Raw genomic sequence first — 57,671 nt, forward strand, 5'->3', positions numbered from 1 at the left:
AGTGTCGATTTTTTAAGACACTGCCCAGTTACATGCAAATTAAAATTTTCATGATTTTTTATAGTTCCTAACAGGGTTAAAATTTGTATAACGAAAGTATAATGTTTATATAACGTTAGTATAATAAAGCATTTTAACATTATACTTTTGATAATCGTTTATCGTCGTCATCACAATAACTTTTAAAATACTCGTGCATAATTCAACAGCTGACCTCCCAATAACTACATGGTGTTATCGGGAGGTCAGCTGTTAGCACTTATATTTTGTTATTGTTCTTCCTCGATTTCGTCTATCATTTTGTGATTAATTTCTCTTTTTTCTTGTTCTGTTAAGTCATAAAGTTCACTAGCTAAATACTCTTTTTGTTTCCAAATATAAAAAATTTGATAGATATATTCGGTTGGATCAATTTCTTTTAAGTAATCTAAATCCCCATTTTTTAATTTCTTTTTAGCCTCTTTAAATAATCCTGAATAAACTAATACCTGTTTACCTTTAAGTGATTTATAAAATGCATCAAAGACTTTTTGATTTATTAAATAATCACTATCTTTACCAGAATACTTAGCCATTTCATATAATTCTTTATTATTATTTTGTCTTATTTTTTGAACTTGAACTTGTGTTATTTCTGAAATGCCCGTTACATCACGCCATAAATCTAACCATTCTTGTTGGCTAATATAATATCTTTTATCTGTGAAATACGATTTATTTACTGCAATTAACACATGAAAATGACGATTATAATCATCTCTTTTTTTATTATATGTAATCTCTAACTTACGAACATATCCCTTTATAACACTACCTACTTTTTTTCTCTTTATAAGTTTTCTAAAAGAATTATTATAACGTTTTATTTCATTTTCTAATTCATCACTCATTACATTAGGTGTAGTCAAAGTTAAAAAGATAAACTCCTTTTTCTCTTGCTGCTTAATATATTGCATCATCAAAGATAAACCCAATGCATCTTTTCTAGCTTTTCTCCAAGCACAGACAGGACAAAATCGATTTTTACAAGAATTAGCTTTATATAATTTCTGTTTTTCTAAAGTTTTATCAGCTACAAAAGACAGAAATGTATTGCAATCTTCAACTAAATCCATTTGATTCTCTCCAATATGACGTTTAATAAATTTCTGAAATACTTGATTTCTTTGTTTTTTCTCAGTATACTTTTCCATGTTATAACACATAAAAACAACTTAGTTTTCACAAACTATGACAATAAAAAAAGTTGCTTTTTCCCCTTTCTATGTATGTTTTTTACTAGTCATTTAAAACGATACATTAATAGGTACGAAAAAGCAACTTTTTTTGCGCTTAAAACCAGTCATACCAATAACTTAAGGGTAACTAGCCTCGCCGGCAATAGTTACCCCTATTATTAAATACAGCTAATCCAGAGGTCAAGGATTATCTTTTAAAGGTTGCGACTTATTGGATTGAAGAGTTTGATATCGATGCTTGGCGTTTGGATGTGGCTAATGAGATTGACCATCAGTTTTGGAGGGATTTTCGCAAGACAGTTCTAGCTAAAAAGCCTGATCTTTATATTTTAGGAGAAGTCTGGCATACGTCTCAGCCTTGGCTAAATGGAGATGAGTTCCACGCGGTCATGAATTATCCTTTATCTGATAGCATCAAGGACTATTTCTTACGAGGAGTTAAGAAGACAGACCAGTTCATCGATGAAATCAATGACCAATCTATGTATTACAAGCAGCAGATTTCAGAAGTTATGTTTAATCTCTTGGATTCGCATGATACAGAGCGAATCTTGTGGACGGCCAATGAGGATGTTCAACTGGTCAAATCAGCCTTAGCCTTTCTCTTTCTACAAAAAGGAACACCGTGTATCTATTACGGAACAGAGTTATCCTTAACTGGAGGTCCAGATCCAGATTGCCGTCGTTGTATGCCTTGGGAACGCGTCTCAAGTGATAATGATATGCTGAACTTTATGAAGAAGCTGATTGAGATTCGGAAACCCGCGTCAGCAATCATTCAGCATGGCAAGTATAGTCTCCAAGAAATTAAACAAGATGTAGTAGCATTGGAATGGAAATGCGATGGACAAATTCTTAAAGCTATCTTTAACCAGTCCAAAGAAGATTATCTTTTAGAGAAGGAAACAGTAGCACTAGCAAGCAATTGCCAAGAATTAGAGAATCAGCTTGTCATCTCTCCAAAAGGATTTGTGATTTTCAAAAACTAGTTGATGAAGGTTATGATTTTTTACTCAACTTGTATAGTATAATAAGGCTAGTTACTAAACTTGTAAAGGAGAACTTAAATGAATTGTAGAGGACATGAAACAAGACAAAGAATTGTTAGAGATTTTGAAGTTCAGCCTAAAGCACATATTAAGCTGTTAGCAAATCAACAAAAACATAGTGATGCAGGAGCAACTATTGAAGATGAATATTATGTATTTATCGCTGAGAGTAAAATTGATGGCAAGAAGGAAGTTATTCAGTGTGGCATGGGTGCGGCAAGGGATTTTTTAGAACTAATTAATCACAAAGGGCTACCTCTTTTTAATCCGCTTGTAGGTAATTCTCATGTAAATAATAGACAAGAACATTACAATAGAGGGAGTGGAAATTTACAACCTGAAGAGTGGAATAAAACTGCAAAACAGCTTTATAATGCGATAATGTGGTTGATTATCTTATAGGATGCTAAACCGGATACACCTTTATTTGATTTTAAAGACGAAGTAATTAAGTATAAAACATATGAGCCTTTTGATATCAAGATAAAAAGAGTGAATACCACTATAAAGAATGGTAGTCAAGGGAAAACTCTAACTGAGATGATTAATGGCTACAGAGCGGATAACGATATTAGAGATGAAATTTGTAACTTTGATCTTCTGAAAAATAAAATTCGTGATATGAAAGATCAACAAGGAAATACAATGGAATCTTACTTTTAGTTATTGTTGAATTTTGGGTATTCTATAAAATATCCCAATTGAGATTTAAATAGTAGACTATACAATATAGTTAAAATATCAGTAAAAACAACACTTTATTGAGATGTTGGATACGCTTTACTAATGGCCTAATAATACAAGTATAAATATTTATGGCTCTTTAGGTGGCTTTTTTAGAAGTAAAGTTTAGGCTAGAAAAAAAGTATAACGCACCAAAATTGGTGCGTTATACTTTTTTATGCTATAATTGAATTATAAAAATAAAGGAGTTTGCCATGATTGGAAAGAACATAAAATCCTTACGTAAAACACATGACTTAACACAACCCGAATTTGCACGAATTATAGGAATTTCTCGAAATAGCTTGAGTCGTTATGAAAATGGAACGAGTTCAGTCTCTACCGAATTAATAGACATCATTTGTCAGAAGTTTAATGTATCTTATGTCGATATTGTAGGAGAAGATAAAATGCTCAATCCTGTTGAAGACTATGAATTGACTTTAAAAATTGAAATTGTGAAAGAAAGAGGTGCTAATCTTTTATCTCGACTCTATCGTTATCAAGATAGTCAGGGAATTAGCATTGATGATGAATCTAATCCTTGGATTTTAATGAGTGATGATCTATCTGACTTGATTCATACGAATATCTATTTAGTAGAAACTTTTGATGAAATAGAGAGATATAGCGGCTATTTGGATGGAATTGAACGTATGTTAGAGATATCTGAAAAACGGATGGTAGCCTAGTGGAAATCCAAGATTATACTGACAGTGAATTCAAACATGCTCTAGCGCGGAACCTTCGCTCACTGACAAGAGGACAAAAGTCCAGTAAGCAGCCTATAGCGATTTTGCTTGGAGGGCAAAGTGGTGCCGGTAAAACTACAATTCATCGGATTAAACAGAAAGAATTTCAAGGAAATATTGTTATCATAGATGGCGATAGTTTTCGTTCTCAGCATCCACGCTATTTAGAACTGCAGCAAGAATATGGTAAAGACAGTGTAGAATACACCAAAGATTTTGCAGGAAAAATGGTAGAGTCTTTAGTAACAAAATTGAGTAGTTTGGGATACAATCTTTTGATAGAGGGAACTTTACGAACAGTTGATGTTCCAAAGAAAACAGCACAACTCTTGAAAAATCAGGGATATGAAGTACAATTAGCCTTGATTGCGACAAAGCCCGAATTGTCCTATCTGAGCACCCTTATCCGATACGAAGAACTGTACGCTATCAATCCAAATCAAGCACGCGCAACTCCAAAAGAACATCATGATTTCATTGTAAATCATCTAGTTGATAATACACGACAATTGGAAGAACTAGCTATCTTTGAAAGAATTCAAATTTACCAACGAGATAGAAGTTGTATATATGATTCAGGAGAAGATAAAACTTCAGCAGCAACCGTTCTTCATGATTTACTATTTGGAGAATGGAATCAAGTGGAGAAAGAGATGCTTAAATCTGGAGGAGAAAGATTGAAAGATTTAACTAATTGAAATGGTTGTTAGATCTTGAGTTTTAAAATATAGTCTACTTATAACTTTTGTTAGTTGTTTGAGGTGGGCGAAAATTTTTTAGAACCAAAAATGTACTGACCCAAAAAGTTAAACAAATAATTTAGACAAAGGATTTAGTTCTATCCTGCATAGGGCTAAGTTCTTTTCTACTTGCCTCCGTGAGCTGACCTGGTTTTCGCCCTTGTATCACGCTACCAGTATGATTCGGATTATATGGCGGGAGGTGATAGGTCTGTCTTTTCATCTTATCTGGTTGATAGGCTTGGCACATTTGCTGACAGTCATTCCCATGTATATGTTGAATTTTATTTATTATAGATAGCTAAACCTTTTTTGTCTTGTTTTTTAAAAAACAAGACAAAAAAGGAATTTTTTATACCATTTTTCTTTTTTTCTTTATAAAAAAGTGATATAATAATGTTGAAATATCTAGGAGTTATAGAAAATGGCAATTAAATTGAGAGAACTGACAATTGAACAAATAAAAAATGTAGATCATGGCAATATAAAGTTTTATGATAGTAATGGATACATTAATCTTTTGGGTATTTATGGCCAAAATGGATCAGGTAAAACAACAGTAGTGGACGCTATGGATATTTTAAAAACTATTATGGCAGGAAAATCTATTCCTGAAGATAGTTTTGGGATTTTCAATACGAGTGAAGAGCGTCTGCCAAAGATTTGTATAGAAATTGAGTCTGAAAATAATCTTCTACTGAGGTATGAGGCTGAGTTTATTTCAGACGAATCTACAGTGGAACAGAATGTATATCTTGCACATGAAATAATATCTTATAAAGAATTTAGACCACGGACACAGTTCAAACGTTTATTTGAGTTTACAATTTTAGAACGAGATGAATCGGGTGAACTAGAAGGAAGCTTGAAGTCACGTTCCAAGTTTATAAGTAAGGATGCTATAGAAGTTTTAGCAGAGGCTGCACTAAGAGCTAAATCTTCTGTTCTTTTTTCCCAGGAATTTAAAAACCGATTAGAAAAGCAAGAAGGTAAAGAGATAGAAAAGAAAGCCTACCAGATTCTAGAAGAATTTTGTAGTCATATTCGAATTTATACCCAGCGGTATGCGAATTTGACAGGTATGGGAGCTATGCCTATCAATATTAACTATAAAAATGAGAATCATGCTTTCCAAGGTGGACTACCTGCAATCTTAAATAAAGGAGGTACTCCTATACCGCAAGAACTTCTTACTGTGTATGAAGACACCATTCGCTACATGAATGAAATTATTCCTGTTATTATTCCTGATTTAACCTTGAAGATGACCGTGGGAGATTCGACGATTGATTCACAAGAAAATCAATACTATAATGTAAATTTCCTTGCACAACGCAACGGAAAAACTTTTTCCTTAATTCATGAATCTGAAGGAATTAGAAAAATTATCAGTATGATTGGTTTTCTTATTGAAGTCTTCAATAAACCAGGACTTATTGCCTTTATTGATGAAATCGATTCAGGGATATTTGAATATTTATTAGGTGAATTGATGGAAATCTTCTCCAATGATGCCAGTGGACAATTGGTTTTCACTTCACATAATCTTAGAATTTTAGAAATGTTACCAACCCGCAAAATTCGTTTTTCAACGACAAATAGAGAAAATCGATATATCACTCTAAAGGGAGTAAAGATGACGAACAACCTTCGAGACCTATATTTACGTTCTATTCAAATTGGAGGAGCAGATGAAGAGCTTTATAAAGGGCAGAGTCAATCTAAAATGCGACGTGCTCTTAGAAAGGCAGGTAAGTATATCGGTGAGTAAAAAAGAAGAAAAGGTTTTCTTGATTTTTGTTGAAGGAAGTACGGATGCGGACTGCCTGGATTCAATTGTAGATGAATTTAAACAGAAATTAAATTTATCTGATATTACGATAGATATCCAAAATGGAGATATTTTTACTTCGCGTGAAAATGAAAGGAAAAATGGAACTACGATTTTAAAAGATCAATTACTTAGTTATCTAAGAAAGAGCAAATTATCTGCCTCACAGATTGTTCATGTTGCTTTTGTAACAGATACTGATGGTGTATTTATAAATTCTAACGACTATAGCATTGATGCTAGTGTCAATGCTTTTAAATATGATTTGGTAAATAAAAAAATTATCTTTGAAAATGCAGCTAAAAGAGATAGCGTTCAAAGAATTCGGCAGAAGAAAGCCAGAAAATTAGTATCTGTTATTAAGGAATTGTCTGAAAGTTCATTGACAGTGAAGAAAAAGTCCATTGCATATTCCGTTCATTTTAATTCTATCAATCTTGAACATGTGTTGTTTGATAAGATTTTACCTAGCGAATCCAAAACAGTAGCAGTAGATAATTTATTGGATGATATAGATAATGATCCTTACCAGATGATTGCTATTTTTGAGAGAAAAGCTTTGGGGGAGAATTATATGGATTCTTGGCAGCAGATACGTAGATTAGAGATGAATCAGGGTTATACGAATTTGCATATTCTGTTTAAAATATTAGATAGCTTTGAAAAAAATATGGAAGTAGATTAATTTTGACTAGGAATTGTAGTAATGTAATCACTCATAAGAGGTCAAATTTCAAGTTTAAGTAAGCCAGCAACAAGTCTTCTCTAGGTGACTTCTAGTTCAAACATTTTTAGGATAGTAATTAATCAAATTTTCAATGAAGTAGATATATTCCTTAGAAAATACATTATACAAGCGGTTGAATTCGTTCCATTATCTACCGTGATGGAACGAATTTGATGTTGTTTTAAGATGAGTTTTAGAGTCTGATTGACCGCCTCAGCGCTTTTATTTCGAATCAATGGGATGATTTGATGCCTGCTCTTTCGATCCGTTAAGACAAGCAAACAGTAGTTTTTCTCTCTTGTAAGTAGAACGGTATCAATCTCATAATGTTCATTCTCCAATCGCAGATTGATAGCTTCAGGACGCTATTCGATAGATTTACCAGCGGATTTAAAGTTCTGACTAGCTTGTTTCTTGTTTGCTTTTCCTTTTATAGGATAAAGCAGATCCTGTTTCGTTAGCCCCAATTTTCCATGATGAATCCAGTAGTAGATGGTAGAAATACCCATTTAAGGTGGGCAAAATTTTTTAGAACCAAAAAACGTATAGTCTCAGGTGTTAAAAAAAACTTGAAATTATGCGTTTTCTTGTGGGAAGATTTACTCCATTTTCTTCAGGAATTGAGATTTTGCCCAGCCTCAAAAGTTCTAATCGATTTCAATAAATCAGAAAAGAAGACTGACAAAATATGACTGCTTTAAGATGACACTAAAATTTGCTATCAAACTGGAGCATGTGGAGTAAGAAATCAAAATTCTGTAATGGATAGGTGATTACGAATATAAAGTTATAAGACTTGAGATCTTATTTCAGAGACTTAATCACTTCTATCCTTCTTAAATTCATAGATCTCTTCCAAGTAAAAATGAATTTTTTCTTTAATATATTTTAATGATTTGTTATTAGTTATGTCTATAACACCAAACACACTAAAGTGGTTTCTATAAAGCTCATCATAATCAATCTGACTTCCTATGATGATAACTTCTGATTTTTTTGAACTAAATTGGATAGATTTTAAATAGAGTTTCATTTTTTTAGATGTTAGAGACCCTGATTTTATGATAAAATAAGTAGAAGATTTATATTTGTAGTTAATCTTATGTCCTTGTAAAATTTTTGTATTTTTGAATGTTTTCTTTAAGAAATAATATTTTAAATACAGAGATAAAATATAGCCAAATAAAGAGTAGTGTAAAATTTGAATTGCCTTCATAGCTTTCCTTTCATTAGAAATTAGTTTATCAAATGAAGAAAGATTAATATTATTGAGATACTAAAAAGTATCTATTTTATCATGAAATGTCTAAATTAAGAAAATTTTTACCATTTGAGACAGTATAGAAACCATTTGAGATTTTTATAATTTAATTTCCATCATTCTGATAAGATTAAACTAATAGAAGGAGGCTAAATATGAAAGACTACATTTTATATCAAGATAGAGCTATCGTAAAGGTACCACTCTCTAAAATTTATTATGTTACAACTCACCCAACAAAAGCTCATGCTGTTCTTTTTGTAACAGCCGAAGGGAATTTTGAAGCTTCAACCTCACTAGCTAAAATCGAAGAGGAAAGTACAGAAGAACTTATTAGATGCCATAGAAAGTTTCTTGTAAATAAAGATAAAATAGCAGGATTTAATCATGAGACAAGAACAATTATGTTTTTGGATGATAGAGTATCAGACATCGCTTGTTCTAGAAGACACTTTACAATATTAAAAAATCAGTGGAAAAATATATAGGAGTGAAGTAGTGAATATTTTTATACTAGAAGATAATTTTTTACAACAGACTAGAATTGAAAATATTGTCAAAAAAATTTTGGTTGATAATAAGATTGAGTATAGGCATTTTGAGGTTTATGGAAAACCTCAACAGCTTTTAGAGGACATTTCAGAGAGAGGAAATCATCAATTATTTTTACTTGATATTGAAATAAAAGATGATGACAAAAGAGGATTAGACGTTGCTAGAGAAATCAGAAAACTTGATTCTCAAGCAGTGATTGCTTTTGTAACATCACATTCTGAGTTTATGCCTGTATCTTTTGAATATTTAGTATCAGCTATTGATTTCATTGATAAAGAATTACCTGAACCATTATTTATCAAACGAATTGAAAATGTTATTTTAAGTGTTAGCGATAATCAAGGAATAACAGTATCTGAGGACTCTTTTATATTTACAGGATCCAAAGCTCAAATTCAAGTCCCTTTTAAAGATTTATTGTATATTGAAACATCAACAATTGCTCATAAGTTGACTCTCTATTCCAAACGAGACATAGTTGAATTTTATGGACAATTGTCAGATATTCTTAAACAGGAACCACGTTTATTTCAATGTCATAGATCATTTATCGTAAATCCTTATAATATATCTTTAATTGATAAAGAAAATCGATTAGTTCATTTTCAGAACGGGTCCTCTTGTATTGTCTCTAGATTAAAAATTCGTCCACTTATGAAAGCTATCGAAAGACTTCATGACTAAGGAGATTTAGATGATATTTTTTCTAAATATTATAGGTGTTTTTCTATTGTTATGTATCCATACTAAGGTTGTAGGTGAGAGATTAAATCTAAAAAAAGTAGTAATGTCCATTATTCTGTTCCATCTTTTATCATTACTACTTATTGTTTTATTTAAATCAACTGGACTTTATTTTCTTGGATCATTATTGGTTTATCCCATTTTTTTTATCCTATATACTTTGTCCATTGGTGAATTAAGAAGTAAGGTTTCTTTATTACTTTTTTACTCATTATTTCCACTTGGATTTTGGGATGTCATCAAAAATTTTTTAGGTTACTTTATAATTTCTAAGATTCCAATATTGTATAGACTATATGAAACTAATCTAGGAATAATGATTTTCTCTTTATTAGCTGAAATTATTGTGTTTTTTCTTATTAGTCTCTTTCGATATAATTTTAGTCATTTAAAAATAAAGAACTTGGATAGAAAGACAAAATTTATTTTAATTACTGCGGATATTTTAATGCTAGCCTATTTTATCTTACCATCTTATATAAACTACAGTGATAAATTAAGTTGGGATAGAATGTTGGATTATAAAGAATTATGGACAGCAGTTTACTTTTTATTGTTTATTTGTTTTGTTAATCTCTTGGATAGAAGATTACTTCAAGAACTACAGGAGAAAGTCGTTCTACAAAAAGAAATTCAATTGCAAAATCTTAGTAATTATAGTCAACAAGTTGAGGGGCTGTATCAAGAAATTAGAAGCTTTAGACATGATTATGCTAATATTTTATCGAGCTTAAAAATAGGTATAGATCAAAAAGATATTAATCTGGTTTCTCAAGTTTATGATAGTGTTTTGAAAAATTCTGGTAAAAAATTAAAAGGCAAGCGTTTTGATGTAGCATATCTAAAAAATATCAATGATTTGGCGCTAAAGAGTTTACTATTATCTAAGTTATCGGAGGCCCAAAACTTATCTGTTCCAGTTTCCCTGGAGATTGGTGAACAGTTCTCTATAAAAAATATGGAACAAATAGACTTCTTAACAATTACTTCTATCTTGTTAGATAATGCTATAGAGTCCGCAGCAGAAGGAGGAATAGCCGTCTGTTTCCTTGAAGATACAGAATGGAATAAATTAGTCATGATTGTTAAAAATTCTACTTTAGAAAGAGAGATAGAATTGAGAGATATATTCAAGCGTGACAATTCTTCAAAAGGAGAAGGTCGGGGTATAGGATTGGCCAATGTTCGGAGAATTTTAAAGTCTTATCCAAATGTATGTTTGAAAACCACAAGTAAAAATTATGTCTTTACACAAATCTTGGAAATAGAACTTTAAATGAGTGACCACTTGTTATGGCTTTCTAATTATTTTTTGTTATTTAAATGATCAAGTATGATATAAGAAAACGAGTATTTCCAACTACGGAAATGCTCGTTTTTTGATAGTTAGAAGTGGTTCTGTCCAGCTTCACTTTAGAGATTCCAACTAGTTCTCACGAGTTGAAAAATAGTCAATTGTGTATAATGTTTTTTGTCTATAATAAAAGGTTTGACTAGTTAAAAAATCGGGAGTTTCTGTTTATCCTAAGTATAAGATCATCAAAATCCTTCCAGAGGTTTCCTCCATAAATCTTTAACAGATCTTCAGAAGTTATTGTTGGAAATTTTTTTAGAGATATTTGTTTTTTGTCCATTATTTAGACCTCCTTAGTTTTATACTCTAATTATAAATAAAATATTTAAAATAATTTTTAAATATCCCCAAAGGTATCTATATAGTCATAAAGTGTTATCTATAAGTTATTGAGGATTTTATCTTTATAGTAATCGAAGTAAGTTTTTTTATCAATGATACTCGTTACTTGGCCTTGTAAACCATATTGTATGATGTTACTGTCTTTATCTGGTAGTTGGGCTAGTGCAGTCACTTTAAAAAGATTTCCTTGTTCAGTTTTTGTTGCTGTTCTATCAATAGAATGGATTTTTCCAATTATTGTGATATTTTGATTTCCGATTTTTTCTAATTTAAGACGTGCGACCTGTTCTTCTTTAAGTAAAGGGACATACTCAGAAGTGACGTAGTAAGTAATAAGTACCTCTTTAGTTTCTTGAATATTGGGATAAATTTGGGCGATTTCACTACCGTTTGGAATTAGAGTTTTTCCATCAAATTCATTATTTAAATGAATGATTCCTGTACCTGGGGCTTTAATAGTGTTGTGTTCAAAGTTAACATTTGCTTGCCCAAGTTGAGCTGTCAGCTCAGTGATTTGTGTTTCAACAGTTGTCAACTGTTGAGATGACGATTGTAGAAATTGGGTTCGTAGGACTTCTACCTTGGTTCCTAAACTACTATCGTAAGTCGCAACATTTCCTGTACCTGCTCGTTGAATATTAAGACTAGCGATAGAGGATTTTAAACTTGAGATACTCTGATTAATTTGAGAAAGATATTGATCATCTAATCCTTGCTGAGATTGTTGCTGGGATTGGACTAAGTAAGTATTTAAGGTAGCTTTGTGTGGATTGCTAGCCGACAAACTCGAACTTTTATTAGTGATAGCTTGACTAAGTTCCTCATACTCTGCTATTTGTTGGTAGATATTATTGATTTGTTTCTCTATAGCAGTGGCGGTATTTCCTGCTAAAGCTAGTTGATTATTAACCTCTGCATTGGTTTTAGAGATGCCTAACTCAATATCTTGAGATTGGCTAATAAAGTTGTTAAAGGTATTAATATAGCCGAACTCATCTTCACCTGTAAAGAGGTTAGTTCCTTGTGACAGACTTGCTTTGAGAGTCTCGATTCCAGTTTTTTGCCGATTTAGGGTAGCTAGCTGTGTTTCAAGAGCTTGTTTTTGGGATTTCTCCATTGTTTCAGCATATTTGATAACGACGTCATCTTTTTTGACCGATTGGTTATTAGACAGATTATTAGTTGTTATGGTGTTATTGCTAGTTGATTGAATTGAAGCGATGACTTGAGTTGGTGTAATCTCTCCTCTCGATGTGACGGTGACTTCTTTTTGGGCAAATAAAGAGAAGATAAGCAGGAAACTTAGTAATAGGACTAATGGGACAATTAAGAGTGTCGCAAAATTATGGTAGCGGCGCTGATAAAATTCTGCACTTTTAAATAGCTTTGGGTTCATGATAAGTCTCCTTATTTGCTAAATAGATAATGATAGAAACCTTGTTTGGTCATCAATTCTTGATGAGAACCAGTCTCTATAACTTTCCCTTGGTTAAGGACAATGACTTGATTAGTTCGTTCAGATATACTAAGACGATGGGCAACAAAGATGATGGTCTTGTCACTCATGTCCATCAAATTTTCAATAACCTTTTTTTCAGTTAAAACATCAAGTCCGCTGGTTGCTTCATCAAGAATAAGAACAGGAGCTTTTGTCAGTAATGCTCTAGCCAAAGCAATACGTTGTTTTTGTCCACCTGATAATCCAGCTCCATCTGATAGTTCTGTTTGGTATCCCATAGGCATTTGTTCGATGTCTTGGCGAATTTCTGCTATCTCACAGGCTTTGATAATATCTTCTTGACTAATCATTTGATTAGCTCCCAAGGTCAGGTTTTCTAAGATTGATCCACTAAAAATATAAGCTTGTTGAGGTAGGTAGTTGATGTGTTGTCGAAGAACCTTTTTATCAATCATTTTGAGATCATTGTTGTTAATAGTGATTCGTCCCTTGTAAGGTTCAAAGAAGTTGACAATCATTTTAGCCAAGGTCGTTTTCCCTGATCCGCTAATTCCCACTATACTGACCTTATCACCTTGTTTGATAGTTAGATTTATGTTATTTAGGGTGTCGCGTCCAAAACCATATTTATATGAAATGTCTTCAAAACAAATATCACCAGCCAGAAACTGTGAACCGGTTAAGGTCTGAGTGTTTTTGAACTCAGATTCGACTAAGTAAACTTCATTAAGACGATTGTTGGCTACCTTTGCAGACTGAAGTTTTGTTTGGAGGTTAATGATATTTTCCAAGGGATTAGTAAAGTAAGATAAGAGTGTGTTAAACGTAATCAATTGTCCAATGGAAATTTTACCTGTCATAACTACCTGAGCACCAAACCACAAAATAACAATATTCAGTATGAGTTGAGCTCCTTGTTTAAGGCTGCTCTGTAGGATAGAATATTTACTGAGTTTGAAAGATTTGTCCAAATAATCCACAAACTCGCTATCAATCTTCTGGTATCGAGTTTCTTCACTAGTTAGGGATTTGATGGTTTCTATACCATTGATATCTTCAATAATAGCAGAGCTTACCATGGAATTGCTCTGCATGACATCATTATTCATCTTTTCAAAGGGCTTCATAAAAGCAAAAATAATGATGATGTAAATAGGAACTGAAATCAGTGAGAGAAGGAAGAGGTTGGTGTTTTGTACCAAGAGTACACTACCAACAATGATCAAGATAGAGACATCAAGGAAGAGTGACAAAATCGTCGAAGCTAGAGCATCAATGATTGAATTGGCATCTGTAAAACGAGAGATGACCTCACCAGTTCGCCGTGTTGCAAAGAAAGACATGGGGAGTTCAAAAATGTGGCGAATGTAAGAAAGAATAACATCAATACTTAATCGTTGACTAAGTACGGTTAAGAGGTAATCTCGTGAGAAACTCATAATCTGTTGCAGGATATAGGTGATAATCAGGCCAATGGAGATAATACCTAGGGTTGATTTCATCTGATTAGGGATGTATTCATCTAAAATTCCTTGAAGGTAGTAAGAGCCACCGATATTGATAAAGGTCACCAAGAGACTAGCTAACACGATATAAAAAATAAGTGAGCGTTGCCTGAAAATTAAGGGGAGAAAGCTCATCAATCCATTTTTTTTATCCTTATGAGGTTTATAGCTGGGAGCTGGAGCCAGAAAGATAGCTACACCTGTCCATTCAGAAGCAAATCTATCCTTGGTCATTTTTGTTACTTTGACAGTAGGGTCAGGATCACCAATGATAAGATGGTCTTTTATATTTTTATAGACAACGTAGTAGTGTTGTAGTTTACCCTCTTTATTAACATGAACGATAAAAGGATAAGGTATGTCTTCCATTTCAAAGAGGCTCATATCCGCTTGAATGGCTCTTGTTTCAAAACTCATTTCTTTGGCTGCTTTGACGATACCAAGAGCGGTCGTTCCTTCTTTATTTGTTTTAGCTAGTTCTCGCAAATGAGCTAAGGAATAGTCAGAACCATAAAACTTGGCAATAGACGCTAAAGCGGCAACTCCACAGTCCCTAGCGTCTATTTGAGGGATAAAGGTCCGTTTGTAAGATGTCATTTGTCAAATCCTTTCTTTTTATTTACAAGACTATTATGACAAAAAATAGGTAGAAAAATTGTTCAAATCTTAAATGGCTCATATAATATCTTGAATGGTGTTTTTGGTTTTGAAAATTAGTTAACACCATTTTTTAACGGCATATTTTTAATCATGAATGGTTACAAATTATGAAAAAAATACGTTTCGTGATGAAAATCGTACATTTAAAGACTTTACGGTAAAACTCGTGTTTTCTCTGGTATACTAAACTTGTCAAGATTGCAATCCGACAAAAATAATTAATATTAATACGGAGGTATTCCTCATGGAAACAAAAACAACGACTCAATTTGATGTTTTGGATACTGAAATGCTGGCTAGCATTGAGGGAGGAACAGTTAGTGCAGGTGAAGTTGCTAGGGCGGCAGGAATTTGCACATTAGCAGGAGCAGCGATTGGTAGTTTGGTTGCACCAGGAGCTGGAACTTGGGCTGGAGGTATTTTAGGAGCACAATATTGCACAGCTATATGGGGTATCGCTAGATCTTTGTAGAAAAGAGGTTAGTTTATGGAAAGTGGGGAATTTAGACTAATTTTAGCTCTTTTTACGTCCTTTTTTATAATAGGTGCGCTTGGAATAGTTCTAAATGTTACAATAAGCGAAGTTTTAGTTTTTTCTGTAGGTAGTGTGTTTTTTGAGTTGCTGATTCACTTATTAACGCATAATAAGAAGAGAGGAAACATTAGTTCTGAACTATGCTTTAATCGATACAAGCAATTTATTAAAAAGATTTCAGTACCTACTTTTTTTCTGTTACTATTATCAATTATCTTTGTTGTTATAGATGGCTATAATTCGTCTTCTGTATTATTTTATACTCATATATTTGTAGTATTATTCACGGTAGTATACATTATTAGCTCAAATAATATCGAATTACATATTTCAAAAAAGAAATGAGGTTACGTATGAATAAATTAAATATTCACTTTATGGAGTTAAAAAATGAAGAATTGTCCTGTGTTTTAGGTGGAGGACAACGTGAGGGAGAGGCTGTTCTTGCGGGGGCGGCAGGTGCTGTAGAAGCGGCGATGTCTTGTGCTCCTGCTGGTCCGTATGTCATTGCAGCATGCGCTGTTGGTGGAGCAATCTATGGTGGATTTTGGGGTTATGTATTCGGTTCATAAATAGAATTCTTGTGCGGGAAGAATATTTGTTTTGCATTGATTAGAATTGATTGATATTTTGTCTTCAAAATAAAATGCTACCAAATTTAATATTTGAATGTGTGTACTGGCCCCCAAAAGTTAGATTTTTCTGTCTAACTTTGGGGGCCAGTACAGTGTTAGCGTTTTACTTACAGTATATAATAATAAATTATTTTGAGACGTAGATGTAAAGTGATTGAGCTATAGATATGATGAGGGTGGAAATATGGAGAATGTTATAATGAATGTAGTTAATCATCTCTTGCTAAAGATTGAATGGATAGTAAGTAATATCTTTATAAAAATGAGCATACTTTGGATGCTTATTTGGTTTCTATACTATTTAAAGAGTGATTTAGCAATGTATTTCTTATTTTTTGGAAATGGCTTTTTATTATTGCTAATAATTTTTCGATTTGCACTGTATCAAATTAAACTAGTAATGCAGAATGATATTAAGTAATTGTGTCTAGATCATATTTTGGGGAATCAGATTATAATCATTCTGGACGTTTTCAAGACTTTTTGGGATTTGTATAATAGAACTTGGTGAAGCTATCATAGCCTTTTGTGAAGGAACTGGATCTTCTTTCTACGGTATAGAAAGTTGAGGTTCAAATGAATCGTTATTTGATATGCGTAATTAGTTTTATAATGACGGTTTTAGTCCTAAAAATTTTATTCGAATCAAATACTATTATTCATAAGTTTATTGCTATATTAGGTATTACTATGTATTACAGAGGTATTTTTAGAGAGTATAAAAAATATTCAAATCATTTCAGATTTTTAAATTTTATAATATTTGTATTTTTTTGACACAATAAAATTATCAAGTACTAGGAGGTATTCCATATGGATGGTATGCACCATTTAGATATATTTCAGATAACATTATTTGTAGGGATGGTTATCGATATACGCAATCGAATTGGAACTTTGGTAATTGTTAAATTAATGTTGAATCTGTAGTAAATGGTGTTGTATCACAAATGGCTATGGCAATAGCAGGAGCAGGTGGGAACAGACCTAGATAATAATAAGAGGGTATAGATATGAATCAACAGTTTAGAAGTCAATGTTTAGATGCAATTGTAAACTTTGAAACTAGCTTTAAAGAAATGAACTTATCTCAACAACAATATTTCCAAGCTTATAGTCTAGTTAGTAAAATAGTATCTGAAAAGAAATTAGACGGTGTTGCATTTGCTCAATCTTTCAGATATTTTTATGAACTCTTTAGTTGAGAATTATTTCCAGGGGGAATTGTTTTATCTGAACAAGCTCGTAAAGATTTTAGTAGGATATCAGACCTAGCAAATTCTACTGAGTTATTAAAAACAATTCATAGCCCTATTAAAATATTTTGGTAATTACAAAATTATATTAATTTCTACAATAGTAATTATTTATTTTGCGTATCCTTAAAATTTGTGATTTACTAAACTTTATAAAATTGTACAACAATAAAAAGTACCTAATGGTTTACTGAAATGTTTTCGACTAATATTAATTGATTCAAAAAATTTTCCCAATATTATATTCAAGGGATTTAATTCTGTATATAACAGGATTAAATCCTTTTTACTATGTGACTATTAGTCCGTCTCGCTCCGTTAGAGGGGAGACAAACAAACCACCCGTTTGAAGGAGGTTCATGATTGTGGGGACCTACACTTTATTTTCTTTTGAAACTGAGTTTTTATCCAGTTTTATGACTTGAGTACGACGAACAGGTCGTGGCTCTCATTTGAGGTGTAAGTCATACGTGAGTCCCCACTACCGGTGACCCCAATAAAGATTCCCAATTCTGACTATAGCGAGGTAGCAAGGAGGAAGAAATAGTAAAATCGTGGCTTAAAGAACAGGAATGTTATAGTAAGCCATATTTAGGGAATTAAGTAAATCTTCCAACAATAAAACGAATGGCATAGATTTTTTTCAACATCTGATATTTTGAACTTTTCTCAGATTCTTATTTTTAATCTTGAATGGTTTAAAAATTATGAGAAAAAACATTTCATGATGAAAATCGCACATTTGAAGATCTTGTGGTAATAATTTTTTGTGTTATGCTATACTGAAGCTGTCAAGGTTGCAACTCGACAAAACAAAAAATATTTATCCTTGAACTAGCTTCTCAAGGGTAGACAGAAAAATCTAACTTTGAGGGTTAGTACACAAAAGGAGGTGTTTACCATGGATACAAAAGCAACAGAACATTTTAATACAATTAACTCTAATTCCCTTGCTACTATTAAAGGTGGAGGAAAAGGCATTTGTAAATTCGTTATGGAAGGAGCAAATGGTTATTCTTGCCGATATCCAGATGGAGAATGGGGATATATTGTCACTAAGAGTAATTTTGAGGCAACGAAAGATGTAATAGTTAATGGTTGGATATCATCATTAGGAGGCAGTTATTTTCTTCGAGGCTATAGAGGATGATTCATGAATAAAAAAACAGAAGAAATTCTCAACAAGGTTTATAATTTGATTTTAGATCCAGAGATTCGTCAAAACGAACGAGATATTTTATTACATTATAAAACTCGATTAGAGAATACAAAAAATGAGCAGAGAGTTGTCATGGAGTTGGCAGAAGATCTTCGCCAACAAGCTGTTAGTAGTATTCATAGTCATAAATCATTGAGTCCAAAGACTGCAACATTTTATAAAGAAATTGCAGCATATGGACAATTGAATAAAAATCTAGCTCAAGGATTAATTTCTTTGGGGATAACGATATAAGGAAAAATGAGTATAATAAACTCATCTAGCTTTTAACAAGATGAAACAATTCATATAAATGTAAGGAGGTATTCATGATGAATACAATGGTGAAACAATAGGTATTATGATGTATTACAGAGATGTTTTTAGAGAATATAAAAGATATTAAAATCATTTCAAATTAGTTAAATTTCATAATCTTAATTTAACTAATTTGTACAACATAATAATCAAAGAGGCTGGGAAAAGTCTTTAAAATCAGAAAAACGCATATTATCAGGCATTGAACAATCTTGATATTATGCGTTTTATTGTAGTGAGATTCACATTATTTTTCCTAAAAATGAGTTTTTGACTAGCCTAATTATTTGGGTACGACGAGCAGGTCAAGTATCTCATCTGAGGTATAAGCTCTCCATGAGCACCCGCTACTGGTGAGTTAAATAGTTACTCGTAAGCAGGATAATCATGAGGTAGTAGGAAGAGGGAGGGATAGTAAGTCATGTATAGTAGATGAGGGATTTCAGAACTCTAAAGTTCAAATAGGTATATGTAAATCACGAGAGTATTGAGGAAAGATGTACAACTTATATATTGAGGTGAGATTCTGATGATAGCTGAAAGCATAGTAACAACGAAACATGAGAAGTCAGTCAATCCTATAGTAGTCAGGATGATTCTATAATGGAAGTGGAGCGAAAAATACCATTTCAGTATAATATAGCTACCTTTTAGGATTTGCTTAAAAATTTAGTTTTAAAATGTGTAAAATAAAATTATCAATAAAAAAGGAGCCACATTATGAAGAAGTATTTATTACAATCTTTATTAGTTAGTACCGTAGCGTTAGTTACCATTAGTCCGAATCTTGTTTTGGCTGAGAGTACTGAAACAAAATTTTCTGATACAGTGCCATCAGCCTTAAATTTAGAACCAGCTGTTACAGAAAACACTAGAGAATCTTTAACTGAACAAAAGTCTAGCGATAGAGAAAATGAAAGTAACGTTCAGCAATCGACGAAGGAAATTACTAAGAAAGAAACTGATAACGTGAACTCAGTAACATCTGAAGAATACGCTTCAAATGTGTCTGATTTTAATAAAATTAGTATTGCTGAAGTTCGTCAGATATTCACTTCAGAAGATTCGGAACATACTTTATATTTTGGAAGAGGGACATGTTATCATTGTCGTGAATTTTCTGGAGTATTGAAAGAGTTTAATATGCTGATTGATAAAAAGTTAGAATATTACGATATAGATGGTGAGGATTTTGATGATTCTGCTAAAGAGTTCATTTTTAAAACAATCGGTATTCCTGGAACGCCAACAATTATTTATTTTAAAAATGGTAAAACTATTTCTGGTTGGGTTGGTGGAGGAATAACTGCACAACAACTTTACGATTATCTCTATTTTGGAAAAACTGATGAGAAGCCGAAAAGAGAATTTGAAAATGATAATAAAAATATTATAAATCCAGAGAATTCAATGCAAACTATGGATATTAAAGAGGATACAGTCAAGATTAAAACAATTGCAAATCAAATCCCTAAAGATATTCCACTCTCTGACGAAAATTTACAGAAAAAGATTTTAGTTAAATCACAAGATACTTTTGGAAAGACTATTGAAAATATAGAGGATAATTCTAAAGATAGTGTGGTTGGTGTTAAAAATCAGGAGAATCCTGAACTACTTTACAGTAAATTTAATGAATATAAATCAGATTTTATAGCATCAACTAATTTTAAAAAAATAGAATCGGAAGTAAAAAATTTACCCCAAACAGGAGAAGAACAATCGATTAACTTTGTTCGTTTAGGAATCGCCTTATTTATTACTGGAATTTTTATAATAAGTAGTCATTTAAATACTAAAAATGAAGTATAAGATCATAAGAGTATAGTAACCTACTGGAAATAGATTACATTAGATATTTATGAGAAACAGTGTAGATAATCTTTTTACCAAGTTTTAAAAATAAAAATAAGTAAATAAATTGAGAAATTTACCTAAGTAGGATATAGATTTCTCAATTTATTTTATTGTGGGAGGATTTGATTCGCTTCTACAGTAATTAAGTTCATTTATCAATCTCTTTTTATTATATTTAAGGATATTTGAAAGATGTATTTTAGAAAAACAATTATGGAGTTCTTAATACAGAATATAGTATAAATGCTGATTCAAAGTGAAGTTTTCTAAGTTTTTTGATTTTGCTGAGTATAAAATCTATTAACTAAGATTGAACTATAAAAATTAATTTGAGATGAAGTGAATTATAGACATTGGAGATGTCTCTTACTCGATTTCAGAATGAATCGCTGATACAGGATTAAAAGAACTAAGTATTTCTTTTTGTTTTGAATGAGATACGTGAGTATAGATTTGTGTTATTGATATAGAACTATGTCCAAGAATTTGTTGAATGTATCGAATATCTACATCATTATCTAGAAGCATTGTCGCAAAGCTATGTCTAAACATATGTGGTGTAATAGTTCTACATAAGCTGTTTTGTTCAACTATTCTCTTTAAAATTAAACGTACACTTTGCTCTGATAATGGTTTAAGTGAATGTTTACCTGGAAACAGGAAATCATTGGTTTCATTTCTTGTTTTATTTATATATGTTTCTAATAAATTGAATGTTTTTTGATCTCCTAAAAATAGGATACGTTCTTTCTTACCCTTTCCTATAATATGGAGTGTCTTATTTGAAAGATTAATATCTTTGAGATGAATGTGGCAAAGTTCAGAAATTCTGATGCCTGTTGAAAGTAAAAGTGAAATAATTAGTAGATTTCTTTCAGCGTGTTGTTTTTGATAATCAGTTTTAGATAGAACTATTCTCTGCTCTAAATATGAAAAAATACTTTTCAAAATGTCATACGGAATCGTTTTAGGCAATACTTTTTCAGTTCTAAATTGAAAGCGCAATTGATTGAAGGGATTCTCTTCAATTATGTTCTGGTATTTTAGATAGTTATAAAACACCTTCATACAAGCAATTTTTCTTCTTAATGTATTCGTTTTTAAGTTAGATTGTGTCAACTGTTCTATATAGGATTCGACATTATCATAGTCTGAGTTATAAAATTGCATAAGATCATTCTTATAAGCGCGAATCGTGTGCGAACTCAAACGCTTATGAGTTTTGCAATAATCTAAGTAAGTAGAAATAAGTTTATAATCCATAAAAATCTCCTTTATCAATAATCATGCTATTATAAACTTATTTGGGTGCTTTGTATAGTGATAATAAATTGTTATCGGTAGGAGAAATTTATGGGAAATAGTGATAAAATAAAAATTTTTTTGAGTAGACCTAATCCGTTTACTGAAAACCAAGATTTTTTTATCGATGAAATTGTATCGTTATTAAAAAGACATAATTTCGAATGTATTACATTACAAGCTGCAGAATATACTCCATATGAAGTTATGGTATCACTACGTGAGATGATACAAAGAAGCTATGGCATGGTTATTTTAGCAGTTGGTCAAACATATATATCTGAAGGAATTCGTAAAAAAGATGCTGAGGATAATCCTAGATTTTTCGAATCAAAAGAAATCCACTTAGAAAATAAGTGGATTACTAGTGTGTATTGTCAGATTGAAGGAATATTAGCATTAACTTTTGATCTGCCTATATTGACAATTCCTCAGGAAAAATTGACAAGAGAAGGTATTTTACATCAGGGTGAATACTCAATTACATCACCTGAATTTACCTTAGACTCAAAGGAAAAAATTCTTCAATTTGTAGAATCCTCTGAGTTTAGAAAAAGTTTTGATAAATGGAAACAAATGGTTATAGAAAAATATGAATTCATCAAAGGGGGAGAATTAGGTTATAAATAGTTAGTCCATAAGCTTTAACTTAATTCTTTCTAAATCTTCCCTTAAGAGCTTTCTTCCCTCATTTATAGTATTACTTTGTCTCTTGGTTTCGCCATAAACTTTGTCCGATAATGTTTCAATAATTCCGGAAATATATAGAAGCTCTTCTCGGTTAGATTGTAACCAGATATCATCATACATACTAGATTTTCTAATCAAATTTTCTAATGAACCTAATATAATTTTTGCTGTATACTTTGCAGTATAGTAGTGTTCTTTTAAAACTTCGGTATCTGTTTCAACACTTACAATTTTTAACAACGTAGCACAATAATTTCTAGCACAGTATATATTGTTATCTTCAAAATTCATACCCAATCTATAGTAATTTATAGCTGACAATAAATCTCTTTTATCATTTGTAATATAAAATATTCGTAAAAATATCGCACCATATATTCCTAAAATTTTATGGTAAGTAGTGTTGTTTATATCAAGATAAGTATTAATTTTTCTCTGTGCTTCTCTCAAATTATCTAAGGATTTTTCATCTTTTTTATATGCTGATAACAAGTAGCCCGCTAAAATTTCATCATCGACATACCCTTTTTCTAAAAGTTCTTTATATAAATTTTCTGCTGTTACATACTCTTCGGCATCTTTAAATTTTTTTGCTATTCTTGCTAGGTCCATAAAGGAATTTTGAGATGTTTCTATAGAAATATTATTACTTTCCTCCATAGAATTATTTCTTTCGACAATTGTATATAAGTTATTTTCAAATACCGGACTATCTATAAATCTTTCGTCACTATTTATTGCAGAAGTAATGTACTCTGTGAGTATATCTTTCACTCGAACAACTTCATCAAGTTCATTCACTTTGTCAGAATCATATCTAATTTGAGGTAGGTGAGAAATATCAAAAAAATTAATTTTAGCAGTATGATTATCACATAGGATAATTGTAGATTTAGGTCTCATTGCATGGCGCAGTCCTAATTCATAAATTGCATTTTGATTTAACGTAGTAATGTCAGCAATAACAATATCAGCTTTGAATATACCTTCAATAAATGTTTTTGTAATATTTTGAGTTGTATATACCTCATCAGCTCTAAATCTATTCTCTCCATGAATTGAAGTTAACTCTTTATTTAAAATAACAGGTTTAATAATATTTGAGTATACAGCATTTAAATCAACCTCAATATTTGTATTTGGAATTTTTTTTGTGTTAAATCCCATTACAACAAAACAACTAGTCATTTTTTTACCTCTCCTACCGATAACAATTTATTATCACTAGTATACCATAAATTCATCTTCAGTAGCTTGAATTGTATAATGTATTTTTACTTAACATTAAATAGCAAACTCTGATATTGGTCAACTATAGCTTAAAACACTGTTTTAAAATTATATCTAATACTTTTGAGTCAATTACAAACTTACAACAACGAGATATTTATATAGTCTGAAGAAAATAAGTACAAATTTATTAGAAAATCGAGATTTCATAGGATTAGCACGAAAAATTTCAATTTTAGAACTATATCCTCTAATGAATTTGAATCAGTCTTTTTTAAAATTCTAAATGATATGATAGTATTTTCAAGTAAAAAGAAATTGCCCTGATTGGAGACCATATCAAATCTTTACGAAAGACACATGACATGACACAACCAGAATTTGCATGAATTGGGGGTATTTCACGTAATAGCCTTAGTAGTTACTAGAACGGTACAAGTCCACTTTCAACTGAGCTGATAGATGCTATTTGCTAGAAGTTCAACGTATCCTATGTCGATATTGTGGGGAAAGAAGAAACGTTGAATCCAGTTGAAGATTATGAATTAACTTTAAATATGGAGATTGTTAAGAAATGTGGAACAAAGTCTCCTATCTTGTCTCTATCGTTATCAAGACATTCCCTTTGATGATGAGAGAAATGATGAGTTAGTGCATGAACTGACAGAGTCTGAGTTGAGAATCAATGTTTTGTGAAAAAGAATATCAATATTAAATCAAGTAGCAGAATATTTACTGATTTCAGTTGAAAACAAGCAAGAAAAGAAGTTGAAGCTTTCAAAATTGAATATAACTGATAAAATTGGCATTGATGTTGTTGAAAAGGAGTTGAATAAATTAGATATCCAGATATAATTAGAAAGCGATAGCTATGAAAAAATTGTATTTAAGATGGATAAGTTTATAAATCAATTAAATAAAGAAAAGTTTGTATATCAAAAGAGGAGAGATATTTAAAAAGTGCATATATTACTCATTTAAAATATTTTAAAATATGTTAACATCATAGAAACAAGGAGGAATTTATTATGTCTAATATATCTAAAAAATGGCTGAAATTATTTAGTGATAATATTAGTGATGAGGAACAGTTGGATCGGTTTTTGACTTCTAATACAGAAAATAATCTCCAAGAGTGGGAGAGGAAACATAAACAGTATGAACAACTAGGGAGAGAATACATTGCTCAACAACTGAGTGATAATTCTTGGAAATCATACGAAACTAGTGAAAATTTAAAAATTAGAATTCATTGGTTATCTTTATTTAAGCCACTTTGTTACAAGTATATAAATAGATTATCTATGTACTTAAATAGCATAGTTTCTGTTGAGAATAAAGAAAAGTTTTTGATTGAAATAGAGTCAATGTTTTTTGAAATGTGTATGAATATTAGTTATCGTACTGTTGTATTAGAAATTAATGATTTAAGACGTTCATCACGTTTAATAGGAGATGATTCTAAAAAACGTTACAACTTTTTTATAGACACTTTATTAAAAAGCAGAGATTATATATTGGAGTTTTATCAGAAATATCCAGTATTGTATGAATTATTAGATAGGAAACTTTTAAATATATCTGATTATGTGAAAGAAATAATTACAAATTTTGAAATGAATTTATCAGATATAGAAAAATATTTTGGATTTGAAAATTTAAAATTATCTAATATAAAATTTAATGCAGGAGACACTCATTCTAACGGTAAGAGTGTTTGTATTTTAGAACTGAATAATAAGAGGAAGATAATTTATAAACCAAGAAATATGTCTGTAGACGTCAACTTAGATTTATTTTCTAAAGAATTTTCATCACAATTCAGTCTACCAAATGTTTTATTTCTTCCTCGAACACTAAGTAAAAGTAGTTATAGTTTTGTCGAATTTGTAGAAGTAAAAGAATGTAACTCACGTCATGATGTAGAAATGTACTACGAAAACATAGGAATGCTTTTGGCTTTTTTGCATATATTTGGTGCAAAAGACTATCATGGCGAGAATATTTTATCGTGTGAATCATATCCATACTTAATTGATAATGAAACTATTTTACATTTTAGTGAGAAGGAAAGTATAGATTCCAGTATCCAGAAAATGTATGATGTAGTAGCTGACTCTGTTTATAGCGTGGGTATCTTACCTATGACTCTCTATTCTGTAAATAATGATAAAGGAATGGAAGTTGGAGCATTAAATTCAGGAGAAAAAAGGGAATCTCCTTACCAAACACATCAATTAACTAATATTGGTACAGATGAAATTAGAATTGAGAATGTATTTAAGGAGATAGAAGATTTCCCAAGTACTGTAAGATATATGGGGAAGACTGTATCGTGTAAAGAATATAGAGAAAATGTTTTGTATGGATTTGAATTAATTTACAGGATCATTCTAAAAAATAGGAACAAAGTTCAAAAAATGATTATGAAGTACTTTGAAAATTGTGAGACAAGATATATTTATAGAAATACAAATATATATGTTCAGTTTTTAGAAACAAGCCATCATCCAGATTTATTAAGAAATAAATATGATTTCGAAATGTATATGCTTAGAATGTTAGAATATGGTAATGTTGACAATGAGTTTGATAAAAGTATGATTAAAGATGAAATTAATCAACTTAGAAAAGGAGATGTACCAATTTTTTACACTAGTTCATCTAGTAATGAGATTTATAATGGACTTCATTCTCTAATATATTCTTTGGAGGGAGATAACATCATTAAAAATGTATCAAAGAGAATATGTAGTCTATCAGAAGAAAATTTGCTTCGTCAACAAAGAATTATAAATATGGCTTTTATGGGAAGCGAATTATTTATAAAAAATAAGAAACTTAAAGGAAGAAAGATATTAAAAAAATTAAGTTCAAATATTATTGAACGTATTTTATCTGCGAAACTAGAATTCAATGATGAAATTAGTTGGTTAAATATGTTGGCCATGAATAAAAATTATGAAATTTCACCAATGGATTATAATTTATATGGTGGTACATCAGGTATGATTTTAGGAATTAGTAGTATACAGGATGACAGACTAGAATCAATTTTACGAGGTGTTATAGACTATACCAATAATTACATTGAAAATTGCCAGGGGAATTTCCCTCTTTCTAAATTAGGAGCTTTTACTGGTATTTACGGCTATTTGTATGTTACATGTGTGCTAAGACAGAAAGGAATAAAGACAGTTGACAATTCAGAAGAGTTTATATATAACATCTTGCTATCCACGTATAATGATGTTAGAAAATTTGATAATCTAGATATTATAGGGGGTCTTGCAGGAATTCTGGCTGTACTTGTAAAAATCGAAGAAGTTATGGTGCATAGTTCTAAAGTTGTACAATTAGCACATGTGATGTCTGAAGAAATTGTAGAGAAATTAATTGAAGTATATAAGAAACAAGGATATTGGATGGAAAATGACCCAGGATATGCACATGGAAACTATGGAGTTATTACACAATTGTTCAAATATTCTAAATTGTGTAATGAAGAATCGATAGAGAAGAATAACATAATATTTTGCATACAAGATTATTTGAATAAAGAGCGTTTGCAGTTAAAAACGGATAAGATTGTACCTTTAAGAAAAAATGCTAAGTACTATTCTTGGTGTAATGGAATTGTAGGAATCGTACAGGCTAAACACTATCTCATGGTAAATGAATTTCCAGATCAATATTTAGAAGAAGAAGTCCGATATTATGCAACTGAAATATTGAATCAAAGATTAAATATAGAAAATTCTATCTGTCATGGAAATGTAGGCAATTTGACAATTATTTCTTCTATTATAGGAGATAATTCTGAAATAAATAAAAAAATATTGTCCGAGAGTGAATTATATCTGCTGGATAAATTAACTTATGATTGTGATGATTGGGGAATTCTTACAGGAGAACTGGGAATATTGATGGCTAATTATGAGACTGGAAGAGCAATGTTGAACAATGTACTACTTCTAAACTAAAATTGAGGTAGAGGGACGTAAAACCTCTCACGATGAGTGAGTATTTTCGAATAGGTTGATATGATCTTCTGACAGTTGTATAATTCTCCAAAAATATCTTATCGTCAATACAGAAGTTATACGACGTATGCAACTGAGTGACTAACAGTTTTATAAGTTTTAGGATTCGAAAGTCGAAGAACTAACTCATAGTTATTTCTTCGACTCTGTCATGCCAATAAAATTTTAAATAATTGAATTAAAAATTGATATTTTAGAATTCTTATTATTTTATATTAATAGGAGATAAGTATGAAAAATAAAGTTCCTTTTATTGAACAACATCAAAAAACAGAGTGTGGTTTATGTTGTGTTGCGATGGTATCAAGCTATTATAATCATGAAATCTCTGTAAAAGATTTAAGAAGTATTAAAGAAACAGGTAGAGATGGTACAAGTTTTCAGAATTTAATTGAACTTTTAGAGGGGATGGGATTTGTTATTAAATCATTTCGTTTCCCAAAAGATAGAATGGATACTTTCAAAAAGATAAAAACTCCAGCTATTGCATTATGGGAAAGTAAACATTTTATTGTAATAGAGAGAGTAACATCTAAGTTTGTATGGGTAGCTGACCCAGAACTTGGGAAATTAAAGTATAGTTTCAGTGAATTCTCAGAAGGATTCTCGGAATATCTTATTAGTGTTATGAGTAGTGATAAAGTAACAAAACAAAAATCTAGGGAGAATTATAGTATAGTTTATAGACAATTATGGCAATCTTGGAATTATTTTATACCACTATTGTTAGTGACATTAGCAAGTTATACAGTTAGTTTTGTTTTACCAATTTGGTTGCAACAAGTTTTCAACCAAGTTTCTACAGGAGTTAGTATAAACCAATCGAATATTGTCATTAATTTCGTTATATTTACATTTCTATATTTTGCAATTATGTTTGGGCAACGCTATCTTTCTATTAATTTGACAAATGATATAGATAAAAGGTTGAATATTAATGTGATTAGAAGTTTATTTGGGCTACCATATAAATTCTTTTCTACGAGAAGCAGTGGCGATTTAATTTATTCTATAAATGGTTTGACAAGAATTAGACAGTTATTCACTAATCAAGTAGTTCTAGGTGTGTTGGATGTTGGATTGGGAGTTTTTATCCTAATTTATTTCTCATACATAAATTTTTCTATTGCAGTCTTAGCATTATTACTACTGTTAATAAATTTATTATTGTTGCTAGTTACTAGACAGAACATCGAACAAAAGAATAAATCATTTGTAATTTCCCAAAACAATCTTCAGAATAAACAAATTGAGATGATTTATTCTATGATGGGAATAAAAATGGAAGGTTTTGAAGAACAAACATATAAGCAGTGGAAGGAATATTTCGATAAATGTTTACATAGGTATAAATACAGTGAGATGTTTTCAGGATTGGTAAATTCATTATTTACAATAATCACTTTTATATCACCGTTTATTTTATTAATAGTTACATTATTGCCACACCCTCAATTAGAAAATCCATTAGGGGGGATGTTTGTGATATACTCTTTATCAACTGTATTATTTAGTAAAGTGAATAGTATCTTTGATACTATTGTAGCATTTTATAATAGTAAGACGTTTTTATCTCGTATTGTAGAAATTTTAGAGGAGGAATACGAAGTAAATGGCAATATTAAACATGATTTGAATGGATCTATTTCACTAAAAAATGTATCATTTTCATATACTAAAGACAGTAAAAGAGTTTTATCGAATATTAATATTGAAATTCATAAAGGAGAAAAAATAGCAATCGTAGGTACATCAGGTTCTGGGAAAAGCACACTTTCAAAATTGTTGATAGGCTTATTTCCTGCAACTACTGGAAAAATTTTCTTTGATAACTTTGAATATTATAGTCTAGATAAACAGTATTTAAGACAACAAATTGGTATTGTTCCACAAGATATGACACTATTTAATAAGACGATATTTGAAAATATCGCTGGAAGTTCGTCTGTATCACAAGAAAAAATGGAAGAAGTGTGTAAGTTGGTGAATATTCATGATGATATTATGGAGATGCCTATGGGGTACAATACGTTAGTATCAGAGATGGGGATGAATTTATCTGGAGGTCAAAGGCAGAGAATAATCTTAGCTCGAGCACTTATAAAAAAACCTAAAATAATATTATTGGATGAGGCGACAAGTTATTTAGATAATGTTAATGAGAAAGAAATTATGCAAAAATTTAAAGAACAGAACATTACGATTGTGGTAATTGCACATCGGCTATCTACAATTATTGATTCAGATAAAATTTTTGTGATGGAAAAAGGAAAAATTATAGAGCAGGGAAACCATCAAGAATTACTGCAAGGAGAAAGAGGGCTTTATCGAAAATTATATCAATTGGATAATTCATAGCTTTTATTGATATAAAGTTATTATTGAGTAGAAAAATAGAGAAATCAGCTATAATTCATATTTAGATAACTTTAGCTTGATTTTACTATTAATTTTATAATAGTTGAATTTATGTTATTATAGTGTAATCGTCCAATAACGAAGTATATTAAAAAATCTCCAGACTAGAGAACTCACTGATAGTTCCTAATCTGGAGATTTCTTATTTGCACTTTTCTGGTACAACTTTTGTCCATGGTAAATAATCCTCTAAAAGCTCTTTGTTTACGAGATTCTACTCGTTTAGAAGACATTCTAGAAGATAGGATATATATATTTCTCACTATTTAATTGATGGCGTTTAGCTGTTTCCAACAAGCTCATAATAAAAGCTGTTGCTTTAGCTCCTTCAAAACTTTGAGAAAACAACCAATTTTTACGTACCATAACCAATGATTTAATGGTGTGTTCAGCTAGATTATTGGAAAGGACGAGATGCCTGTCTTTCCAAATTATCTTAAAGGTTTCTTCATACTTGAGACTTTATTCAATTGCCCGTCCTAGTTTTGAACCAGGTAAAATTGACTGCCGTAGGCACCAAGCAAAGAAGTATTCCATTAAGGGTTGGAGATCTTCTTGACGTTTCTGTAAGCGTTCATCAACTGACAAGTCTTCCCAGTCTCTCTAAAGAAAATAACTGAATTACAATAAGCTAAACCTTTAGCACCTAACGATGATTTATCTGCCTGCTTAGAGTTTTTAATTTTAAAAAATATAGTTAATTTGAGAAACTTACAACTTTTGCACGATTTACTCATTACGTAGTTACGATTAAGTTGTATACTAATTATTGTAAAGATGATCATCTAAAGAAAAAAAGGAGGAATAAGCCTATGGCAAAGGATGCTGAACGTCCAGTGATTGATTCTCTAGACTTTGAAGTTGCCAACCAAGAACTTGCTGGGAAATCAGGTTCTGGTTGGTTTACAGCGATTCAGTTGACATTAGCAGGAAGATGTGGTCTATGCTTCACATGTTCTTATGAGTGTACTAGTAATAATGTTCACTGTTAGAAACTAAACATAGATGTTCCTTTATTTATTATTGACAATATACAATAAAAATGATATATTAAAAGAGGTAATGTAATGAAAAAAGAAGATTACGGTATTGATACTTTGGATTACGAAATTAATCATCAAGAACTTGGTGGGAAATCTGCTGCAGGTTTGCATACTGCTTTTATTTTGACCTTTCAGGGTCATTGCGGATGGTTATTTACATATTCCTTTGAATGTAGTACACCACATGTAAGTTGTGGTTAAAAGAGGTGAATTGTACCTTAAAGGAGGATAGAATGGAAGGAATTATTGGAACGCTTGAATTTTATGCTCCTGTACTTGTATTAGGAGTATTCATCATTGGTATTGTCTACTTTATGAAAAAACGTAATGATAAACAATAGTGTATAGATTGGTTTTATCACTATTATTTCTAACCAATGCTCTTGAGGAGTATTGGTTTTTATTATGTGACTTTCAGTCCGTCTCGCTCCTCTAGGTGCGAGACAAACAAACCATCTGGTGTGCGGGTGCGCGTCGAAGGTTATACCCCAAAAACTCCAAACGCGATACAATACAGGTGTTCAAGCCAATTGTAAAGCGAAAGGAGAAAATATGGCACAAAAGGCACATAGTTTATGACATACAAAGTGGCACTGTAAGTATCACATTGTGTTCACCCCTAAGTATAGACGAAAATTGATCTATAATCAATATCGAAGCAGTTTGGGAGAAATATTCCATCGATTATGTAGTTATAAAGGTATTGAAATTATCGAGGGTTACCTAATGCTAGACTATGTACATATGTTAGTCAGTATTTCACCGAGGATAAGTGTCGCAAGTTTCGTGGAATATTTAAAAGGTAAAAACACACTCATGATGTTTGATAAATACGCTAATCTCAAGTATAAGTTTGGGAATCGGCATTTCTGGGCGGAAGGTTATTATGTGAGTACGGTTGGACTCAATGAAGCCACAATTAAGAAGTGTATTCAAGAGCAGGAAAAGCATGATATAGCACTAGATAAATTGAGTGTAAAAGAATATGAGGATCCCTTTAGGGATAGTGGTAAGTAATACCAAAGCCTCTTTAAGAGACAAGTGACGAGTCGCTTGAACAACGTGAAAGCCAGCGTCTTTAGGCGCTGGCTGGTAATTTGGGCTTATAGCCCTGGTACAAACCACCCGTTTAACGGGTGGTCATGATTGTGCCCTAGAAAAAGACAAGAAGCCTCAATTACGACTCAATTCTGCACGAAATACTCATGAAATAGATTTTTCTACAAGCTATAATAATTATATAAAAGAAATGGAGGAAACGATAATGCCACAACTAGTAGTAACAGGTTTAAATAAGACATTTGGAGAAGGCGAAAGTTTAGTCTATGCCTTATCTGATATTTACCTTTCAGTAAATAAGGGTGAATTTTTAGCCATTATGGGGGCTAGTGGTAGTGGAAAGACAACTTTATTGAATTGTATATCTACTATTGATAAACCTGATTCGGGCAGTATTGTTTTTGAAGATTTTGATATGATTCAAGCAAAAGAAAGCCAATTAGCCGATTATCGCGCTAAGAATATCTCTTATATTTTTCAATCTTATAATCTGGTAGAGACCTTAACAGTTTATGAAAACGTAATTTTACCACTTCAAATTCAAGGAAAATCCATTAGAAAATATCAAAATAAAATCAATGATGTTTTGGGTAAATTAGCTATTCAAAATTTAAAAAATAAATTTCCAAATCAATTATCAGGTGGGCAACGTCAACGTGTCGCAACAGCTAGAGCGTTAATAGATGATTCCAAACTCTTGATTGCAGATGAACCGACAGGAGCTCTTGACTCTGCTAACTCAGAAAATCTCATGTCCCTCTTACAAGAAATTAATCGAATGTTTGAAATAACTATTCTACTTGTTACTCACGATCCTGCTGCTGCTAAATATTCGTCTCGAATGGTTCTTCTCAGTGATGGACAGATTATCGATGATATTGAGCGGAATGGACTATCAAACGACTTATACCTAGAAGAAATATACAGACGAACAAGATAGGAGGGGAGCTATGTACCCAAAGTTAATTTTACGCAATGTATTTAGAAACTTACAAACCTATACGATTTATTTTTTAAGTCTTGCTTTGATTTATAGTCTTTTGTACGCCTTTAATGCTCTTCCAAGTCATCCTGTCATGCAGAGCTTATCGGGTGCAAAAGAAATGTTGACGACAATCATGAGCCAGTACATGGGACTTATTTCATATTTGATACTCGGTACTGTCGCCTTTCTTATTGTTTACTCTACAAATTTTGTTTTAAGAAGACGACAAAAAGAGCTCGGGTTATATTCAACACTTGGAATGAAAAAATATCAAATTATCGGAACGCTATTCTTTGAAACGATGTTAGTAAATATCTTTGCTTTAGTTCTAGGATTAATTTTTGGGCTAATCTTACTTATTTTACTTGCTCACATTGCTTCTGAGTTTTTTATGGCAAATTATTTTGGAAATCTATTCTTTTTAGATCCTAAGTCACTCTCTCTGTTGGGCTATTCCTATGTGGTAACTAGTTTAATAGTTGGTTTAATGGACATTTTGAAATTTAGAAAGAAAACAATCATTAGCTTAATTCAAGAAAACGGCATTGAAAAATCACGAATTATTAAAGAAAATTCTATTTTACAATTGTTAATTTTCATTATTTCAAGTATTGTTATCATCTCTGGTAGTATTTATTTTTCTGATTATCATCACTTATCCATTTTGAAAAACTGGGGAGTTTTATTAGTATCTATTTTAGTGATCTTTGTCATTTTATTTTACAACACCTTAAGTAATTTCTTACTTGGAGTTGTTAAGAAAGTATCTTCATTCTATTATAATAAATTAAACTCATTTAAAATCCGCCAATTTTCCAAACAAGCGGACAGCAATTCTGTAACGCTAGCAGTACTATCTATGACCTTGACTTTGGCTCTTAGTTTACTAGTGTTTGGTGGCAGTTCATACACAACCATGAACCATGAGTTGAATCGTTATGCCCCTTATGATTTACAAGTCAATTTATATAGAGGTAATGAGTTTCATTATGGAAACGAGAGTGTAAAAGATAGATTACAAGCAGGCGGCTTTGATTTTGATGTCATAAAAGAAGAATATGTTTATTCAACTTTTACGAGTGATTTGACTTATAAAGATATAATAGATACTAGTCAGTTATGGGAGCACGATAAAGGGTTGCCTGATTCAAAAGTCCATATTTTAGGGATTTCAGCTTATAATCATCTAAGAAAACTACAAGGCAAAAAAGATATTGACTTAGCTGATGATGGCTATCTAGTAAATGCCAATTACAAAGGAACCATTAAACAAATCCAAGAATTTTTACTACAAACGAAAGATTTATCGATTGGCGGTTATTCTTTAAAATTGGCATCGTCCCAACCATTAGATACTGTTTATTTTCTTTCTTCAGTAGGATTAAATGATTCGGGGACTCTTATTGTACCAGATAAAGTTATTAAAGAATTGAACGAAGACTTTACAACTTATGTGGTTAAATATAAAGAAAATATTGATAAAAGAAAAATTGAAACATTTTTGAAAGAGTGGGTTGATAAGCATTACTTTACGGTGGATGGTGCAGAACTAAATGACTTCACTTATCAAAGTAAGGTGAGATTATCTGAGATTTATATAGGATTTATGGGAGTCATTGTACTAGTATTGATATTTATTAGTGTTGTGTTTATTATTATTTCACTTAGCATTTTATCTCTACAAATCTCAACTAGTGCACTAGACAGCATTAATGATTATCGTATCTTATATCTATTGGGAAATAAGAAAAAACAAAATAAGAAAATACTTATTCATCAAATTATAAGTTACTTCTTTGTTCCCTTGCTACTTGCTGTTCCATTAGCGGTTTCTCTAAGCAAGTCCTTATTAGGTTACTTTGAAAACTTTGCCAATACAACTATCACAATTGATGTGACCTATCTAGGAGTGGCAGCTCTCCTCTTTCTAATTTACTTAGTTATAACTTATAAAGCAAGTTGGCATATTCTCGATAAAAATTAGCATAAAACTAGGATACTGTTAAATAGTATTCTAGTTTTATGCTATACTATACTTATAAAATAGAGGGAGATGATTATGATGAAAAAAATTGTAAAAATCATTTCTAATCATTCATTATGGTTGTGGCAATTAACTTTGCTGAATCACTTGATTTTGATGTTCTACATATACTATAGAGTTCCTATTTATTATGCAAGTGGTCTCACGCAAAAGTTCTCCTTAATACTTGTGATTTTGTTGATTGTGTCCAGCTATGTTTGCAACTTTACTACCTTTCGACATAGTGAATTAAAATTATGGACTATCTTTTTGCTAGCTTTGGTCAGTTGGCAAGCCATATTTCAACAAGGAACAAGTAACACTTTGTTGCATTTTTTTGACATACTGAATCCAATTAATTCATTTTTATTGGTTTATAGTTCTCTTTCGATAATTTTACTAGGTGAGAAGATTGGGGAAGAATTGATGAATGTTTCACTAGCTTTAACCATCATTACCACTTTTTCTTACTTTATCCATTTTCCATTGTTTCTATTCTTATCGCTTTTCACAACCTTTTTCCTTACATTTGTTCCTTTAATTTTATTACTCTTTTATCAAATAGAGTTGCGAAAAGTGCTAACTTATCAAAAACGAAATGTCATGATTTTGTCGGTTGTCTTACCTATTTCCTATATTGTATCGTATGTTAATACAACAGGAGCGAGTGTTCTGAATTTGTTTTGGTATGTTGAGGTATTATCTATCCTAACTTTTTTACATTTCAAGACGATATTTACGTCCTTTAAAAAGAAGATTGATGAATTAAAATTTTCTTATTTAAAGGCTTTTACACGCTTAATTTTCCTAATAGGAGTATTATTACTATTTTCGTTTATAGGTTTTCAACTTGATTTGAATATAAGTTTTTTAATTTTAAATATAGTTCTGCTTATTATGGCTATTGTTGCCGAAGAATGTATTCGATTGTTTCACGTATCTGATATGAGAAATGCGAAAGATTATCTGGAAATTCTATTTTTGAAGAGAAATAGAATGGTTAATCATCTTCTTTCTAATGAGTTTGTAGAACAGCAATTTTCAGAATTTCTTCATAATGAAATTTTACAAAGTGTAATGGCTGTTAAGAATTTCAATGTTTATAGTCAAAATGAGATGTTTGGGAATCAAATAAATCTTGTTACTGAAGAACTGGTGCAACGAATCAGAGAACGAATGGATTATTACCAGCCTATGAGTGAAGTAGATGAGCCTCTATCAAAAAAATATCAGGCTCTTATCGAAAGGATTGAGAAAAGATATAATAAAGAAAGTTCAGTAGTGGTATATTTTCCACCTAAATTTTCTTTAATGACACCCTATGATAAAATTGTCTATCGTTTTGTTGAGGAGTTAATTACTAATGCGGTTAAATATTCACAAGAAGGAGAGATTTCTTTAGAAATCGAGATAAAACAGGATGTTATTTTTATAGTTTCTGAAAATAAATCGATTTCTACCAAAGAACATTCTCTGGGATATGGCTTGAAAAATATGGCAAATAAATTAAGTATTTTAGGTGGTAAAATGGATACTTTAAATGAGAATGATATTTTTCGTATTGTTATTGAACTACCAATTGATAAGGAGCTATGTTATGAAAATTTTGTTGATTGATGATCATAAATTGTTTAGTCAGAGTATTAAACTGATTTTGGAATTATCAGAGGATATTGAAAGGGTAGATTTGATGGATGATTTTTCTTCTGTCTTGGATTTTCCTTATGATGACTATGACATTATTCTGATTGACATAAACTTGACTAGTTTGTATCAGGAGGATGGGCTATCTTTAGCTCAAACGATTATTAAAAATGGATGTTCTGCTAAAATTGTTATCTTAACTGGATATAGTAAAAAAATGTATGAGTATCGTGCTAAGATAATGGGTTCCTGGGGATTTTTGGATAAGAGTATTGCTCCAGTGGAGTTACTTCAAAACTTGATAGAAATTTATCAGGGTAGAAAGATTTTTTCAGATGAAATAGTGGTAGATGTTTTAACTTCACGTGAAATAGAAATATTAGAATTAGTTCGAAATGGTCTAAGTATAGATAATATTTGTGAAAAGGTTTATGTGAGTAAGCGAACGGTTTCGAATCATCTTGCAAATATCTTTTCAAAATTAGGAGTATCCAGTAGACAGGAAGCTATTCATGTCGCGGAACAGTTAGGTTACTTTTCTCCCGAATAATTGATAAGTTATTGTCCTATTGAATAGAAATCTTTAATCAAATTTGAGTGAGGATGGCTGCGAAAGAAATTACTCTTACTCTTAAAAAAGAGCATTATGTTCTAATAGTGAACAATCTCTTTGAAAACATACGACAGTTGGAACAATAAGGCATCTTTAAGTGCATTTAAATTTATCAATGAAATTGAACTTACGTATATGATTCAATGGATGTTAAGACTTCAGCAACAGATATTCTTCAAGACTTACTGTTTGGCGAGTGGAGTCAGGTAGAGAAAGAGATGTTGAGGGGCGGAGGAAGAAAAATTGAGAAAATTTTAATCAGTCATGTTTTATGTTAATATCAAATAGAAAGAATCGGTGAAAACTATGGAATTAAGAGCAATATTAGGCAAAGAATTTGAGGGGATTGTTATAGAGTTTCAAAACAGAGGAATAATATTTGAAGATCAATTTAAAATATTGACTTCAATGTTTTGTAAGAAATATTCAACGGAGTTCTGTGAATTATTGGAAAAGGAAACAGGATTGAACGTGTGGTATGGTTATCAGGTTCCTTATTTTTTCTATTACGATAGTGAAAGGTACGATAATAAAACGGCTTCTCTTGTTGCAGAAGAGTACCAAATTAAAAAAGGGAATTTGTAATAATTTCCGTAGAGGAGTTATAAAACAGTAAATATTTATTATGAGGTTGCAGATTATATGGGCAAAGTAATGAGACAATATAATGAATTTTATATAAAATTGCAAAAAGAGTTTAAACTGGCTCATAATATGACCATAGAAGCTATGCCAGCAAAATTTTCCAACAAAGATTATGTTAAAAAATTTATTTATATGTTTCCTGATAAAATTTCTAGACTGATAATAGAAAGAAACTATTGGTATGGTAAACGTATTATTAAAAAAAATTTAGTTAAAATTCAGAGTAAAAGGAGGTCTTTAGAAACTAATGATTTTATTCTTGAAACATCTAAATATATAAGAAGACGAGTAAGAAAAAATATTTTGAGTATTGAAGAGAGAAAAACTCAGGCAGATGAGATTCGAAAAAAATCTTTAGCAAAATTAAAGCTGCAAACTATAAAAAGAAAAAAATCATTAGATTATATCCAAGAAATAAATCCCTCTTATCTGGAACATTATCGCAAAAGATTTTTTAAAACACATGATTTACATGAAAGATTAGAAATCATTAGAGAACTTTCGAAGTATGATTCAAAGGAAGTTCATAATTTTTTCTATGCAATAAATGGTCATGTAAGAAATCAATCGCTAAAAAAAGAAGTTCAGTCGTACTTTCAAAGTTTATCTCTACCGTTTAGATTGAGTAGAAAAAAGAAAGGAAAAACAAATTTTATTGATAATGAAATAGTAACAAATAGGAAAGGACCAGAAGAGTTGAAGAAGAGGTTATACATTGATGATCTAGAAAAGATAAAAAAATTTGATATCTTTCTTTCACATAACTCTAAAGATGAAGAAAAAATTATAACCTTTTATAAAAAACTAAACAAAAATGGCCAAGTCGTATATATTGACTGGGTTAATGATAAATACGATCTGAAACGAGAATGGTGTAATACTTCAACAGTCGATATTATCAAAGAGCGTATAAAACAATCGGATGTATTTGTTTTGTACTTTTCAAGTAAGACACTTAATTCTCAGTGGTGTGCTTGGGAATTGGGATATGCAGATGCAATTGGAAAGAAAATATGTATCTATTTTTCAGAAAAAATAGATAGAACAATTATTCCAAAGTTCTACTTTAAATATCCAAAATTACTTTTTTCTGAAGATTTTATGGTTAAAAATCATGGACAGTCAGATATTCCATTTACTAAATGGAAAGAGAATAAAAAATAATAGAAGGATTCAAGATGAGGAAAGAGCAATTTATTAAAAAATTTACGAAAGCTGTTCAAGATAGCAATGCGGCTGTTTTTGCTGGCGCAGGAACATCAGTTGACGCAGGATTTGTTAACTGGAAAAAGCTCGTAAAACCATTTGCGGATGAGATTGATTTAGATATTGATAAAGAGTCAGATTTAGTGGGATTGACTCAATATTATATCAATTCTAAAATGGGAAATCGAGGTTCTGTAAATCAGGAAATAGTTTATCAATTTTCTAGTCAAGAAGCAGAAACAAAAGTAACGAATTTACTAACACGACTACCCATTTCTACATATTGGACGACAAACTATGATAACGTAATTGAAAACGGTTTAAAGAAAAACAATCGTAGAGGAGATATAAAGAGAAAGATAGATGATTTAGCAATTAGTATTCGTGATAGCGATGCCATTGTTTATAAGATGCATGGTGATGTAGATTCGCCTAATGATGCAGTTATTTCAAAAGATGATTATGAAAGATATAGTGATAAAAACTCTTTATTTGTAACAGCTTTACGAGGTGACTTAGTTTCTAAAACATTTTTATTTGTAGGTTTTGGTTTTGAAGATCCTAATTTAGAATCTATTCTGGGGAAGGTAAATGTCTTGCTGGGAGATAATAAGAGAGAACATTATTGTATTCAAAAACAAGTGTTAGAGAGAGACTATGACGCAGACATCGAAGGATATAATTACGCTAAAATAAAACAAGATTTAAAAATCAAAGATTTACAGAGATATGGAATTGAGACCGTTCTAGTAGATGATTATTCTGAAATATCTGACTTGATACAAAAAATTGAGGAGGAGTACTTAAAAAATACAATCTTCATTTCAGGTAGTATATCAGATTATAATGAGAATTGGAGTGAAGAAAAGGTAAATCAATACTGCTATGATTTATCTAGTTTTCTTATTTCAAAAGATTATAAAATAATATCAGGGTTTGGACTGGGGATAGGAAGCAGTGTTATTAACGGTGCGCTGGATCAAATTTATAAAACTAAATATAGACATGTGGATGAACACCTTGGTTTGTTTCCTTTTCCACAAAATGCCAATGGAGAGAAATCGTTAAAAGAACGTTGGACCGAGAACCGTGAACAAATGATTAGTGAGTCAGGGGTGTGTATATTTATATTTGGTAACAAGCTAGTTGATGGTAAGGTAGAACTTGCTTCAGGCATGATGGAGGAATTTCAAATAGCTAAAGAAAAAGGAAAGATAATCATTCCGATTGCCTCTACTGGATTTGCTGCAAAAGAAATTTTTGATGAGATGAAACAATCAGGAGAATATAGTTATTTAGATAATTACTGGGAAACTTTAGAGACTGAAAAGGATTTCACTAAAGTTTTTTCCATGATTGATAAAATTGTCAATGAGGTACGATAATGGCAACCAAAATATTTATTTCGTTCCGTTTTAGTGATGGAAAAGAGATTAAAGATGAACTAGTTGATTTATTTGATGAATCTACTGAGGTAATTAATAGATCAGAAGATGTTGATAGAAGTCAAATGAGTGAGAACATTATTCAGGAATATCTATATGAGAAGTTAAAAGATACATCGGTTACAATTGTATTATTGACTCCAGAGGCTGTTTCTTATAGAAAGAATTGGCTTGGAAATTATGATGATTGGCTTTATGATGAACTAAGGTATTCTTTAGAGGATAGAAAAAATAACAGAACAAATGGTGTGATAGCTGTTTATACTGATGAAGCTAAAGATAAGGTACTAGATGATAGTACTCATTATTGTCAACATTGTCAGCAGACTAAGTCGTGTAGGTCTTTGAAATATTTTGATAATTTAGCTAGAAAGAACATGCTAAATATTAAGTCGGCTTATAAGAAAAATCCATGTAATGATCTTTATGATGATGAGCACGATTCTTATATTTCTTTAGTAAGTTTGAGCGATTTCAAAGAAAATTATAGTCAATATATACAGAATGCCAAAGACAAAAGAGAACGATTAGATGAGTTCAATATAGCTAAGAGGATGTAATAAACAATCCTTGTAGATAATTCTGCTATTGAGATAAGTTCAACTTTTTAAGAGCCGAAAGGCTCTTTTTTCATCCTCTCATTCTCCTGTGATAACTTTTCCAAATTCCCTCTGATATACTTTTTTCAACTTTAAAAAATCCAACTAAGATTTTTCTCTGGGGGTTTGGGGGCAGAGTCACCAAGTTATCTTATCGTTAGCTGTCAAAACTGGAAGGTTTTAGTCAGCTGGCGATATGATTTTTGGGATATTGTGGACACAATATCTGAGCTCGCAAAGCCTTACAAAAATGTTGAATCTATTTTGAAAAACGTACTGACAGTGTCTGTAAGCTTACATTGTCAGTACAAGTATCTATGAGGGAGGAAAAGCCATATGAAAAGAGATATACGTAGTATTCGGAAACAATTTCGCTTAACAGAAACGGAGGAAAAACAAATACTAGATTTAATGAGAGAGAAAGGAGAGGATAATTTTTCTGATTTTCTCCGTAAAAGCTTACTATTGTATGATGGACAAAAACAGATGGAAAAATGGTTCAGTCTTTGGAAACAGCAAAAGTTGGAACAAATTTGTCGCGATGTTCATGAAGTTTTGATCATTTCTAAAAGTGATCATCAGGTTACTCAAGAGCATGTTTCTATTTTGTTAACTTGTATTCAGGAATTAATTAAAGAGGTAGAAAATACAAGTCCTCTTAGTGAAGATTTTCGTAACAAATACATGAGGTAGTAGAGTGGAGCACCGATATAGAACAAATTTAAAAAAAGTCTTTCTATCTGATTTAGAATTAGTCAAATTGAATGAAAATATCTCAAAAAGTAACTGCTTATCATTCTCAGAATATGCTAGACGAACTCTACTAGATCCTGGTATGAATTTTATCACCATTGATACAAATAGTTATCAAGATTTGATTTTTGAATTAAAACGAATCGGAAATAATATTAATCAAATAGCCAGAAGCATAAATTATTCGAACTTAATAACGGAAGTTGAATTAGATGAATTGAGAAAAGGTATAGAAGAGTTAATAGTAGAAGTGGAGAAAGATTTTCTTATCCAATCTGAAAAATTGAGGAAATTTTATGGTCATCACTAAACACTTTGCGATACATGGAAAAAATTATCGTTGTAAATTAATTAAATATATTTTGAATCCAAGTAAAACAAAAAACCTAACACTAGTTTCAGATTTTGGTATGAGAAATTATTTAGATTTTCCAAGTTATAAAGAACTAGTGAAGATGTACAATGATAATTTTTTAAGCAATGATACTCTTTATGAATTTCGTCATGATAGGCAAGAAGCAAATCAAAGAAAAATTCATTCTCATCATATCATTCAGTCCTTTTCTCCAGATGACCATCTTACTCCAGAACAAATCAATCGGATTGGTTATGAGACAGTTAAGGAGTTAACAGGAGGTAGATTCCGTTTTATCGTAGCAACTCATGTTGATAAAGATCATATCCACAATCACATCATCCTAAATTCAATTGATAAGAATTCTGATAAAAAGTTTCTATGGGATTATAAAGCAGAACGTAATCTAAGAATGGTTTCAGATCGTCTTTCAAAAATTGTAGGCGCAAAAATTATAGAAAATCGTTATTCACATCATCAGTATGAAGTTTATCGCAAAACAAATTACAAATATGAAATAAAACAACGAGTATATTTTCTAATCGAGAACTCGAAAAATTTTGAAGATTTCAAGAAAAAAGCAAAAGCTTTACATTTAAAAATTGATTTTAGACACAAGCATGTTACTTTTTTTATGACTGATTCAAATATGAAACAAGTCGTACGTGATAGTAAATTGAGTAGAAAACAACCTTATAATGAAACTTACTTTAAGAAAAAGTTTGTTCAAAGGGAAATCATAAACATCTTAGAATTTTTACTTCCGAAAATGAAGAATATGAATGAATTGATTCAACGAGCAGAATTTTTTGGCTTAAAAATAATTCCGAAAGCAAAACATGTTCTATTTGAATTTGATGGGATTAAGCTTTCAGAGCAGGAATTGGTAAAAACGAATCAGTATAATGTTAGTTATTTTCAAGACATTTTTAATAACAAAAATGAAACTGTTGTCTTAGATAATAAAAATTTAGTTGAACTTTACAATGAAGAAAAGTTAATTAAAGAAAAAAAGTTGCCGATAGAAGATGTGGTATGGAAATCATATCAAGATTTCAAGAGGAATAGGGATGCTGTTCATGAGTTTGAAGTAGAGTTGAATCTTAATCAAGTAGAAGAAGTAGTAGACGATGGAATTTACATTAAGGTGCAGTTTGGTATCCGCCAAGAAGGACTTATTTTTGTACCAAATATTCAAATCAATATTGAAGAAGAAAAAGTTAAAGTATTTATCAAAGAAACCAGTTCTTACTATATATATCATAAAGACTCAGCAGAAAAAAATCGCTTTATGAAAGGTAAAACTTTGATTAGACAATTCAATCTTCAGTATGAACCGCAGTATATGTATAGAAGAATTTCTCTTAGCAAAATTAAAGAAAAAATAGAACAATTAGATTTTCTTATATCTTCAGAAACTAGTTCGAATACTTTTGAAGACATAACAAAAGATTTCATTGACCAAATATCATATCTAGAGAATATGATTCAACAAGTTCAAGATAAAATTGATAATTTGTCTAATTTAGAGGAGATATTGTTGAATGATATGGAAAATGGTTCAGGAAATTTAGAAGATAATATTAATGTCAAAATATCAGTGGACACAATAGAGAAAGATTTGTTCATTTATAAAGGAAGGCTTGAAAAACTGAAGGAACAACATAGAGAGGCTGAAATTACATTTGAGATGTTTAATCGTACGATAAAGAACTACAAGAAAACAAAAAATACGAAATCTAGCAAGGAAAAAGAGCTACATATAGAGTAAACAATTTCCTAAAAAGTATGTATAAAAGACTTTCGTGTGCCAATTTGTCACATTTCATAAAATAAGAAAGTAACTATACTATACTTATTTTAGGAGACATTGGATGTTGAAAAGGATTAGAGATTTACGCGAGGATGATGATTTGACACAAGAATATGTTGCAAAAACAATCTTAAATTGTACAAGATCAGCGTATTCTAAAATGGAATCAGGTACCAGGTTAATCTCTATAGATGACCTTATCAAACTTGCAGATTTTTATAATGTAAGTTTAGATTACCTTGTAGGTCGAGTGGATAATAAAGAAGACCATTACTCCAAAAAGTATTAGGTTAAGAAAGCACATTGACAATTGAATAGTCCAAAATGGTACTTTCCTCATTTGTGGAGCAGTTTTGAATGGCTCGCCATGATAAGAGCGATATTAAAACCATCAATAAAATAGAGCGATACTTTATATGCCATGATACAAATGATATACAATGATACTTCTGACCGTTCAGGCTGCCACCGTAAAAGAGCAGCAAGTGAAATTCTTATGATGACTTCATCAGTCATGCCATGGAGGAGAAAATATTTTTTAGGAAGGATGATGACATGAATATAAAATATATATCTGTCGAAAATTCCATTGCAGAATGGGCCGATAAAAAAGGAATTCTAAAAAGATGGGATGGTTTAAATCAATATACATTGAACAGATGGATTAAAGAAATGCGAGAAAATAGAACATTTTCCATGTATGTAATTAACCCAACCCATAAACTTGTTTTCATTAATCTAGAAGGATTTGAAAGTTTCTTAAGATGGAAGCAAAAGCGGACAAAATAAGGAAGTCATGGTATAATATAGGGTAGTTATTTATTCTATACAACAATGATTTATTTCTTTTTAAGAGTTAAGAGGAATTAAATTATGTATTATGTAACTAAAACAAATTCAAAAGGGCAACCCTTATATCAAGTGGTTGAAAAGTACAAAGATCCACTAACAGGAAAGTGGAAATCAGTAACTGTAAGTTACACTAGGAATACTAGTAGGGCGAGGAAACAAGCTGAAAGAGAGGTTCTTGATAAGATAGATAGACTAACTACTTCATTTGAAAGTCAGTTTAGCCCTGAACTGATTACAACATTTGGAGAGTTAAAAGAAAATTGGTTTCAGACTTGGTGTGTCTCTGTTAAACCACAAACAATTCAGAGAGAACTACTGGTGATGAAGCGTCTTGGGAAAATTATAGGAGATGATTTTTTATTAGACAGGATTACTCCACTTCTGATGAAAAAAAGTCTCAATAAATATTTAGAAATATATGATGCATCACCTTCAACAATGACTCATATAAAAAGTACTTGTAATAAGATTTTTAATCATGGTGTGTTATATAATGTCATTAAGTTCTCTCCTATGACTGCGGTAAAACTAGATATTTCACTAGAGAAAAGGCGTAAAGCAAAAGAAAGACATGATTCTAAATTTCTAGAAATCCATGAATTACACGCATTTTTTGATGTATTAAGCCAATGCAGAAATGCAAACTATTATGATCTTGCTATAGTATTGTTGCTTACAGGTATTCGAATTAGTGAAGCTGCTTTTTTACCATCAGATATTGATTTTGAAAAAGGAATCTTGCATATTGATAAGGCACTTCAATATCATTGTTTAAAAGTTGAACAATTTCACTTTGATACAACTAAAACACTCAATTCAATTAGAGAAGTAGCTTTGCCTGAAGCTGCAAGCGAAGCTATTAAAAGGACAATACAGAGAAATAAAGAGTTTGATGCTTATATGGAGAAACATCCCTGTCCTGCTTTTACACATTCTGAAAGTGTATTTAGAACAGAATACGGCTCTCCAATAACATCAAGCACTTTTCGTCAAATTTTGAAACGAATAGAAGGAAAATTATTGACAAATTGTTTAAGTGACTATGGTTTTAAGTGGGTAAAACATGTTACTCCCCATTCGTTTAGGCATATGCATATTAGTTACCTTCAAAGTAATGAGATGCACATAGCAGTGAAAGATATTATGACTAGAGTAGGACACGCTAACTTTGAGACAACAATGGGCTATACACATAATATAAATCGTTCACAAGAAAATACTGTAAAAGCCTTAAATCAATTTGTAGAAAATCACAATTTCCATTTTGAAGAATTGAAAAGTTATACCTGTAAATATTCCAGAATGATTGAAAAATTCATTGAAACTAGTGATAATAGCAATAAAGTAGAATTAAGTGTTGATGAGTTCAAAGACTTGTTACATCTTAGTCCACGTTACTCACCTAAAAATATTGTTTCAAATTTACTATTAAAAATCAAAAAAGATATTGTCAAATACCATCCACAGTTTGATATAAAGATTGTGAAATCAAGTGAGAATCAAATCAGAGGTTTTTCCATTGCATGGTAGTTTTGGTGTTCGCTTGGTGTTTAGACAATAGTAAAATAAAATAGGGGCTCTAAACCCTTGCTACGAAAGGAAAAAAACTCAATGGCTACTATTCAATGGTTTCCTGGTCACATGTCTAAAGCGCGTCGACAGGTGCAGGAGAATTTAAAATTTGTTGATTTTGTGACGATTTTGGTGGATGCACGCTTACCTTTGTCTAGTCAAAATCCTATGTTGACCAAGATTGTTGGTGATAAACCAAAACTCTTGATTTTAAACAAGGCCGACTTGGCCGATCCAGCAATGACCAAGGAATGGCGTCAGTATTTTGAATCACAAGGAATCCAGACGTTGGCTATCAACTCCAAAGAGCAAGTGACTGTAAAAGTCGTAACAGATGCTGCTAAAAAGCTCATGGCTGATAAGATTGCTCGCCAGAAAGAACGTGGGATTAAGATTGAAACCTTGCGAACCATGATTATCGGGATTCCAAATGCTGGTAAATCAACTCTCATGAACCGTTTAGCTGGTAAGAAAATTGCCGTTGTCGGCAATAAACCAGGGGTTACCAAGGGACAACAATGGCTCAAAACAAATAAAGACCTGGAAATCTTGGATACACCGGGGATTCTTTGGCCTAAGTTTGAGGATGAAACTGTTGCGCTTAAGTTGGCCTTGACTGGAGCTATTAAAGACCAGTTGCTTCCTATGGATGAGGTAACTATTTTTGGTCTCAATTATTTCAAAGAACATTATCCAGAAAAGCTGGCTGAACGCTTTAAACAAATGAAAATTGAAGAAGAAGCTCCTGTTATTATTATGGATATGACCCGCGCCCTCGGTTTCAGAGACGACTATGACCGTTTCTACAGTCTCTTCGTGAAGGAAGTCCGTGATGGTAAACTCGGTAACTATACCTTAGATACATTGGAAGACCTAGATGGCGACGATTAAAGAAATCAAAGAACTCCTTGCTACAGTCAAGGAGTTAGAAAGCCCTGTTTTTTTAGAACTTGAAAAGGATAGTCGCTCTGGAGTTCAAAAGGAAATCAGCAAGCGTAAAAAAGCCATTCAAGCTGAATTGGATGAGGATCTTCGTTTGGAAGCTATGCTTTCCTACGAAAAAGAACTGTATAAGCAAGGATTGACCTTGATAGCAGGTGTTGATGAGGTCGGCCGTGGTCCTCTTGCTGGACCTGTAGTCGCTGCAGCCGTTATTTTACCTAAAAATTGTAAGATTAAAGGCCTCAACGACAGCAAGAAAATTCCTAAAAAGAAACATCTGGAAATTTTCCAAGCCGTTCAAAACCAAGCCCTGTCAATCGGCATTGGTATCATGGATAATCAAGTCATCGACCAAGTCAATATCTATGAAGCAACCAAACTAGCTATGAAGGAAGCAATCTCCCAGCTCAGGTCTCAACCAGAGCACCTTTTGATAGATGCCATGAAGTTGGAATTACCAATTTCACAAACCTCCATCATCAAAGGTGATGCTAATTCTCTTTCAATTGCAGCAGCTTCCATAGTAGCCAAGGTGACACGTGATGAATTGATGAATGACTACGATCAGCAGTTCCCTGGCTATGATTTTGCTTCTAATGCAGGATATGGAACAGCTAAACACCTAGAAGGACTGAAAAAACTAGGAGTTACCCCAATTCACCGAACCAGCTTTGAACCCGTTAAATCACTGGTTTCAGGTAAAAAAGAAAGTTAAGTTAGAAGGAATGATTATGGAGGAACAGTCAAAAACACTCAGTTCCAAGAAAGAATTTGCCTTTGCCTCGAGCACCATATTATCCCAAGTTGGACGAGGCATCATTGTCGGTCTTGTCATTGGGATAATCGTCGGATCCTTTCGTTTCTTAATTGAAAAAGGCTTCCACCTGATACAAGGACTTTATCAAGAACAAGCGCACCTAGTGCGCAATCTTTTTCTACTGGTTTTGTTTTATGTACTCATCTGTTGGCTCAGTGCTAAACTGACACGTTCAGAAAAAGATATCAAAGGCTCAGGAATTCCTCAAGTCGAAGCCGAACTGAAAGGCCTCATGACCCTCAACTGGTGGGGCGTACTTTGGAAAAAATATATTCTAGGAATTCTTGCTATTGCAAGTGGACTTATGCTGGGGCGTGAAGGACCAAGTATTCAACTTGGAGCAGTTGGTGGAAAAGGTATTGCCAAGTGGCTCAAATCTAGTCCGGTAGAGGAACGCTCCCTGATTGCTAGTGGTGCAGCCGCTGGTCTAGCTGCAGCCTTTAACGCTCCAATAGCAGGTCTCCTCTTTGTTGTAGAAGAAGTCTATCATCATTTTTCGCGCTTTTTCTGGGTTTCCACTCTAGCAGCTAGTCTCGTAGCAAACTTTGTTTCTTTACTCATATTTGGCCTAACACCCGTACTGGATATGCCAGACAATATCCCACTCATGACCTTAGATCAGTATTGGATTTACTTAGTTATGGGGATTTTTCTAGGACTTTCCGGTTTTCTCTATGAGAAAGCTGTACTTAATGTTGGAAGAGTTTATGATTGGCTTGGTCAAAAAATGCGTTTGGATAGAGCTTATTATCCAATTCTGGCTTTCATTCTCATCATACCAGTGGGAATTTTCTTACCACAAATCCTTGGTGGTGGAAATCAGGTTGTCCTTTCCCTAACTGAGCAAGATTTTAGTTTCCAAGTTCTATTGGCTTACTTTTTTATTCGTTTTGTTTGGAGCATGATTAGTTATGGAAGTGGTCTTCCAGGAGGAATTTTCCTACCAATTTTAGCGCTTGGTTCCTTACTCGGTGCCCTAGTTGGTCTTATTTGCGTCAATCTTGGACTTGTCAGTCAGGAGCAATTCCCTATATTTGTCATTCTGGGAATGAGTGGCTATTTTGGAGCAATATCCAAGGCTCCCTTAACTGCTATGATTCTCGTAACTGAGATGGTAGGAGATATTCGCAACCTCATGCCACTTGGATTAGTAACCTTGGTCGCCTACATCATCATGGATTTGCTCAAGGGTGCACCAGTCTATGAGGCCATGCTTGAAAAAATGCTGCCTGAAGAAGCAACAGATGAAGGAGAAGTCACCCTCATTGAAATTCCTGTATCAGACAAAATCGCTGGAAAACAGGTTCATGAACTCAACCTACCACACAATGTTCTCATCACAACCCAAGTCCATAACGGCAAGAGACAAACAGTTAACGGCTCAACCAGAATGTATCTCGGTGATATGATTCATCTGGTTATTCCAAAAAGTGAAATTGGGAAAGTCAAAGATTTGTTATTGTAGATCAAAAATATTATTACATAACTTTTATTATGTAATAAATGTATCAAGAATATTTTGTTGATTTTGATAAGGGAGGACATACATCATAATGAAAATACTAGATGTTCTATATGAGTTTTATGGTGATTTTGAATTCATTAAAGAAAAGTGGAATGAAAAATACGAAGGTATTCTTATCAAAATAAAGGATGAGCAAGGATATAAAAGATGCCGCTTAGCAAAAAGAACACCGAAAAAAGAAGGATATTTTACAGTTTTTTGGAAAAAAGACAAAAATAACATGAATATTCCTTATACCAATGAAGATTTGGGAACTGAACTTGTTATCGTTGTCATCGATAATGATAAAAAGGGGCTATTTATTATTCCAAACGAAGTTGCTATTCGTAAGAAAATTCTCTCGACAAAAAACAGCAAAGGAAAAATGTCCATGCGATTTTATCCGCCTTGGTGCGCAAATTTAAATACAACGGCTCAATCAACACAAAAATGGCAATTGAAATTTTTTAGAGAAATTGAATTATAAGAATAATTTTTTCTAATTTGAATGGGAAAACGTTAAAAATTTTTTAATGGATTCATATATACAAAAAAGACTTGGTTTTTAATTAACATAAAATCAGGTCTTTTTAGTCTAATGACCTATTTCTAGTAGTATTTATAAAGTATGAAATTGACTATTTTCTTAATGAAAAAAATTTCCAGTTATTACACAGTCTTTTTTATCACTTAAAAAACTCCTATAACATCTTTCCGAAAAACTATAATTTTCTTGAAAAATATATAAGTCTATGCTATACTACTAGTAGACTTAATTATGGAGAAAATACATGAAACGTGAGATTTTACTGGAACGAATCGATAAATTAAAACAAATCATGCCCTGGTATGTTTTGGAATACTACCAATCTAAGCTTGCTGTTCCCTACAGTTTTACAACCTTGTACGAATACCTCAAGGAATACGATCGATTTTTCAGCTGGGTTTTGAAGTCTGGAATTTCAAACGCCGATAAAATATCTGATATCCCTTTATCGATCTTAGAAAATATGTCAAAAAAAGACATGGAATCCTTTATCCTTTATTTGCGAGAACGTCCTTTGCTGAATGCCAATACAACCAAGCAAGGTGTTTCGCAAACAACCATCAATCGGACCTTATCAGCACTTTCTAGTCTTTACAAGTATTTGACCGAGGAGGTTGAAAACGACCAGGGCGAACCTTATTTCTATCGAAATGTAATGAAGAAAGTTTCAACCAAGAAAAAGAAAGAAACACTTGCTGCCAGAGCTGAAAACATCAAGCAAAAACTTTTTCTAGGTGATGAAACAGAAGGTTTTCTGACTTATATCGACCAGGAGTACCCACAACAGCTCTCAAATCGTGCTCTATCATCGTTCAATAAAAATAAGGAACGTGATTTAGCCATTATTGCCCTTCTCTTGGCGTCAGGTGTTCGCCTATCTGAAGCTGTTAATCTAGATCTAAGAGATCTCAATCTCAAAATGATGGTTATTGATGTCACTCGAAAAGGTGGTAAACGTGACTCGGTCAATGTCGCAGCCTTTGCTAAGCCTTATTTAGAAAACTATCTCTCAATAAGAAGTCAGCGTTATCAGACTGAAAAAACAGATACAGCACTTTTTTTGACTCTATATCGTGGAATTCCAAATCGAATTGATGCTTCTAGTGTTGAAAAAATGGTCGCTAAGTATTCTGAAAACTTTAAAGTACGTGTCACTCCCCACAAACTCCGCCATACCCTAGCAACTAGGCTCTATGATGCAACTAAATCGCAAGTTTTGGTTAGCCACCAGCTAGGACACGCCAGTACGCAAGTCACTGACCTCTATACTCATATCGTCAATGATGAACAAAAGAATGCTCTGGACAGTTTATAAACTACATAAAATAAATTATGTAATAAAATAGAAAGGGATTCAATAAACTATTAATTTTATTTGATCATATCAAATAAAATTGCTAACAGAGTAAACAGCTTTAAAGAATATGAAATAAAATTTATGTGGCCACTAGCTTGCCTTTCTTTGTAGTATCCTGGATATGCAAATCACTTATAATTGGTATTCATCTTAAAAGAAGAGGATCCCACAAAAATAAATCAAATTGAGCACCTATAAAAACATACTGCCTGCGATGGCCAATATTTTAGCAGAAAATAAAATTCCTTTAAAAACAATCATGGACAGGGTTGGTCATTCTGATTCTGAAGTCACTACTTCGATCTACACCCATGTCACAAAGAACATGAAAGACGAAGCGATCACTGTACTGGACAAAGTGATGAAAAATATTTTTTAAAAAAGTTATGCCCCCTGAACAGAAAAAAAGCCCTTCGGATAAAATCCGAAGGGCTAGAAACGTTGTTAAATCAACGGCCGAACTTTTGAATTTCAAGGTTCGGGATAAAATAGTTCATTGAACTATTTTATTTTTTAAGGTTGTAGAATGATTTCAATCCACGGTATTCAGCTACTTCACCAAGTTGGTCTTCAATGCGAAGCAATTGGTTGTATTTAGCGATACGGTCTGTACGTGAAAGTGAACCAGTTTTGATTTGTCCTGCGTTTGTTGCAACTGCGATGTCAGCGATTGTTGAATCTTCAGTTTCACCTGAACGGTGTGATACAACGGCAGTGTAACCAGCTTCTTTAGCCATTTCGATAGCTTCAAAAGTTTCAGTAAGAGTACCGATTTGGTTAACTTTGATAAGGATTGAGTTAGCAGCACCTTCTTGGATACCACGTGCAAGGTAGTCAGTGTTTGTTACGAAGAAGTCGTCACCAACAAGTTGTACTTTCTTACCAAGACGTTCAGTAAGAGCTTTCCAACCATCCCAGTCGTTTTCATCCATACCATCTTCGATAGTGATGATTGGGTATTTGTTAACCAATTCTTCAAGGTAGTCGATTTGTTCTGCAGATGTACGAACAGCAGCGCCTTCACCTTCAAATTTAGTGTAATCGTAAACTTTACGTTCTTTATCGTAGAATTCTGATGAAGCACAGTCAAATCCGATAAATACGTCTTTACCTGGAACATATCCAGCAGCTTCAATCGCAGCAAGGATAGTTTCAACACCATCTTCAGTTCCTTCGAAACGAGGAGCGAATCCACCTTCGTCACCTACGGCAGTTTCCAAACCACGTGATTTAAGGATTTTCTTAAGAGCATGGAAGATTTCAGCACCGTAACGAAGAGCTTCTTTGAATGTTGGAGCACCAACTGGCAAGATCATGAACTCTTGGAAAGCGATTGGAGCGTCAGAGTGAGAACCACCGTTGATGATGTTCATCATTGGAGTTGGAAGAACTTTAGTGTTGAATCCACCAAGGTAGCTGTAAAGTGGGATTTCAAGGTAGTCAGCAGCAGCACGAGCTACAGCGATAGACACACCAAGGATTGCGTTTGCACCCAATTTACCTTTGTTAGGAGTACCGTCAAGTGCGATCATAGCACGGTCGATAGCTTGTTGGTCACGTACATCGTAACCGATGATAGCTTCAGCAATGATGTTGTTTACATTGTCAACAGCTTTTTGTGTACCAAGACCACCGTAACGAGATTTGTCACCGTCGCGAAGTTCAACTGCTTCGTGTTCACCAGTAGAAGCTCCTGATGGAACCATACCACGTCCGAAAGCACCTGATTCAGTGTAAACTTCTACTTCAAGTGTTGGGTTACCGCGTGAGTCTAGGACTTCGCGAGCGTAAACATCAGTAATAATTGACATTTTTTACTCTCCTTATGAGTTAAATTTTTTACACCTCTATAATACCTTAAAAACCCTCCTTTTTCAAGAAAAAACGTTATCTTTGTGCAAATTTTCCTTAACTTTATTAAGCAACCGCTTTCTTTTATATGTTTTCTTTTTATTTTTATGATATACTATTTTCATGACAGATTTATCAAAACAATTACTTGAAAAAGCTCATGGTGGGCCAAAATTAAATCCGGATGAGCAAAGACGCTATCTTGGTACCTTTGAGGAAAGAGTTCTTGGATATGCAGATATTGACACAGCAAATAGCCCTCAGCTAGAAAAAGGATTTTTATCTATCTTAGAAAAACTTCAAGAAAAGGCTGAGCCACTATTTGTGAAGATTTCACCAACTATCGAATTTGACAAGCAAGTTTTCTATTTGAAGGAAGCCAAAGAAACCGATAGTCAAGCTACCATTGTATCTGAAGAGCATACTTCTTCTCCTTTTGGCCTGATTATTCACACCAATGCACCAGTTCAAGTAGAAGAAAAGAACCTTCGACTTGCTTTTGCAAAATTTTGGGAAGTTAAAAAGGAAGAACCAACCAAAACATCCATCTGGAAGAAATGGTTTGGCTAAATCTTAGGCATCTTTAATAAATGTCCAATATTTGCAGCCGCGTGCTCCAAATAGAGACTGGCATTTTTCAAACTATCTTCTAGAGGTTCACTTTTCTCCAAAATAGAAAAGGCAGCTTGGATATTTTCAAATGGTAGGGAAGGTAAATCTTCAGCGAGACTGCCACAAATAGCCATAATAGGAACTCCAACAGGGGTTCTTTTTGCTACTCCTATAGGGGCTTTCCCAGCAAAGCTTTGACAATCTAGTCTTCCTTCACCAACGATAACCAAGTCAGCATCTGCAACTTTCTTATCAAAATCAATCAAATCTAAACAGGTGTCAATTCCAGATACGATACTTGCTTGAGCAAAGGCACACAAACCGCCAGCAATGCCTCCACCAGCTCCTGCTCCTTTCAGTTCTAATGTTGCAGGGGAGACTTTTACATAAAAATCTTGGATTGCCTGATCTACATCCTCAAACATAGTATGATCTAGGCCTTTTTGTTTGCCAAACGTGTAGGTAGCACCTTGATATCCACATAAGGGACTCACGACATCTACTAGAATACGAATGTGAACATCTTCAGGAATTTCATAGCAATTTTCTGTTGAAACAGAAGATAAGTTTAGTAAGGTCTGACCGCAAGCAGGTAAGACATTTCCATCCCTATCATAAAATCGATAACCTAAACCAGCAGCAATACCTAAACCACCGTCATTACTAGCCGTACCACCAACTCCGATATAGATATCTTTAATCCCTTGATCGATGAGGTGGCGAATCAACTCTCCAATACCACGAGTTTGGATTTGAAGTGGATTTCGTTTCTCTAGCGGAATCTTTCCAAGGCCAACTAAATCAGCAACTTCAAATAGCGCCAGTTCCCCTTTTTGAAAATAGCGCATGGCTTCTTTTTGTCCAAAAGGCCCTGTAACTTGAATCCTTTTTTCTTCCATGTCAAGAGAATGTAGGATAGCATCTACAGTACCTTCTCCCCCATCACCAACAGGGCAGAGGAGACAGTCTACATCTGCTAGCGATTGTTGGAACCCTCTCTTAATAGCTTCAGCAACCTGCTCTGCAGTCAAGCTTTCCTTAAACGAATCTGGTGCAATTACAATCTTCATATTTTCCCTCATTCTAAAAAGTCAGTCAAAAGAAGAATTTCTAACAAATCCCTCTTGTCAACATGATGTGGTATTTCTTTTTTCAGAACTTCTTTGGCACAAAAGGCGATTCCTAGTCCCGCAGACTTCAACATTAATAAATCATTTGCTCCATCACCGATTGCAACCGTTCTTTCTCTAGGAAGTTGCAGTTCCTTTCTCCATTTTTCCAGAGTTGCTTGTTTGACTTCAGGGCTTATAATTGCTCCAACTAATTCCCCTGTTAGAAAACCGTCTTTGACTTCAAGTTGGTTGGCAGAGAAATAGGTAATGCCAAGGGATTTAGCTAATCTCTCAACTATTGGACTAAATCCACCAGAAACCAGACCAACTAGGATGGCATTCTTTTGGAGAATAGAAACGAATTTCTGAGCATTTGGCGATAGATGAATAGAGTTGAAGACTTTCTCAAATACCGAAACAGGAAGACCTGCCAACAAGGACACTCTTTTTCGTAAACTGCTTTCAAAGTCTAACTCTCCTCGCATTGCCCAACTTGTAATCTGCGAAATTTCCTCCTCACGACCTACCTCTCTTCCCAACAAATCAATCACTTCTTCTAGGATTAAGGTTCCATCAACATCCATAACACACAAGCCTTTTACTTGAGACATCAGTTCTCCTCTCTAAATAGCCCAAAAATCGTATGAAGTCATCATACGATTTTATCTATTAATTAACTAAACTATGGTACAAGTCAAGGTATGACTTGCAGGCTGTATCCCATGAGAAATCACACTCCATAGCTTGTTTTTGTAGTTTTTTCCAAACGTCAGGATGGTTTCTATACAAGTCCAATGCTGTTTGGAAAGTCCAATTTAACCAATAAGGAGATAGATTGTCAAAGCTAAAGCCCGTTCCGCTTCCTTCGATTGGATTAAAGGCTTGAACGGTATCTCGCAAGCCCCCAACTTCATGGACCAATGGCAAGGTTCCATAACGCATCGCCATCATTTGAGACAAGCCACATGGTTCAAAACGACTTGGCATGAGGAAGAGGTCGCAAGCAGCGTAGATTTCTTGAGCAAGTTTGACATCAAAAGTGATATTTGCTGATAGCTTGTCAGGATAAATCTGAGCAAACCATGAGAAAGCTCCTTCAAAGGCTGGATCTCCAGTTCCCAAAAGCACAATCTGAACATCATTTTGCAAGATATGGTGAAGACTTTCCACCACGACATCAAAACCTTTTTGACGTGTCAAACGAGAAACAATTCCCACCAGTGGAACGTCAGCTCTAACTGGCAAGCCAACTTTTTCTTGCAATTTTGCTTTGTTTTGGGCTTTCCCAGACAAATCGTCCTGATTGAAATGATAATCTAAAAGAGCATCCGTCTGAGGATTATACAGGTCAGCATCAATCCCGTTCACGATACCAGATACCTTGCCAGATTCCATTCGAAGAATCTGATCCAAGTTACATCCGAACTGACTAGTCATAATTTCATGAGCATAACTAGGCGAAACTGTTGAAACACGGTCCGCATAGAGGATACCAGCCTTCATCCAGTTCAGACAGTTATTCCAGCGAAGGGTGCCATCAGCGTAACGTTCAAAGCAAACTCCAAACAAATCACCCAACATTCCTTCTGAAAATTGTCCTTGAAATTCCAAATTATGAATGGTTAAAACAGTTTTAATGCCTTGATAGGCTTGAATCCAACGGTATTTTTCCTTTAACAAGAAAGGAATCATAGCTGTATGGTAGTCATGAACATGGAGAAGGTCAGGAATGAAGTCAATTCTTTCCATAGCCTCAATGGCAGCCAGTTGGAAAAAGGCAAAGCGTTCTCCGTCATCAAAATCACCGTAAACATGGCCACGGAAGAAATAATACTGGTTGTCAATAAAGTAGAAGGTGACACCGTTTAAGACTGTTTTCTTAATCCCACAGTACTGTCTG

General features: G+C 32.6%; 51 protein-coding genes and 5 pseudogenes (1 of these 56 only partly in view). 44 read left to right on the forward strand and 12 right to left on the reverse strand.

Annotation, left to right across the window (positions count from 1 at the left end; translation table 11 throughout):
- Positions 1–269 precede the first annotated feature (269 nt).
- Positions 270–1,193, reverse strand: coding sequence for a replication protein (locus AXK38_05445; protein ID AMH88720.1), 924 nt, complete (start codon positions 1,191–1,193; stop codon positions 270–272).
- A 203-nt stretch (positions 1,194–1,396) separates the two neighbouring features.
- On the opposite strand from AXK38_05445, the pseudogene AXK38_05450 reads away from it, so the two are divergent.
- The 7 genes and pseudogenes from AXK38_05450 to AXK38_05480 all read left to right on the forward strand — a co-directional run bounded on the left by AXK38_05450 (position 1,397) and on the right by AXK38_05480 (position 7,018).
- Positions 1,397–2,227 (forward strand): annotated as a pseudogene (locus AXK38_05450) (alpha-glycosidase).
- 78 nt (positions 2,228–2,305) lie between these two features.
- A pseudogene (locus AXK38_05455) lies at positions 2,306–2,467 on the forward strand (hypothetical protein).
- Positions 2,468–2,494: 27 nt separating this feature from the next.
- Positions 2,495–2,785 (forward strand): annotated as a pseudogene (locus AXK38_05460) (hypothetical protein).
- A 440-nt stretch (positions 2,786–3,225) separates the two neighbouring features.
- Entirely contained in the window at positions 3,226–3,702 is a 477-nt protein-coding gene (locus AXK38_05465) for an antitoxin (GenBank protein ID AMH88721.1), read from the forward strand.
- Complete coding sequence (locus AXK38_05470; protein ID AMH88722.1) at positions 3,702–4,460, forward strand: toxin PezT; 759 nt, start codon at positions 3,702–3,704, stop codon at positions 4,458–4,460. The genes AXK38_05465 and AXK38_05470 overlap by 1 nt, the downstream gene beginning before the upstream one ends.
- 466 nt (positions 4,461–4,926) lie before the next feature.
- Entirely contained in the window at positions 4,927–6,273 is a 1,347-nt protein-coding gene (locus tag AXK38_05475; GenBank protein AMH88723.1) for a hypothetical protein, read from the forward strand.
- Positions 6,266–7,018, forward strand: a complete 753-nt coding sequence (locus AXK38_05480; protein ID AMH88724.1) for a hypothetical protein — start codon at positions 6,266–6,268, stop codon at positions 7,016–7,018. The genes AXK38_05475 and AXK38_05480 overlap by 8 nt, the downstream gene beginning before the upstream one ends.
- 859 nt (positions 7,019–7,877) lie before the next feature.
- On the opposite strand, the gene AXK38_05485 is transcribed toward AXK38_05480, so the two are convergent.
- The gene (locus AXK38_05485; protein AMH88725.1) at positions 7,878–8,276 is read right to left on the reverse strand and encodes a hypothetical protein; all 399 of its coding nucleotides are present in this window, start codon (positions 8,274–8,276) and stop codon (positions 7,878–7,880) included.
- A gap of 200 nt (positions 8,277–8,476) precedes the next feature.
- On the opposite strand from AXK38_05485, the gene AXK38_05490 reads away from it, so the two are divergent.
- From AXK38_05490 to AXK38_05500, 3 genes are read left to right on the forward strand one after another with little or no spacing between them, the layout of a single operon-like run.
- Positions 8,477–8,809 (forward strand): LyTR family transcriptional regulator, encoded by a 333-nt coding sequence (locus tag AXK38_05490; GenBank protein AMH88726.1) that lies wholly within the window; start codon positions 8,477–8,479, stop codon positions 8,807–8,809.
- Positions 8,810–8,819: 10 nt separating this feature from the next.
- Positions 8,820–9,560: a two-component system response regulator gene (locus AXK38_05495; protein ID AMH88727.1), complete on the forward strand. Its 741-nt coding sequence runs from the start codon at positions 8,820–8,822 to the stop codon at positions 9,558–9,560.
- Positions 9,561–9,570: 10 nt separating this feature from the next.
- The gene (locus AXK38_05500; protein ID AMH88728.1) at positions 9,571–10,896 is read left to right on the forward strand and encodes an ATPase; all 1,326 of its coding nucleotides are present in this window, start codon (positions 9,571–9,573) and stop codon (positions 10,894–10,896) included.
- A 457-nt stretch (positions 10,897–11,353) separates the two neighbouring features.
- Here AXK38_05500 and AXK38_05505 read toward each other — a convergent pair whose 3' ends face one another.
- Both AXK38_05505 and AXK38_05510 read right to left on the reverse strand, forming a co-directional pair.
- Positions 11,354–12,712, reverse strand: a complete 1,359-nt coding sequence (locus AXK38_05505) for a bacteriocin ABC transporter ATP-binding protein (protein ID AMH88729.1) — start codon at positions 12,710–12,712, stop codon at positions 11,354–11,356.
- An 11-nt stretch (positions 12,713–12,723) separates the two neighbouring features.
- Positions 12,724–14,877: a peptide ABC transporter ATP-binding protein gene (locus AXK38_05510; protein AMH88730.1), complete on the reverse strand. Its 2,154-nt coding sequence runs from the start codon at positions 14,875–14,877 to the stop codon at positions 12,724–12,726.
- Positions 14,878–15,184: 307 nt separating this feature from the next.
- Between AXK38_05510 and AXK38_05515 the strand changes: the two genes are divergently transcribed.
- From AXK38_05515 to AXK38_05550, 8 genes are all read left to right on the forward strand, one after another.
- Positions 15,185–15,412 carry a bacteriocin gene (locus tag AXK38_05515; GenBank protein ID AMH88731.1) on the forward strand — a complete coding sequence of 76 codons (228 nt, stop codon included), beginning with the start codon at positions 15,185–15,187 and terminating at the stop codon, positions 15,410–15,412.
- A 15-nt stretch (positions 15,413–15,427) separates the two neighbouring features.
- The gene (locus AXK38_05520) at positions 15,428–15,820 is read left to right on the forward strand and encodes a hypothetical protein (GenBank protein AMH88732.1); all 393 of its coding nucleotides are present in this window, start codon (positions 15,428–15,430) and stop codon (positions 15,818–15,820) included.
- Between the two features lie 8 nt (positions 15,821–15,828).
- The gene (locus AXK38_05525; protein ID AMH88733.1) at positions 15,829–16,047 is read left to right on the forward strand and encodes a bacteriocin; all 219 of its coding nucleotides are present in this window, start codon (positions 15,829–15,831) and stop codon (positions 16,045–16,047) included.
- A 247-nt stretch (positions 16,048–16,294) separates the two neighbouring features.
- Positions 16,295–16,531, forward strand: coding sequence for a hypothetical protein (locus tag AXK38_05530; GenBank protein ID AMH88734.1), 237 nt, complete (start codon positions 16,295–16,297; stop codon positions 16,529–16,531).
- Positions 16,532–17,123: 592 nt separating this feature from the next.
- Positions 17,124–17,315: a hypothetical protein gene (locus tag AXK38_05535; GenBank protein AMH88735.1), complete on the forward strand. Its 192-nt coding sequence runs from the start codon at positions 17,124–17,126 to the stop codon at positions 17,313–17,315.
- Between the two features lie 952 nt (positions 17,316–18,267).
- Positions 18,268–18,516, forward strand: a complete 249-nt coding sequence (locus AXK38_05540) for a bacteriocin (GenBank protein AMH88736.1) — start codon at positions 18,268–18,270, stop codon at positions 18,514–18,516.
- 3 nt (positions 18,517–18,519) lie between these two features.
- Positions 18,520–18,819 (forward strand): hypothetical protein, encoded by a 300-nt coding sequence (locus AXK38_05545; GenBank protein AMH88737.1) that lies wholly within the window; start codon positions 18,520–18,522, stop codon positions 18,817–18,819.
- 783 nt (positions 18,820–19,602) lie between these two features.
- Positions 19,603–20,694: a hypothetical protein gene (locus AXK38_05550; protein ID AMH88738.1), complete on the forward strand. Its 1,092-nt coding sequence runs from the start codon at positions 19,603–19,605 to the stop codon at positions 20,692–20,694.
- A 411-nt stretch (positions 20,695–21,105) separates the two neighbouring features.
- Here AXK38_05550 and AXK38_05555 read toward each other — a convergent pair whose 3' ends face one another.
- Positions 21,106–22,002 (reverse strand): integrase, encoded by an 897-nt coding sequence (locus tag AXK38_05555; GenBank protein ID AMH88739.1) that lies wholly within the window; start codon positions 22,000–22,002, stop codon positions 21,106–21,108.
- A gap of 90 nt (positions 22,003–22,092) precedes the next feature.
- Between AXK38_05555 and AXK38_05560 the strand changes: the two genes are divergently transcribed.
- A complete protein-coding gene (locus AXK38_05560) occupies positions 22,093–22,671 on the forward strand; it encodes a hypothetical protein (protein ID AMH88740.1) in 579 nt (192 codons plus the stop codon).
- Here AXK38_05560 and AXK38_05565 read toward each other — a convergent pair whose 3' ends face one another.
- Positions 22,672–23,919, reverse strand: a complete 1,248-nt coding sequence (locus tag AXK38_05565) for a hypothetical protein (protein ID AMH88741.1) — start codon at positions 23,917–23,919, stop codon at positions 22,672–22,674.
- Between the two features lie 1,070 nt (positions 23,920–24,989).
- Between AXK38_05565 and AXK38_05570 the strand changes: the two genes are divergently transcribed.
- A complete protein-coding gene (locus AXK38_05570) occupies positions 24,990–27,944 on the forward strand; it encodes a Lanthionine synthetase C family protein (protein AMH88742.1) in 2,955 nt (984 codons plus the stop codon).
- A gap of 1,770 nt (positions 27,945–29,714) precedes the next feature.
- Entirely contained in the window at positions 29,715–30,362 is a 648-nt protein-coding gene (locus AXK38_05575) for an ABC transporter ATP-binding protein (GenBank protein ID AMH89642.1), read from the forward strand.
- A 202-nt stretch (positions 30,363–30,564) separates the two neighbouring features.
- Here AXK38_05575 and AXK38_05580 read toward each other — a convergent pair.
- Both AXK38_05580 and AXK38_05585 read right to left on the reverse strand, forming a co-directional pair.
- Positions 30,565–30,725, reverse strand: a pseudogene (locus tag AXK38_05580) (hypothetical protein).
- A 54-nt stretch (positions 30,726–30,779) separates the two neighbouring features.
- Positions 30,780–31,159, reverse strand: a pseudogene (locus tag AXK38_05585) (hypothetical protein).
- A 75-nt stretch (positions 31,160–31,234) separates the two neighbouring features.
- Here AXK38_05585 and AXK38_05590 point away from each other — a divergent pair.
- The 22 genes from AXK38_05590 (at position 31,235) to AXK38_05695 (ending at position 52,575) form a co-directional block, all read left to right on the forward strand.
- Entirely contained in the window at positions 31,235–31,414 is a 180-nt protein-coding gene (locus AXK38_05590) for a lantibiotic salivaricin M precursor (protein ID AMH88743.1), read from the forward strand.
- A gap of 660 nt (positions 31,415–32,074) precedes the next feature.
- Positions 32,075–32,482, forward strand: coding sequence for a transposase (locus AXK38_05595; protein AMH88744.1), 408 nt, complete (start codon positions 32,075–32,077; stop codon positions 32,480–32,482).
- 247 nt (positions 32,483–32,729) lie between these two features.
- Positions 32,730–33,464, forward strand: coding sequence for a bacitracin ABC transporter ATP-binding protein (locus AXK38_05600; protein AMH88745.1), 735 nt, complete (start codon positions 32,730–32,732; stop codon positions 33,462–33,464).
- Between the two features lie 10 nt (positions 33,465–33,474).
- Positions 33,475–35,493: an ABC transporter permease gene (locus tag AXK38_05605; GenBank protein ID AMH88746.1), complete on the forward strand. Its 2,019-nt coding sequence runs from the start codon at positions 33,475–33,477 to the stop codon at positions 35,491–35,493.
- 78 nt (positions 35,494–35,571) lie between these two features.
- Positions 35,572–37,149, forward strand: a complete 1,578-nt coding sequence (locus tag AXK38_05610) for a histidine kinase (GenBank protein AMH89643.1) — start codon at positions 35,572–35,574, stop codon at positions 37,147–37,149.
- Entirely contained in the window at positions 37,130–37,726 is a 597-nt protein-coding gene (locus tag AXK38_05615) for a two-component system response regulator (protein ID AMH88747.1), read from the forward strand. Before AXK38_05610 ends, AXK38_05615 begins: the two co-directional genes overlap by 20 nt.
- 369 nt (positions 37,727–38,095) lie before the next feature.
- On the forward strand, positions 38,096–38,374 hold the full coding sequence (locus tag AXK38_05620) for a hypothetical protein (protein AMH89644.1): 279 nt from the start codon (positions 38,096–38,098) through the stop codon (positions 38,372–38,374).
- Between the two features lie 57 nt (positions 38,375–38,431).
- Positions 38,432–39,598, forward strand: a complete 1,167-nt coding sequence (locus tag AXK38_05625; protein AMH88748.1) for a molecular chaperone Tir — start codon at positions 38,432–38,434, stop codon at positions 39,596–39,598.
- Positions 39,599–39,612: 14 nt separating this feature from the next.
- The gene (locus AXK38_05630) at positions 39,613–41,025 is read left to right on the forward strand and encodes a hypothetical protein (GenBank protein ID AMH88749.1); all 1,413 of its coding nucleotides are present in this window, start codon (positions 39,613–39,615) and stop codon (positions 41,023–41,025) included.
- Positions 41,025–41,645, forward strand: a complete 621-nt coding sequence (locus AXK38_05635) for a molecular chaperone Tir (protein ID AMH88750.1) — start codon at positions 41,025–41,027, stop codon at positions 41,643–41,645. The genes AXK38_05630 and AXK38_05635 overlap by 1 nt, the downstream gene beginning before the upstream one ends.
- Before the next feature lie 375 nt (positions 41,646–42,020).
- Positions 42,021–42,377, forward strand: coding sequence for a hypothetical protein (locus AXK38_05640; GenBank protein ID AMH88751.1), 357 nt, complete (start codon positions 42,021–42,023; stop codon positions 42,375–42,377).
- A gap of 4 nt (positions 42,378–42,381) precedes the next feature.
- The gene (locus AXK38_05645; GenBank protein AMH88752.1) at positions 42,382–42,747 is read left to right on the forward strand and encodes a hypothetical protein; all 366 of its coding nucleotides are present in this window, start codon (positions 42,382–42,384) and stop codon (positions 42,745–42,747) included.
- A complete protein-coding gene (locus tag AXK38_05650; protein ID AMH88753.1) occupies positions 42,734–44,563 on the forward strand; it encodes a relaxase in 1,830 nt (609 codons plus the stop codon). Before AXK38_05645 ends, AXK38_05650 begins: the two co-directional genes overlap by 14 nt.
- Before the next feature lie 103 nt (positions 44,564–44,666).
- Positions 44,667–44,894 (forward strand): DNA-binding protein, encoded by a 228-nt coding sequence (locus AXK38_05655; GenBank protein ID AMH88754.1) that lies wholly within the window; start codon positions 44,667–44,669, stop codon positions 44,892–44,894.
- Positions 44,895–45,160: 266 nt separating this feature from the next.
- Positions 45,161–45,394: a DNA-binding protein gene (locus AXK38_05660; protein ID AMH88755.1), complete on the forward strand. Its 234-nt coding sequence runs from the start codon at positions 45,161–45,163 to the stop codon at positions 45,392–45,394.
- 84 nt (positions 45,395–45,478) lie between these two features.
- Positions 45,479–46,987 carry an integrase gene (locus AXK38_05665; protein ID AMH88756.1) on the forward strand — a complete coding sequence of 503 codons (1,509 nt, stop codon included), beginning with the start codon at positions 45,479–45,481 and terminating at the stop codon, positions 46,985–46,987.
- 81 nt (positions 46,988–47,068) lie between these two features.
- Positions 47,069–47,920: a ribosome biogenesis GTPase YlqF gene (rbgA, locus tag AXK38_05670; protein AMH88757.1), complete on the forward strand. Its 852-nt coding sequence runs from the start codon at positions 47,069–47,071 to the stop codon at positions 47,918–47,920.
- Complete coding sequence (locus AXK38_05675) at positions 47,907–48,686, forward strand: ribonuclease HII (protein AMH88758.1); 780 nt, start codon at positions 47,907–47,909, stop codon at positions 48,684–48,686. Before rbgA ends, AXK38_05675 begins: the two co-directional genes overlap by 14 nt.
- Before the next feature lie 16 nt (positions 48,687–48,702).
- Positions 48,703–50,253, forward strand: a complete 1,551-nt coding sequence (locus AXK38_05680; protein AMH88759.1) for a ClC family H(+)/Cl(-) exchange transporter — start codon at positions 48,703–48,705, stop codon at positions 50,251–50,253.
- 88 nt (positions 50,254–50,341) lie between these two features.
- Entirely contained in the window at positions 50,342–50,779 is a 438-nt protein-coding gene (locus AXK38_05685) for a hypothetical protein (protein ID AMH88760.1), read from the forward strand.
- Between the two features lie 304 nt (positions 50,780–51,083).
- Entirely contained in the window at positions 51,084–52,154 is a 1,071-nt protein-coding gene (gene xerS, locus AXK38_05690; protein ID AMH88761.1) for a recombinase XerS, read from the forward strand.
- A gap of 220 nt (positions 52,155–52,374) precedes the next feature.
- Positions 52,375–52,575, forward strand: coding sequence for an integrase (locus AXK38_05695; GenBank protein AMH88762.1), 201 nt, complete (start codon positions 52,375–52,377; stop codon positions 52,573–52,575).
- 127 nt (positions 52,576–52,702) lie between these two features.
- Here AXK38_05695 and AXK38_05700 read toward each other — a convergent pair whose 3' ends face one another.
- On the reverse strand, positions 52,703–54,007 hold the full coding sequence (locus AXK38_05700) for an enolase (GenBank protein ID AMH88763.1): 1,305 nt from the start codon (positions 54,005–54,007) through the stop codon (positions 52,703–52,705).
- A 163-nt stretch (positions 54,008–54,170) separates the two neighbouring features.
- Between AXK38_05700 and AXK38_05705 the strand changes: the two genes are divergently transcribed.
- Positions 54,171–54,617: a hypothetical protein gene (locus tag AXK38_05705; protein ID AMH88764.1), complete on the forward strand. Its 447-nt coding sequence runs from the start codon at positions 54,171–54,173 to the stop codon at positions 54,615–54,617.
- Here the strand turns inward: AXK38_05705 and AXK38_05710 are convergent.
- The 3 genes in view from AXK38_05710 to AXK38_05720 are tightly spaced (at most 58 nt apart) and all read right to left on the reverse strand, a layout consistent with a single transcriptional unit that may run on beyond the window.
- Positions 54,614–55,729, reverse strand: coding sequence for a glycerate kinase (locus tag AXK38_05710; GenBank protein ID AMH88765.1), 1,116 nt, complete (start codon positions 55,727–55,729; stop codon positions 54,614–54,616). The two genes, AXK38_05705 and AXK38_05710, sit on opposite strands and share 4 nt — an antisense overlap.
- Before the next feature lie 8 nt (positions 55,730–55,737).
- On the reverse strand, positions 55,738–56,382 hold the full coding sequence (locus AXK38_05715; GenBank protein AMH88766.1) for a phosphoserine phosphatase: 645 nt from the start codon (positions 56,380–56,382) through the stop codon (positions 55,738–55,740).
- 58 nt (positions 56,383–56,440) lie between these two features.
- Positions 56,441–57,671: the 3' portion of a glycogen synthase gene (locus AXK38_05720; GenBank protein ID AMH88767.1), read on the reverse strand. 203 nt of this gene lie beyond the right edge of the window; 1,231 of the gene's 1,434 nt are visible here — the last part of the coding sequence; its start codon lies beyond the right edge, outside the window; it ends in the stop codon at positions 56,441–56,443.

The organism is Streptococcus mitis (assembly GCA_001560895.1).
In the GTDB taxonomy this organism is placed as follows: Bacteria; Bacillota; Bacilli; order Lactobacillales; family Streptococcaceae; genus Streptococcus; species Streptococcus mitis_Q.

Excerpts from the sequence above, each read along its gene's own strand:
- AXK38_05715 (AMH88766.1), bottom strand. The coding sequence starts at position 56,382 with ATGTCTCAAGTAAAAGGCTTGTGTGTTATGGATGTTGATGGAACCTTA.
- AXK38_05545 (AMH88737.1), top strand. The coding sequence starts at position 18,520 with ATGAATAAAAAAACAGAAGAAATTCTCAACAAGGTTTATAATTTGATT.
- AXK38_05680 (AMH88759.1), top strand. The coding sequence starts at position 48,703 with ATGGAGGAACAGTCAAAAACACTCAGTTCCAAGAAAGAATTTGCCTTT.
- AXK38_05510 (AMH88730.1), bottom strand. The coding sequence starts at position 14,877 with ATGACATCTTACAAACGGACCTTTATCCCTCAAATAGACGCTAGGGAC.
- AXK38_05610 (AMH89643.1), top strand. The coding sequence starts at position 35,572 with ATGAAAAAAATTGTAAAAATCATTTCTAATCATTCATTATGGTTGTGG.
- AXK38_05565 (AMH88741.1), bottom strand. The coding sequence starts at position 23,919 with ATGACTAGTTGTTTTGTTGTAATGGGATTTAACACAAAAAAAATTCCA.
- AXK38_05620 (AMH89644.1), top strand. The coding sequence starts at position 38,096 with ATGGAATTAAGAGCAATATTAGGCAAAGAATTTGAGGGGATTGTTATA.
- AXK38_05655 (AMH88754.1), top strand. The coding sequence starts at position 44,667 with ATGTTGAAAAGGATTAGAGATTTACGCGAGGATGATGATTTGACACAA.
- AXK38_05445 (AMH88720.1), bottom strand. The coding sequence starts at position 1,193 with ATGGAAAAGTATACTGAGAAAAAACAAAGAAATCAAGTATTTCAGAAA.
- AXK38_05550 (AMH88738.1), top strand. The coding sequence starts at position 19,603 with ATGAAGAAGTATTTATTACAATCTTTATTAGTTAGTACCGTAGCGTTA.
- AXK38_05555 (AMH88739.1), bottom strand. The coding sequence starts at position 22,002 with ATGGATTATAAACTTATTTCTACTTACTTAGATTATTGCAAAACTCAT.
- AXK38_05520 (AMH88732.1), top strand. The coding sequence starts at position 15,428 with ATGGAAAGTGGGGAATTTAGACTAATTTTAGCTCTTTTTACGTCCTTT.
- AXK38_05640 (AMH88751.1), top strand. The coding sequence starts at position 42,021 with ATGAAAAGAGATATACGTAGTATTCGGAAACAATTTCGCTTAACAGAA.
- AXK38_05635 (AMH88750.1), top strand. The coding sequence starts at position 41,025 with ATGGCAACCAAAATATTTATTTCGTTCCGTTTTAGTGATGGAAAAGAG.
- AXK38_05530 (AMH88734.1), top strand. The coding sequence starts at position 16,295 with ATGGAGAATGTTATAATGAATGTAGTTAATCATCTCTTGCTAAAGATT.
- AXK38_05660 (AMH88755.1), top strand. The coding sequence starts at position 45,161 with ATGAATATAAAATATATATCTGTCGAAAATTCCATTGCAGAATGGGCC.
- AXK38_05685 (AMH88760.1), top strand. The coding sequence starts at position 50,342 with ATGAAAATACTAGATGTTCTATATGAGTTTTATGGTGATTTTGAATTC.
- AXK38_05700 (AMH88763.1), bottom strand. The coding sequence starts at position 54,007 with ATGTCAATTATTACTGATGTTTACGCTCGCGAAGTCCTAGACTCACGC.
- AXK38_05650 (AMH88753.1), top strand. The coding sequence starts at position 42,734 with ATGGTCATCACTAAACACTTTGCGATACATGGAAAAAATTATCGTTGT.
- AXK38_05515 (AMH88731.1), top strand. The coding sequence starts at position 15,185 with ATGGAAACAAAAACAACGACTCAATTTGATGTTTTGGATACTGAAATG.
- AXK38_05615 (AMH88747.1), top strand. The coding sequence starts at position 37,130 with ATGAAAATTTTGTTGATTGATGATCATAAATTGTTTAGTCAGAGTATT.
- AXK38_05540 (AMH88736.1), top strand. The coding sequence starts at position 18,268 with ATGGATACAAAAGCAACAGAACATTTTAATACAATTAACTCTAATTCC.
- rbgA (AMH88757.1), top strand. The coding sequence starts at position 47,069 with ATGGCTACTATTCAATGGTTTCCTGGTCACATGTCTAAAGCGCGTCGA.
- AXK38_05525 (AMH88733.1), top strand. The coding sequence starts at position 15,829 with ATGAATAAATTAAATATTCACTTTATGGAGTTAAAAAATGAAGAATTG.
- AXK38_05465 (AMH88721.1), top strand. The coding sequence starts at position 3,226 with ATGATTGGAAAGAACATAAAATCCTTACGTAAAACACATGACTTAACA.
- AXK38_05710 (AMH88765.1), bottom strand. The coding sequence starts at position 55,729 with ATGAAGATTGTAATTGCACCAGATTCGTTTAAGGAAAGCTTGACTGCA.
- xerS (AMH88761.1), top strand. The coding sequence starts at position 51,084 with ATGAAACGTGAGATTTTACTGGAACGAATCGATAAATTAAAACAAATC.
- AXK38_05590 (AMH88743.1), top strand. The coding sequence starts at position 31,235 with ATGGCAAAGGATGCTGAACGTCCAGTGATTGATTCTCTAGACTTTGAA.
- AXK38_05490 (AMH88726.1), top strand. The coding sequence starts at position 8,477 with ATGAAAGACTACATTTTATATCAAGATAGAGCTATCGTAAAGGTACCA.
- AXK38_05625 (AMH88748.1), top strand. The coding sequence starts at position 38,432 with ATGGGCAAAGTAATGAGACAATATAATGAATTTTATATAAAATTGCAA.
- AXK38_05570 (AMH88742.1), top strand. The coding sequence starts at position 24,990 with ATGTCTAATATATCTAAAAAATGGCTGAAATTATTTAGTGATAATATT.
- AXK38_05705 (AMH88764.1), top strand. The coding sequence starts at position 54,171 with ATGACAGATTTATCAAAACAATTACTTGAAAAAGCTCATGGTGGGCCA.
- AXK38_05500 (AMH88728.1), top strand. The coding sequence starts at position 9,571 with ATGATATTTTTTCTAAATATTATAGGTGTTTTTCTATTGTTATGTATC.
- AXK38_05505 (AMH88729.1), bottom strand. The coding sequence starts at position 12,712 with ATGAACCCAAAGCTATTTAAAAGTGCAGAATTTTATCAGCGCCGCTAC.
- AXK38_05560 (AMH88740.1), top strand. The coding sequence starts at position 22,093 with ATGGGAAATAGTGATAAAATAAAAATTTTTTTGAGTAGACCTAATCCG.
- AXK38_05675 (AMH88758.1), top strand. The coding sequence starts at position 47,907 with ATGGCGACGATTAAAGAAATCAAAGAACTCCTTGCTACAGTCAAGGAG.
- AXK38_05475 (AMH88723.1), top strand. The coding sequence starts at position 4,927 with ATGGCAATTAAATTGAGAGAACTGACAATTGAACAAATAAAAAATGTA.
- AXK38_05485 (AMH88725.1), bottom strand. The coding sequence starts at position 8,276 with ATGAAGGCAATTCAAATTTTACACTACTCTTTATTTGGCTATATTTTA.
- AXK38_05665 (AMH88756.1), top strand. The coding sequence starts at position 45,479 with ATGTATTATGTAACTAAAACAAATTCAAAAGGGCAACCCTTATATCAA.
- AXK38_05630 (AMH88749.1), top strand. The coding sequence starts at position 39,613 with ATGAGGAAAGAGCAATTTATTAAAAAATTTACGAAAGCTGTTCAAGAT.
- AXK38_05600 (AMH88745.1), top strand. The coding sequence starts at position 32,730 with ATGCCACAACTAGTAGTAACAGGTTTAAATAAGACATTTGGAGAAGGC.
- AXK38_05535 (AMH88735.1), top strand. The coding sequence starts at position 17,124 with ATGAATCAACAGTTTAGAAGTCAATGTTTAGATGCAATTGTAAACTTT.
- AXK38_05605 (AMH88746.1), top strand. The coding sequence starts at position 33,475 with ATGTACCCAAAGTTAATTTTACGCAATGTATTTAGAAACTTACAAACC.